This is a genomic window from Paenarthrobacter sp. A20 (assembly GCF_024168825.1).
GTDB lineage: Bacteria > Actinomycetota > Actinomycetes > Actinomycetales > Micrococcaceae > Arthrobacter.
Map to the genome: position 1 here is coordinate 963,902 of NZ_JALJWH010000001.1, position 56,075 is coordinate 1,019,976.

The 56,075-nt window shown below is 64.7% G+C and carries 53 protein-coding genes (2 of these 53 running past the window's edge); 27 read left to right on the forward strand and 26 right to left on the reverse strand.

Features of this window, described 5'->3' with window-relative positions; all coding sequences use genetic code 11:
- Window positions 1–114, reverse strand: the 5' end (the start) of a protein-coding gene (locus J3D46_RS04625; RefSeq protein WP_231338752.1) for a TetR/AcrR family transcriptional regulator. 603 nt of this gene lie to the left of the window's left edge; only the first 114 of its 717 coding nucleotides appear in the window; it begins with the start codon at window positions 112–114; the stop codon falls past the left edge of the window.
- Window positions 115–178: 64 nt separating this feature from the next.
- Between J3D46_RS04625 and J3D46_RS04630 the strand changes: the two genes are divergently transcribed.
- From J3D46_RS04630 to J3D46_RS04640, 3 genes are all read left to right on the forward strand, one after another.
- Complete coding sequence (locus J3D46_RS04630) at window positions 179–1,597, forward strand: NAD(P)/FAD-dependent oxidoreductase (RefSeq protein WP_308102694.1); 1,419 nt, start codon at window positions 179–181, stop codon at window positions 1,595–1,597.
- A gap of 106 nt (window positions 1,598–1,703) precedes the next feature.
- Window positions 1,704–2,594 carry a universal stress protein gene (locus J3D46_RS04635; RefSeq protein ID WP_231338750.1) on the forward strand — a complete coding sequence of 297 codons (891 nt, stop codon included), beginning with the start codon at window positions 1,704–1,706 and terminating at the stop codon, window positions 2,592–2,594.
- Window positions 2,595–2,616: 22 nt separating this feature from the next.
- Window positions 2,617–4,128 (forward strand): APC family permease, encoded by a 1,512-nt coding sequence (locus J3D46_RS04640; RefSeq protein WP_231338749.1) that lies wholly within the window; start codon window positions 2,617–2,619, stop codon window positions 4,126–4,128.
- On the opposite strand, the gene J3D46_RS04645 is transcribed toward J3D46_RS04640, so the two are convergent.
- The gene (locus tag J3D46_RS04645) at window positions 4,100–5,833 is read right to left on the reverse strand and encodes a prolyl oligopeptidase family serine peptidase (RefSeq protein WP_231338748.1); all 1,734 of its coding nucleotides are present in this window, start codon (window positions 5,831–5,833) and stop codon (window positions 4,100–4,102) included. The genes J3D46_RS04640 and J3D46_RS04645 overlap by 29 nt on opposite strands.
- Window positions 5,830–7,053 carry a YncE family protein gene (locus J3D46_RS04650; protein ID WP_253465308.1) on the reverse strand — a complete coding sequence of 408 codons (1,224 nt, stop codon included), beginning with the start codon at window positions 7,051–7,053 and terminating at the stop codon, window positions 5,830–5,832. The genes J3D46_RS04645 and J3D46_RS04650 overlap by 4 nt, the downstream gene beginning before the upstream one ends.
- Before the next feature lie 104 nt (window positions 7,054–7,157).
- Here J3D46_RS04650 and amiA point away from each other — a divergent pair, with 104 nt between their 5' ends.
- The 7 genes from amiA to J3D46_RS04685 all read left to right on the forward strand — a co-directional run bounded on the left by amiA (window position 7,158) and on the right by J3D46_RS04685 (window position 15,150).
- A complete protein-coding gene (gene amiA, locus J3D46_RS04655) occupies window positions 7,158–7,259 on the forward strand; it encodes a streptamidine family RiPP (RefSeq protein WP_242703463.1) in 102 nt (33 codons plus the stop codon).
- 73 nt (window positions 7,260–7,332) lie between these two features.
- The gene (locus J3D46_RS04660) at window positions 7,333–8,064 is read left to right on the forward strand and encodes a hypothetical protein (protein WP_231343487.1); all 732 of its coding nucleotides are present in this window, start codon (window positions 7,333–7,335) and stop codon (window positions 8,062–8,064) included.
- Window positions 8,061–9,170, forward strand: a complete 1,110-nt coding sequence (locus J3D46_RS04665; RefSeq protein WP_253465311.1) for a CocE/NonD family hydrolase — start codon at window positions 8,061–8,063, stop codon at window positions 9,168–9,170. Before J3D46_RS04660 ends, J3D46_RS04665 begins: the two co-directional genes overlap by 4 nt.
- A complete protein-coding gene (locus J3D46_RS04670) occupies window positions 9,167–10,558 on the forward strand; it encodes a YcaO-like family protein (RefSeq protein WP_231343349.1) in 1,392 nt (463 codons plus the stop codon). Before J3D46_RS04665 ends, J3D46_RS04670 begins: the two co-directional genes overlap by 4 nt.
- On the forward strand, window positions 10,558–11,724 hold the full coding sequence (locus J3D46_RS04675) for a hypothetical protein (protein ID WP_231343350.1): 1,167 nt from the start codon (window positions 10,558–10,560) through the stop codon (window positions 11,722–11,724). Before J3D46_RS04670 ends, J3D46_RS04675 begins: the two co-directional genes overlap by 1 nt.
- Window positions 11,711–13,492, forward strand: a complete 1,782-nt coding sequence (locus J3D46_RS04680; protein WP_231343352.1) for an ABC transporter ATP-binding protein/permease — start codon at window positions 11,711–11,713, stop codon at window positions 13,490–13,492. The genes J3D46_RS04675 and J3D46_RS04680 overlap by 14 nt, the downstream gene beginning before the upstream one ends.
- Entirely contained in the window at window positions 13,489–15,150 is a 1,662-nt protein-coding gene (locus J3D46_RS04685) for an amino acid ABC transporter ATP-binding/permease protein (protein WP_231343353.1), read from the forward strand. The genes J3D46_RS04680 and J3D46_RS04685 overlap by 4 nt, the downstream gene beginning before the upstream one ends.
- A 47-nt stretch (window positions 15,151–15,197) precedes the next feature.
- On the opposite strand, the gene J3D46_RS04690 is transcribed toward J3D46_RS04685, so the two are convergent.
- The 4 genes from J3D46_RS04690 to J3D46_RS04705 form a co-directional block, all read right to left on the reverse strand.
- Window positions 15,198–16,217 (reverse strand): ABC transporter substrate-binding protein, encoded by a 1,020-nt coding sequence (locus J3D46_RS04690; RefSeq protein ID WP_231343355.1) that lies wholly within the window; start codon window positions 16,215–16,217, stop codon window positions 15,198–15,200.
- 40 nt (window positions 16,218–16,257) lie between these two features.
- Complete coding sequence (locus J3D46_RS04695; RefSeq protein WP_231343356.1) at window positions 16,258–17,079, reverse strand: ABC transporter ATP-binding protein; 822 nt, start codon at window positions 17,077–17,079, stop codon at window positions 16,258–16,260.
- On the reverse strand, window positions 17,076–18,194 hold the full coding sequence (locus tag J3D46_RS04700) for an iron ABC transporter permease (protein ID WP_253465314.1): 1,119 nt from the start codon (window positions 18,192–18,194) through the stop codon (window positions 17,076–17,078). The genes J3D46_RS04695 and J3D46_RS04700 overlap by 4 nt, the downstream gene beginning before the upstream one ends.
- A gap of 112 nt (window positions 18,195–18,306) precedes the next feature.
- The gene (locus J3D46_RS04705; RefSeq protein WP_231343493.1) at window positions 18,307–18,906 is read right to left on the reverse strand and encodes a hypothetical protein; all 600 of its coding nucleotides are present in this window, start codon (window positions 18,904–18,906) and stop codon (window positions 18,307–18,309) included.
- A gap of 106 nt (window positions 18,907–19,012) precedes the next feature.
- On the opposite strand from J3D46_RS04705, the gene J3D46_RS04710 reads away from it, so the two are divergent.
- A complete protein-coding gene (locus tag J3D46_RS04710; RefSeq protein ID WP_231343492.1) occupies window positions 19,013–19,396 on the forward strand; it encodes a VOC family protein in 384 nt (127 codons plus the stop codon).
- Window positions 19,397–19,462: 66 nt separating this feature from the next.
- Here the strand turns inward: J3D46_RS04710 and J3D46_RS04715 are convergent, their stop codons facing one another.
- Window positions 19,463–19,912, reverse strand: coding sequence for a DUF5997 family protein (locus J3D46_RS04715; protein ID WP_231342327.1), 450 nt, complete (start codon window positions 19,910–19,912; stop codon window positions 19,463–19,465).
- Between the two features lie 33 nt (window positions 19,913–19,945).
- Between J3D46_RS04715 and J3D46_RS04720 the strand changes: the two genes are divergently transcribed.
- Window positions 19,946–20,671 (forward strand): LysR family transcriptional regulator substrate-binding protein, encoded by a 726-nt coding sequence (locus J3D46_RS04720; RefSeq protein WP_253465317.1) that lies wholly within the window; start codon window positions 19,946–19,948, stop codon window positions 20,669–20,671.
- A 14-nt stretch (window positions 20,672–20,685) separates the two neighbouring features.
- Here the strand turns inward: J3D46_RS04720 and J3D46_RS04725 are convergent, their stop codons facing one another.
- Complete coding sequence (locus J3D46_RS04725; protein ID WP_253465320.1) at window positions 20,686–21,384, reverse strand: GntR family transcriptional regulator; 699 nt, start codon at window positions 21,382–21,384, stop codon at window positions 20,686–20,688.
- 109 nt (window positions 21,385–21,493) lie between these two features.
- Here J3D46_RS04725 and J3D46_RS04730 point away from each other — a divergent pair, with 109 nt between their 5' ends.
- The 4 genes from J3D46_RS04730 to J3D46_RS04745 are packed head-to-tail and all read left to right on the forward strand — an operon-like array spanning window position 21,494 to window position 27,077.
- Entirely contained in the window at window positions 21,494–22,252 is a 759-nt protein-coding gene (locus tag J3D46_RS04730) for a LamB/YcsF family protein (protein WP_231342320.1), read from the forward strand.
- Between the two features lie 47 nt (window positions 22,253–22,299).
- Window positions 22,300–23,649 (forward strand): MFS transporter, encoded by a 1,350-nt coding sequence (locus J3D46_RS04735; RefSeq protein WP_231342319.1) that lies wholly within the window; start codon window positions 22,300–22,302, stop codon window positions 23,647–23,649.
- 6 nt (window positions 23,650–23,655) lie between these two features.
- Window positions 23,656–25,320, forward strand: a complete 1,665-nt coding sequence (locus J3D46_RS04740; RefSeq protein ID WP_253465322.1) for a 5-oxoprolinase/urea amidolyase family protein — start codon at window positions 23,656–23,658, stop codon at window positions 25,318–25,320.
- A complete protein-coding gene (locus J3D46_RS04745; RefSeq protein ID WP_253465326.1) occupies window positions 25,320–27,077 on the forward strand; it encodes a biotin carboxylase N-terminal domain-containing protein in 1,758 nt (585 codons plus the stop codon). The genes J3D46_RS04740 and J3D46_RS04745 overlap by 1 nt, the downstream gene beginning before the upstream one ends.
- Window positions 27,078–27,080: 3 nt before the next feature.
- On the opposite strand, the gene J3D46_RS04750 is transcribed toward J3D46_RS04745, so the two are convergent.
- Window positions 27,081–28,328 (reverse strand): D-arabinono-1,4-lactone oxidase, encoded by a 1,248-nt coding sequence (locus tag J3D46_RS04750; protein ID WP_253465328.1) that lies wholly within the window; start codon window positions 28,326–28,328, stop codon window positions 27,081–27,083.
- Between the two features lie 129 nt (window positions 28,329–28,457).
- Here J3D46_RS04750 and J3D46_RS04755 point away from each other — a divergent pair, with 129 nt between their 5' ends.
- Window positions 28,458–29,462, forward strand: a complete 1,005-nt coding sequence (locus tag J3D46_RS04755; RefSeq protein ID WP_253465331.1) for a LacI family DNA-binding transcriptional regulator — start codon at window positions 28,458–28,460, stop codon at window positions 29,460–29,462.
- Between the two features lie 3 nt (window positions 29,463–29,465).
- Here J3D46_RS04755 and J3D46_RS04760 read toward each other — a convergent pair whose 3' ends face one another.
- From J3D46_RS04760 to J3D46_RS04770, 3 genes are all read right to left on the reverse strand, one after another.
- On the reverse strand, window positions 29,466–30,461 hold the full coding sequence (locus J3D46_RS04760) for a bile acid:sodium symporter family protein (RefSeq protein WP_253465333.1): 996 nt from the start codon (window positions 30,459–30,461) through the stop codon (window positions 29,466–29,468).
- 105 nt (window positions 30,462–30,566) lie between these two features.
- Window positions 30,567–32,063 (reverse strand): SulP family inorganic anion transporter, encoded by a 1,497-nt coding sequence (locus J3D46_RS04765; protein ID WP_253465337.1) that lies wholly within the window; start codon window positions 32,061–32,063, stop codon window positions 30,567–30,569.
- A 6-nt stretch (window positions 32,064–32,069) separates the two neighbouring features.
- Window positions 32,070–33,176 carry a GTP pyrophosphokinase family protein gene (locus J3D46_RS04770; RefSeq protein WP_159700193.1) on the reverse strand — a complete coding sequence of 369 codons (1,107 nt, stop codon included), beginning with the start codon at window positions 33,174–33,176 and terminating at the stop codon, window positions 32,070–32,072.
- Window positions 33,177–33,286: 110 nt separating this feature from the next.
- Here J3D46_RS04770 and J3D46_RS04775 point away from each other — a divergent pair, with 110 nt between their 5' ends.
- Together J3D46_RS04775 and J3D46_RS04780 are read left to right on the forward strand one after the other, a co-directional pair.
- On the forward strand, window positions 33,287–34,108 hold the full coding sequence (locus J3D46_RS04775) for an alpha/beta hydrolase (protein ID WP_231342299.1): 822 nt from the start codon (window positions 33,287–33,289) through the stop codon (window positions 34,106–34,108).
- Window positions 34,109–34,147: 39 nt separating this feature from the next.
- Window positions 34,148–35,083: a carbohydrate kinase gene (locus J3D46_RS04780; RefSeq protein ID WP_253465340.1), complete on the forward strand. Its 936-nt coding sequence runs from the start codon at window positions 34,148–34,150 to the stop codon at window positions 35,081–35,083.
- Between the two features lie 9 nt (window positions 35,084–35,092).
- Here the strand turns inward: J3D46_RS04780 and J3D46_RS04785 are convergent, their stop codons facing one another.
- Window positions 35,093–36,151: a glutathione S-transferase family protein gene (locus J3D46_RS04785; RefSeq protein WP_253465343.1), complete on the reverse strand. Its 1,059-nt coding sequence runs from the start codon at window positions 36,149–36,151 to the stop codon at window positions 35,093–35,095.
- 96 nt (window positions 36,152–36,247) lie between these two features.
- Between J3D46_RS04785 and J3D46_RS04790 the strand changes: the two genes are divergently transcribed.
- The gene (locus J3D46_RS04790) at window positions 36,248–37,057 is read left to right on the forward strand and encodes an HAD family hydrolase (RefSeq protein ID WP_231342288.1); all 810 of its coding nucleotides are present in this window, start codon (window positions 36,248–36,250) and stop codon (window positions 37,055–37,057) included.
- 18 nt (window positions 37,058–37,075) lie between these two features.
- Window positions 37,076–37,945, forward strand: a complete 870-nt coding sequence (locus tag J3D46_RS04795; RefSeq protein ID WP_253465346.1) for an isocitrate lyase/phosphoenolpyruvate mutase family protein — start codon at window positions 37,076–37,078, stop codon at window positions 37,943–37,945.
- Window positions 37,946–37,978: 33 nt separating this feature from the next.
- Here the strand turns inward: J3D46_RS04795 and J3D46_RS04800 are convergent, their stop codons facing one another.
- A complete protein-coding gene (locus J3D46_RS04800; RefSeq protein WP_253469143.1) occupies window positions 37,979–38,830 on the reverse strand; it encodes an isoprenylcysteine carboxylmethyltransferase family protein in 852 nt (283 codons plus the stop codon).
- Window positions 38,831–38,898: 68 nt separating this feature from the next.
- Window positions 38,899–39,765, reverse strand: coding sequence for an SDR family oxidoreductase (locus tag J3D46_RS04805; RefSeq protein WP_231342280.1), 867 nt, complete (start codon window positions 39,763–39,765; stop codon window positions 38,899–38,901).
- A gap of 133 nt (window positions 39,766–39,898) precedes the next feature.
- Here J3D46_RS04805 and J3D46_RS04810 point away from each other — a divergent pair, with 133 nt between their 5' ends.
- Both J3D46_RS04810 and J3D46_RS04815 read left to right on the forward strand, forming a co-directional pair.
- Window positions 39,899–40,168, forward strand: coding sequence for a hypothetical protein (locus J3D46_RS04810; RefSeq protein ID WP_159700177.1), 270 nt, complete (start codon window positions 39,899–39,901; stop codon window positions 40,166–40,168).
- Window positions 40,169–40,181: 13 nt separating this feature from the next.
- Window positions 40,182–40,979: a glycerophosphodiester phosphodiesterase gene (locus tag J3D46_RS04815; RefSeq protein WP_253465349.1), complete on the forward strand. Its 798-nt coding sequence runs from the start codon at window positions 40,182–40,184 to the stop codon at window positions 40,977–40,979.
- 81 nt (window positions 40,980–41,060) lie between these two features.
- Here the strand turns inward: J3D46_RS04815 and J3D46_RS04820 are convergent, their stop codons facing one another.
- A complete protein-coding gene (locus J3D46_RS04820) occupies window positions 41,061–42,878 on the reverse strand; it encodes a glycoside hydrolase family 2 protein (protein ID WP_253469145.1) in 1,818 nt (605 codons plus the stop codon).
- Between the two features lie 74 nt (window positions 42,879–42,952).
- On the opposite strand from J3D46_RS04820, the gene J3D46_RS04825 reads away from it, so the two are divergent.
- A complete protein-coding gene (locus J3D46_RS04825) occupies window positions 42,953–43,915 on the forward strand; it encodes a D-2-hydroxyacid dehydrogenase family protein (RefSeq protein WP_253465351.1) in 963 nt (320 codons plus the stop codon).
- Between the two features lie 60 nt (window positions 43,916–43,975).
- Window positions 43,976–45,118, forward strand: coding sequence for a glycerate kinase (locus J3D46_RS04830; protein ID WP_253465354.1), 1,143 nt, complete (start codon window positions 43,976–43,978; stop codon window positions 45,116–45,118).
- Here the strand turns inward: J3D46_RS04830 and J3D46_RS04835 are convergent, their stop codons facing one another.
- Window positions 45,119–45,355 carry a DUF2630 family protein gene (locus J3D46_RS04835; protein ID WP_253465357.1) on the reverse strand — a complete coding sequence of 79 codons (237 nt, stop codon included), beginning with the start codon at window positions 45,353–45,355 and terminating at the stop codon, window positions 45,119–45,121.
- A gap of 91 nt (window positions 45,356–45,446) precedes the next feature.
- Here J3D46_RS04835 and J3D46_RS04840 point away from each other — a divergent pair, with 91 nt between their 5' ends.
- On the forward strand, window positions 45,447–45,890 hold the full coding sequence (locus J3D46_RS04840) for a YdeI/OmpD-associated family protein (protein ID WP_231341719.1): 444 nt from the start codon (window positions 45,447–45,449) through the stop codon (window positions 45,888–45,890).
- 12 nt (window positions 45,891–45,902) lie between these two features.
- Here J3D46_RS04840 and J3D46_RS04845 read toward each other — a convergent pair whose 3' ends face one another.
- The 6 genes from J3D46_RS04845 to J3D46_RS04870 all read right to left on the reverse strand — a co-directional run bounded on the left by J3D46_RS04845 (window position 45,903) and on the right by J3D46_RS04870 (window position 54,236).
- A complete protein-coding gene (locus J3D46_RS04845) occupies window positions 45,903–47,447 on the reverse strand; it encodes a CdaR family transcriptional regulator (RefSeq protein ID WP_253465360.1) in 1,545 nt (514 codons plus the stop codon).
- 103 nt (window positions 47,448–47,550) lie between these two features.
- Window positions 47,551–48,693 carry a DUF917 domain-containing protein gene (locus J3D46_RS04850; RefSeq protein WP_253465363.1) on the reverse strand — a complete coding sequence of 381 codons (1,143 nt, stop codon included), beginning with the start codon at window positions 48,691–48,693 and terminating at the stop codon, window positions 47,551–47,553.
- Window position 48,694: 1 nt separating this feature from the next.
- Window positions 48,695–50,242, reverse strand: coding sequence for a hydantoinase/oxoprolinase family protein (locus J3D46_RS04855; RefSeq protein ID WP_305884642.1), 1,548 nt, complete (start codon window positions 50,240–50,242; stop codon window positions 48,695–48,697).
- 5 nt (window positions 50,243–50,247) lie between these two features.
- A complete protein-coding gene (locus J3D46_RS04860) occupies window positions 50,248–51,591 on the reverse strand; it encodes a cytosine permease (RefSeq protein ID WP_231341715.1) in 1,344 nt (447 codons plus the stop codon).
- Between the two features lie 122 nt (window positions 51,592–51,713).
- A complete protein-coding gene (locus J3D46_RS04865) occupies window positions 51,714–52,835 on the reverse strand; it encodes a VanZ family protein (RefSeq protein ID WP_253465366.1) in 1,122 nt (373 codons plus the stop codon).
- Window positions 52,836–52,970: 135 nt separating this feature from the next.
- Window positions 52,971–54,236, reverse strand: coding sequence for an MFS transporter (locus tag J3D46_RS04870; protein WP_253465369.1), 1,266 nt, complete (start codon window positions 54,234–54,236; stop codon window positions 52,971–52,973).
- A 50-nt stretch (window positions 54,237–54,286) separates the two neighbouring features.
- Here J3D46_RS04870 and J3D46_RS04875 point away from each other — a divergent pair, with 50 nt between their 5' ends.
- A complete protein-coding gene (locus J3D46_RS04875; protein ID WP_253465372.1) occupies window positions 54,287–55,240 on the forward strand; it encodes a DUF5937 family protein in 954 nt (317 codons plus the stop codon).
- A 47-nt stretch (window positions 55,241–55,287) separates the two neighbouring features.
- Here the strand turns inward: J3D46_RS04875 and J3D46_RS04880 are convergent, their stop codons facing one another.
- Together J3D46_RS04880 and J3D46_RS04885 are read right to left on the reverse strand one after the other, a co-directional pair.
- The gene (locus J3D46_RS04880) at window positions 55,288–55,839 is read right to left on the reverse strand and encodes a dihydrofolate reductase family protein (RefSeq protein WP_253465374.1); all 552 of its coding nucleotides are present in this window, start codon (window positions 55,837–55,839) and stop codon (window positions 55,288–55,290) included.
- 20 nt (window positions 55,840–55,859) lie between these two features.
- A protein-coding gene (locus J3D46_RS04885) for a hypothetical protein (protein WP_253465376.1) crosses the window boundary here: on the reverse strand, window positions 55,860–56,075 show its 3' portion. 105 nt of this gene lie beyond the right edge of the window; the window shows 216 of its 321 coding nt (coding positions 106–321); its start codon lies off the right edge, out of view; its stop codon occupies window positions 55,860–55,862.

Genomic DNA, 56,075 nt, shown 5'->3' on the forward strand with positions numbered 1-56,075 from the left:
GATCGCCGCAGTCGGCCTGCCGGCGCGGCGGCGTACCGGGCCGGCGGAAGTGGCCGAAGGGGCGGGGGTCGGTTCGGGCATCGGAGGCCTTTCTGCTGCCTGTGTCCCCAGCATTATTCCACCGGGCCTTCACACCGGCCGACTCCAACGCTAGTATGGATATAAATGAACGCCATTCATTTACTGGTCAGCCACCACGGACGGCCACGGAGAGGACATCATGCAGAATCTTGATCGCGACGTTGTGATCGTCGGTGCCGGGCCGTCAGGGTTGACGGCGGCACGCGAATTGAAAAAGGCCGGACTCAGCGTTGCTGTGCTCGAAGCACGCGACCGCGTGGGCGGCCGCACCTGGACCGACACCATCGACGGTGCAATGCTGGAGATCGGCGGCCAATGGGTTTCTCCGGACCAGACGGTCCTCATGGAGCTGCTGGACGAGCTCGGACTGAAAATGTACTCGCGCTACCGCGACGGTGAGTCGGTCTACATTGGCGAAGACGGCAAGCGCACGCAGTACACCGGTGACACTTTCCCGGTGAACGAGACCACCAAAGCCGAGATGGATAAGCTCGTCGCCATCCTGGACGGACTCGCCGCCGAGATTGGACCGACCGAGCCCTGGGCACACCCCAAGGCCCGGGAGCTGGACACCATCTCCTTCCACCACTGGCTCCGCCAGAACTCCAACGACGAGGAAGCCTGCAACAACATTGGCCTCTTCATCGCCGGTGGCATGCTCACCAAGCCTGCACACGCATTCTCCGCACTCCAGGCAGTGCTCATGGCCGCCTCCGCCGGATCCTTCAGCCACCTGACCGACGAAGACTTCATCCTGGACAAGCGCGTCATCGGCGGCATGCAGCAGGTTTCGCTGCTGCAGGCAGCCGAGCTGGGGGATGACGTCATCCTCAACAGCCCGGTTCGCACCATCAAGTGGTCCGACAACAACGTCACGGTCATCTCAGAACAGGCAACTGTCAACGCGCGCTTTGTGATCATGGCTGTGCCGCCGAACCTGTACTCCCGCGTCTCGTTCGATCCGCCGCTCCCGCGCCGCCAGCACCAGATGCACCAGCACCAGTCGCTGGGCCTGGTCATCAAGGTCCACGCCGTCTACGACACTCCGTTCTGGCGTGAAGAAGGACTGTCCGGCACGGGCTTCAGCGCAGGCGCGCTGGTCCAGGAGGTCTACGACAACACCAACCACGGCGATTCCCGCGGCACCTTGGTGGGCTTCGTGTCCGACGAAAAGGCCGACGCCGTGTTCGAGCTCAGTGCCGAGGACCGCAAGAAGGCCATCCTTGAGTCCATCGCCGGTTTCCTGGGCGACAAGGCCCTCACCCCGGAGGTCTACTACGAGTCCGACTGGGGCTCAGAGGAATGGACCCGCGGCGCCTACGCTTCCAGCTACGATCTGGGCGGCCTGCACCGCTACGGCAAGGACCAGCACGCGAACGTGGGACCGATCTACTGGTCCTCGTCCGACCTCGCCGCCGAAGGTTACCAGCACGTGGATGGCGCAGTCCGCATGGGACAGGCAACTGCCGCCCGCATTGTTGAGGCCAACAAGCTGACTGCTGTACCTGTCGCCTAACGCGATCAGCGCCAAAACCGGCAGGCCGGGGGAGCTCCATCCCCGGCCTGCCGGCTCCACTGTTTAAGCACCAAGCCGGTTTCAGCACCACCAGGAAAGGACCACCATGCGCTACGTAGTGGGCTACACCGCCAATGCGAGGGGGCACGACGCCGTTCACCTTGCCGTCGCGCTGGCCCGGAACCACGATGTCAGCCTGGACCTGGTCCTGGTGGTCCCGGAAGACTCCCCATTCAACGCCGTCTACCCGCCTGAGGCCGGCTACAACGACATCCTCAACGAGCAAGCACAGCGCTGGCTGGACGAGGGACTCGCGCTGGTTCCGGACGACGTCACTGCACGCGCCCACATCCGCCGCGGCGATTCAGAGGCGCAGGCCTTGATCGATGCCGCCGTGGAAATGGACGCCGCGGTGCTGGTGATTGGCGCCACCAACAGCGGTCTTTTCAAGCGCTTCACGATCGGTTCCGTGGCGGGTTCGCTGCTCCACTCGTCGCCCGTTCCGGTCGCTTTGGCGCCCCAGGGTTACCACCGCACCGAGCCGATCACCCGCTTGAGCTGCGGTTTCGGGACGCGCCCGGGCGCTGACGAACTGCTCGACGTCGCCGTCGAGTCAGCCCGCGACCGGGGCCTCCCGCTGCGGCTCGTCTCCCTGTTGGCGCTCGACGGCGGTAACTCGCCGGGGTTGGCCGACGCCGCCTGGGTGCATGCCGCCGACCGGCTTGCCGCCGTCGGAAGTTCCGGTTCCGCCGACGCGACCGGTTCCGCTGACGCGGCAGATGTGCCTGAACCGGAGATCGTCGTCGCGCAGGGCCGCACCATCGAAGAAGCCGTTGACCGACTCGACTGGGAAGACGGCGAAATCCTGCTGATCGGATCCAGCCGCCTGGCCCAGCAGCGGGCCACCTTCCTGGGCACCACCGCAAACCGGATCCTGCGCGCCCTTCCCGTTCCCATGATCGTGGTCCCCCGCGACTACACGCGACAAAGCTCCTAGAAATCGCCTGAGAGGCAAAACCATGTCAACTGCACCAAAGACGGTCCAGTCGAAAGAATCGTCCCTAAGTGAAAAGGGGCTGAAAGCCGGATCGGTGGGCCTGATCGGCGCCGTCGTGATCGGCGTTTCCTGCATCGCACCCGCCTATACCCTTACCGCGGCCCTTGGCCCTACCGTGTCCGAAGTTGGCGTGCACCTGCCTGCCATCTTCCTGGTGGGATTCATCCCGATGTTGCTGGTGGCACTTGGCTACCGCGAACTGAACAACGCAATGCCCGACGCCGGCACCTCCTTCACGTGGGCGACGCGCGCCTTTGGTCCTTGGATTGGTTGGATGGGTGGCTGGGGGCTGATCGCGGCCACGATCATTGTGCTCTCCAACCTGGCGGCCGTGGCGGTGGACTTCTTCTACTTGATGCTCGCCCAGATTTTCAGCAACCCGGAGTTGGGTGAGCTCAGCAAGATCCTGCCGCTGAACATCGCCACCACGCTGGTGTTCATTGCCTTGGCCTGTTGGATTTCCTACCGCGGCATGGAAACCACCAAAGGCGTGCAGTATGTCCTGGTGGCCTTCCAACTGTTGGTCTTGGGCTGGTTCGCGGTGTCAGCATTCGCACACGTGGCAAACGGGACGGCTTTCGATGCCACCGCTATCTCGCCCGACTGGTTCAACCCCTTCGCCGTCGACTCGTTCTCGTCGTTCGCCGCGGGTGTATCGCTCTCGATCTTCATTTACTGGGGCTGGGACGTCACCCTTACCATGAACGAGGAAACCAAGAATCCCGAGAAGACCCCGGGCCGCGCAGCGACCATCACCGTGCTGGTCATCGTGATCATCTACATGACTGTCGCGCTGGCCACCCTGTCCTTCGCCGGTGTTGGCGAGACGGGGCTGGGTGCCGGCAACCCGGAGAACCAGTCCAGCATCTTCGCCGTGCTGGCAGGTCCGGTGATGGGCCCGTTCGCGATCCTCATGTCGCTGGCCATCCTGAGCAGCTCGGCCGCATCGTTGCAGTCGACGTTCGTTTCCCCCGCCCGCACCATGCTGGCCATGGGCCACTACCGCGCCATCTCGCCCAAGTTCGGCAAGATCAGCCCCACCTACAAGTCGCCCAGCTTCGCCACGATCGCCGCCGCGATTGCCGCTGCCGCCTTCTATGTGATCACCCGGACCGTCTCCGAGAATGCACTGTGGGACACCATCACCGCCCTGGGCATGATGATCTGCTTCTACTACGGCATCACCGCGCTGGCCTGCGTCTGGTTCTTCCGGGCCGAGGCTTTCCGCGGTGCGCGGGCGTTCTTCTTCAAGTTCCTTGCACCGCTCGTTGGCGGTGTGATCCTGCTGGTCATGTTCGTGAAGACGGCTCTCGATTCCATGGACCCGGAGTACGGCTCGGGCTCGTCCGTGGGCGGCGTGGGCCTGGTGTTCGTCCTGGGAATGGGCGTGATCCTGCTGGGCGTAGTGGTCATGCTGGTGATGTACCGGCTGCGGCCCGAGTTCTTCAAGGGCAAGGTGCTGACCCGGGCCTAACCTCCCGGGAAATGGACGCGGCGAATGCGAGCACGGCCGCGGAGAAGTCCAGCACGTCCGGCGCTGCCCGCTGGCCGTGACCGCCGCGGTCCTCGTGGAGCAGCCAAGCCCGGCCCCCGCGTCCGCGGATTCCGGTAACAACCTCGACGGCGGCACTGTTGTCCACGCGTTCGTCCCGCCCCAGGAGGCAGCACAGGAGGGGCGGTAGCGCGGTGGCGGAGTTGAGTCTGCCCAGCACGTGTACCGGCGAATAGGCTGCCCGATCATGGTCAGAGCACTCCCCGTCGGCGCCAAACTCGTGCAGCCATTGTTTCCCCAATCCATGGCGGTGAAGGTCCACGGTGTCCAGCAATGGAGCCACAGCCACCACTCCGCCGAATGAGGAGGGGGACAGGAGGGCTGCTGCCGTGACCACCAGGCCACCATGTGAGGCCCCGAAGGCCACGGTCTGGGCGGGCGTGGTCCACTGGGTATCGGCGAGGTAGCCGGCCACGTCAATGAGGTCCAGGATGGTCCGCATCTTCCGTGGACCCCGGCCCGCCTCATGCCAGTCCCGGCCCATTTCCCCGCCCCCACGTAATTGCGCAGCCACGTACACCCCGCCGCTCTCCAGCCACGCCGGCACGCTGGGTTCGGCCTCGGTCCTGTGCGTGACGCCGAAACCGCCGTAGCACGTGAGAATCAGGGGCAGTGGCCGCACCGGGAAGCCGTCTGGCCCAAGGTCTGAAGCCCGTGCGGAGATGACCAGGGGAATCTCGACGCCGTCACTCGCCAGGGCTGTGACCCCGCGGTGGACGATGTGGCGAGGGGAGTCTCTGGAGTTGTTGTTCGAGGGCGCCGGTTCGTCCACACAGAAGACCCCCGATGGACGTTCCGGGGAGGCCGTCTGGATCCAGAGATCAGTGGCATCTGCACGGGGTTGGGCGGCGAACGATGACACGTATTCTGCTGGGGATAGACGGTAGACCGGGCGGCTATCCAGCGTGACTGTAGTGCCGTGGTGGTCGGAGACCAGTTCTACACGGTTCCCGCAATCGGCTGCAGCCACGGTACGCCAGGCCCCGGACTCCAACTCCCACTCTTTGGTGCCGGTCCTTGGGTTCTTCGCCGCGAGCCGCAGATTCGCCCCGGCGCGCGTCAGCGCGAGACGGCTGCCCGTGGTGTCGCCAAGATCCGCCGGCAGCGGGAGCTCCTGTAAGTGATCTGAGCCGAGCGGGCAGCGCATGATCTTGTGGGATGGTGGCATGCCGGTCAAAACCCAGATTCCGCGCCCGTCTGGCTCCCAAACGGGCGCTGCGTACCAAGCCGTCGCCCCTGGGATGTGGACGGGTTGGGTCCCGGCAGCGAGGATCCAGGTTTCCGCCAGTTCGCTGGTGGAGGTGCTCAGCAAGGCTGCGATGCGCGTTCCGTCAGGGGAGATGGTGAATCCGCGGACGATGGTGCCCGGTGGCGTGGGGAGCCGGACACCGGGCGGAGCGGCCACCTCCAAGTGGGCCCGGCGAACATTCCAGGCATCCCGAAGCCCGGCCTCGGGTGCCAGATGCAAGGACGCAAACGCTTCGCCAGGCCCCCGCCAGAGAAAGGCCGCCTGTCCGCCGGCGAACTGGGGGAGCCCTTGGCGGGGTGTGGAGTCCCAGCGTTCCAGGAGGGAACGGAAATGCGGCCGAAGTCCCATGCCCGGAACAGCTTCCTCGATGGTGCTCATCGGCCCACCGTGTCGCCCGGCACCGCGTCCACAGCAGAGAGCCAGGCGAGGTGGCCGCCGTCGTGCAGGGGACTGCCCAAGGTGATGGTGCGCAGAGGGCTACCGGCCGCTGACGTGTCAACTACGTGAAGTTCGCCGTGCCCACCGCGGGTCACGGCGACCAGTTCCGAGGACGGCGAAGCGGCAATGGCTCGCCGTTCGGCGTTGTCCCAGGGTTCATGGCCGGGCCGTGGGGCGCCGTCCATGCGAGGGAGGTCCCACGTGCCCCGTAGCGTTGGAGAGCCCGCCTCCAGCGGTCCAAGGTGGTGCACCGAAAGCTCGTCACCCTCCGGATGGACGCGGGCGGTCGCGATGCCGGTGGCAGTCAGCGCGAAGCGGAAGACCAACCCGTGGCCCAGCGGTGTGGTCCGCGTCAGCCCGGTATCCACGTGGTGCACCCACAAAGTGTTGCCCCATTGCGCCCAGCCCCTGGGCTCCCCGCCGCCGTGGCGAAGAACGGCCACCAGGACACGCCGCCGCGGGCAGAAGCGCAGGAAGTAGGCGCGGCCGGGAGCATCCCACGCGATAGCGCCAAGGGCCTCCGGCTGCGGCTTGCGGACGTCGAAGCGTTCCAGGCCCTGGCCCGTGGCCACGAACATGGTGCCCGTGACGGGATCCAAGGCGTCCCCATGGCCGTCGGGGGAGGCCTCGGCCCGCAGACCTTGCAGGGGCGGGCAGTGCACTCCTTCGGCCAGGATCCGCTGCACGCTGAAGGATTCGATGCCGCCGGGTTCACGGTGGCGGACGACGGCGGCAGGCCCCTCTGGCGTTTTGCCCACCACAACGCCAGGCTCCCCCGCCCTGGTGCGGATGCGGCGTGAGGTGGGTCCGCCGTCGGACTCCAGGTCCACAACCGTGAGGAGATCGCTCCAAGGTTCCCATGAGACACCAAGCCCGGTGGTGACGGCAATGAAGCGGCCCGACGGGTCGCAGGCCAGGTGCTCACCCGGGATGGCTACGGGAATGGTGCGGGGCGGGGTGTTGGTGAATGCATCGGCAATGACCAGGGCACCTCCGGCGTCATCAACGAACGCGCATCGTCCGCCTCCCAACGGCAGGAATCCGGCGTGCTCCGCCAGGACCACGGAGTCCAGGCGGTGCTGGACTGCCCCGGTGACCGGATTCAGGAACTGTACGTTGCCCGCTTTTTGGTCGGCGACAACCAAAACTTCGGAGTTCATGGGCTCTCCCTTTCGCTTAATTTGAGAATGGTTCTCATTAACTATAGTGTGACGTTGTCGCCGCAACAGCGGAGGCAACCACCACCACCGAAAGGAGACCAACCATGGAAAAGACCACGGTTCTGGTTGAAGTTGAAGAGACCGAGCAGCTGGCACACCTGTCGGCAACACACTCGAATGCACTGGTCGAGAACCCGTTCGACTAGTCACTAAGCCAGGGGGCGGGCGCGCCGGCGCGCCCGCCCCCTTAGCTCCACCCCGCAACTTTCGGAAGGAACCATGGGAACCGCAATAGACAGCTTTGACGTCGCGGGAAGATCAACCATCCGCAGCGGTGACGGCGCCTTCTTCCATCTCCCACCCTCGGCAGGCAGTGGCCAGCGCATGGCCGCGGACATCAGTGACGAACTGATGCAACGCCGCCAGGCTGGTGCGCGTCCCCTCCCCGGACGGGAGCGAATCGGGCTAATAGCCCCCAAACCCGTTGCGGCCGCACTCCTGCCCGTGTTCCACGAGGCCGGGGTGGACCTGACAGTGGGTGACGGTAAGGAGCCCGGCTCCGTAGGGCTACTCCTCCATCTGGCAGCCACTCCCGCCGATCGCAACCGCTTTGACGCACTGCCGGGGAGCCGAACAGCCGTGCTCCGCTTCTACGGAGAAGGCGACCTGGTCTTCGTAGATCCGCTGTCCCTCGAACCGGCAGACCCAACAGGGTGGCAGGTACTCCGGCGCAGGCTCGCAGCCTCACCTGCCGCCGCCGAGCTGAGGGCCTGGCTGGAGACCCCCGCTGCTGCCGCGGACTTCACTCCCCAGGGCATAGCCATGGACCTGCTCACGGCCAGATTGCTCACCGTCATCACGGCTTGGCAAAGGAATTCACCGTCACTTGCCGCTCACCGGCGTACCCTCTGGCGGCTGGACTCCCTGACGTTGGCAGCCAGCGAACACCCCGTTCTGCCCTTCCCGGAACCCGCCAACCTGGGCGAGGGCTTGCGGGCTCCGCTGCGATGAGTCCCACCACCGCGCCGGATCACCTGGACATCACCGCTGACGACGGCGTTCGGCTCACCGCAGACCACTACCGCACACCAGTGGACGGGGAAGCCCTAGGGACGGTCCTGATCCGGACACCCTACGGCCGGACCCAGTACGCGGACCAAGCCCACGCATGGTGCAGTGCCGGATACGACGTAGTGGTCCAGGACGTCCGTGGGCGCTACGGGTCCGCCGGCGCATGGAATCCCTATGACAAGGAGGGCCCGGACGGAGCAGCCACCGCCCGGTACCTCGCAAGGAACGGGTTGCTCAGGGGCCCACTCATTCTGGCTGGAGCCTCCTACGATGCGCACTGTGCAGTTGAAGCAGCCCGGGTTTTGGAGGTGGCACGGCGTCCGGAGGTGGCACGGCGTCCGGAGGAGGCGGCCGCCAGGCCCCTGGCCGTGGTGGCGATGGTGCCGGCACTGGGCCTCTGGGAAACGGCCAGGGAACCTGATGGCACACCGCGCTTGCGGGACAGGATTGGCTGGTGGCACCAGCACGGTTTCGGCAAGGAATCCGGCCACCCTTTACCCGCCGCGGAGCTCCGGAGGATATACCGGCAGGCTGAGGAACGCGGGATGGACTGGACGATTCACAACCTCATGGACGACGCCACGTATGGTCCGGGTTCCGCCGCTGGTTGGAGGCGGCTCTGGGACGCCCCACCAGCCGATCTCCACGGGCTTTATGGCCAGCTGAACACGCCGCTCCTGATGATTTCGGGGCAGCGGGACTTCTTTGTTGCCGAAGCTGCGGAGCTGGTGAGGGCCTGGGGCAGCGCGGCGCCGCGGACTTTGGTGGAAACCCTCTGGGGGCCATGGGGACACGGACTCGCCAACGACCTCGACGCCGGAACCGCCGCCGCACTCCGCGAACAGGGCGGCCTGATGGCCCGGATCAAGGACTTCCTGGGTGCTGCCAGCGGTTGGGATCCACCCGGCACCCAGCCCGGGCCCCTTGGAGACCCCCGCCCGCCAGTCCTCCAGTGGGAACCCGGCGCCCAGCCACACACATGGCGCTGGGCGCCCACCACCCCCGAGACGCTGCCGCACCCCCTGAACAACCACGGAGAATCATGACCACAACAGCCGAAGCCCTGGGCCTGCTTCCCTTGCACACCTTGGTGGACCAGCAGACCGGAATCATCCGCAGGGTCCGTCCCGTTCTCACCCCGGAGAACGCCCCACCCGCATACACGTCCATGACCGCGGAGGTATCGAACGCGCGCTGGCTGGGTGACTGGCCCGCCGACCGCGTCTCGCTGGGCACCACGTTCGGCGACAGCCGGCAAGCCTGGATCGCGGCCGTCGCCGAAGGCATGGAACGGTACTGCGGCAACTTCATCCCCGCAGACCTCCCGGACCACCACTACTTCACCGGGACGGCCCGTGAGCTGACAGCGTCAGGCCGGGCCGCCGTCGGGCTTGAACAACTGCCGCGATTCGCGGACTGGCAGCTGGAGCGTGCGGCCTTCCCCTACCGGAACCTCGACGCCGACACTCCCGCTCTGTGGACAGCGTGCAGGCGGGAATCGGACAGCTCGGACGTGTGGCTGCCAGCCAGCCTCACCCTCCTGAACTGGCGGCAACGGCGTTTCCGTGACCTCCCGCGGATCCATCATCTGAACTACGCGGGGATCGCCACCGGGCAGGGCCGCGCTGATGCCACGGACAGGGCGGTGCTGGAAACCATCGAACGCGACGCCCTGGAACTGTGGTGGCATTTGGACGGGCCCACCCGCGGTATCAGGCCAGAGAGTGTTCCCGGTCTGGTGGACGCCATGGCCGGTTGCCGGTTGCAGTACTGGGTGGTGGAAATGCCCAGTGAGTTCGCCCCCTGCATGGCTGCCTTGGTGTTCGACCCGGATTCCGGGCTGTACGCCGCCGGGTTCTCCTGCAAGAACGATCCCGCTGAAGCGGCACGCAAGGCAGTCCTGGAGGCCGTCCACACCTGGATCTACTCCCAAGGTGCCACCGACGCCGATGGTTGGGTGTTCCAGGCAGTCGAGGCAGGGCTCATGGCCAAGGGGCTGTACCTGGAACACCGCGAAGACCGTCAATACCTGGACGACGTGGGGCCCGGATTCGGGGCAGTCCGCGATCTCGGTGCACATGTTCAGGTGTGGCTTGATCCCCGGACACACGTCCTCGCGGAACGCTTCACCAAGCCCGCGGGTGGGCTGGTGGACGTTGCTGCCGTGGATGACGTGTCCATGCCGGAGCTCTACAGGCGGCTGGAATCGGCCGGCCACACCGTATATACCCGTGAACTGACCACTCCCGACGTCGCGGTGACCGGCCTGAGTGTTGTCCGCGCCGTGGTGGGAGGACTGGTTCCCAACGCCCCGGCCGCTTTCGCCTATCTAGGCTGCCCCAGGTTCACCACAGCGGCCTTGAAGCGCGGGTGGCGTGAAACGGCGCCGGCACTGCCGGAGGACTTCACCCTCACCCCACCTCCCCACATGTAATGGACGTACCCCACGTGCTCCTTCCCTCAGGATTTACCCGCGCCTGGAGCCACGAGGTTCCTGGTCCCGTGCAGCCGCCCGGTCCCCTGCAGCAGCCCGGTCCCCAAGGTGCCCCGGCATCCGGCACGGTTGAGCACCAGCGGCATGATGGGCTCCCGGTGGCCGCCATGCTGCGGGCCATCTGGTGGAGCGAGGACTTCCACCCCAATCCCGCCACCGGCCTGCCCGGGAAGGTGCGTAAACGCCCAGTTCCGTCGGCCGGTGGGTGTTACCCGGTGCAACTGCGGGTCCTCTGCGGGGAGGGCTGCGATGTGCCTCCCGGAACATACGTGTTTAACGGCACCGGCTTGAGCGGCAGCGGCGGCGAGTTGCTCCGCCTGCGGAACCACGACGGCGGTACCCCACCCCAAGGGGGTCCGCGGGCACCCGCGCGGGGCGCCGTCGTCGTGCTCACCGTGCTGCCGCAACGCACCTTGGCGAAGTACCACCACCGTGCGGGTCCGCTACTGATCGCGGACGCTGCGTATGCGGCGGTGGCCCTGGTTCACCATGCCGCCGCCCGGGGTGTGGACGCCCGGTGGGATGTTGTGTCGCCTGTCCGTTATCCCGGCTCCGTTCCCGAGTTCTCGCTGGCCACGGTGTCTCTGGGGGTGTCTCAGGCGAGGTGCCCGCAGCGCCGTCATGACCGGATCGCCGGGGTTTCGGAGGCGCAGCTGGCTGCCCGCAGGAGCTGTGACTTCTCCCGCTTGCGTGCCCGCCCGGCCGCCGGCGCGGACCGGGTGGTTGAGGACCTCCTGGAGCGTTCCCTCCTTTCCTTCCCGCAGCAAGCCCCTCCGTCCTGCCGCGCCCGCGTCCTGTCCGCGGAGTCGCTCCGCGATCCGGAGCTGGCCGATCGATGCGCCGGGCAGCACTGGATAGGGAACCTCGGCGCCCTGTTGGTTTTCGAGACCCCGGGCACGCCAACCCCGGCCGCCATGTGGTGGGCCGCCACGGTGGCCGCCCACACCCTCTATACCGCGCTTGGGGCGGACCTGCCCGTGGAATTTCGGCCGGTAGGTGGCTGGACCGGCTCCCACAGCGGCTGGACCACGCTCCATGGACTGGGCGTAGCAATCCGGAAACCACTCACCACAAACCATGAAAGGGCCACGCATGCTGGTCAATAAGAGGCTCTTCCAGATGACGGCTGGGCACCGCGGCCGGCTGGCTGGAGTGACAGCCCTGCTCTGCATCACCACGGCGAGCTACTGGTTGCAGGCGTGGTTCCTGGCCCAGGCCCTGGCGGCGCTGGTGGTTCTGGTGCGGGTTCCCGGAAACCCCGACGGCGGCATGTACGGGCCGCTGGTTCCGTACCTTGCCGGGGTTCTCGCCTGTGGCCTGGGGCGCCTTGTGATCCAGCAGTTCCATGCCCGGCTGGCCAGTTCCTTGGGTTCCGGGGTGCGGTTGCAGGTACGCCGGAAGTTGGCCGACAGCTTGCTCCAGCCCGAACGGCTCAGGGATACCTCGGACCGCGGTGGAGCCCGGCGGCTGGCCCTGAGCGAAGGTGTGGACGGAGTGGACAGCTACATCAGCCAGTACATTCCCCACGCTTTCCAACTGCAGATAGTGGTGCCAGCGCTTCTTGTCTGGATCGCGTGGCTGAATCCCTTGTTGGCGCTTGCCTTGGCCCTTGCCGTGGCCGTGGCTGTTGGTGCGCCGAAACTCTGGGGGAAGGCCCTGGCGAAACGCGGACAGCAGCACTGGGACAGCTACGAGGCACTGAGCGCCGACTTCCTGGAGGCCCTCCAAGGGATGCGGACCCTCAAGATCCTCCACGCCGTTCCCCGGACAAGGGCGCGGCTCCATCACAGGTCCCAGGAGCTCCACAGGGCAACCGTGTCCACCATGCGCACATCCCTGGTGGACACGGCGTTGGCGGACTTCGGAATCCAGGCAGGGATGCTGGCCGCCGCCGCGCTGGCCGCATTCGCAGCGCTGGGGCAGGGGCCATTGCCCGGACCGGAGACTGCGGCGATCACGTATTTCCTGCTGATCCTCTCGTCAGAAGTCTTCAGGCCGGTGCGGGATCTGGCACGCCAATGGCATGCCGGGTATCTGGGGCTCTCGGCCTTGGGCAGTATTGACGCAGCGGGAGGCGCGGACACCCGCGATGGCCGTCCGCTCACGGGCGAAGGGCAGGCGCGTTCCACGCATGGTGCCCCGTCCGTGCCTGGTGCCCGTTCCGCGCACGGTGCCCTTTCCGCGCTCGGGGTGCGTCCCGGCGTCGTGCCTCCCGGTCGTCTCACGTTGGAGAACGTGAGTTTCCGATACTCAGGTGCGGACCCCTGGGTTCTGCGGGATGCGTCGGCTGAGATCCAGCGCGGCGGCCTTACTGCGCTGGCGGGGGTGTCCGGGGCGGGGAAGAGCACGCTGTTCGACCTTCTGTTGGGGTTCCTGCCGGCGGGGGAGGGCCGGATCTGCCTGGACGGTCAGCCACTCAGGCCCAGTGACGTCAGCGTGGTCTCACAACGCAGCTACCTCTTTCCGGGGACCATCCGGGAGAACCTCCGCGTGGTTGCGCCTGCTGCTACGGAGGAGGAGATCCAGCACGTCGTGGAGATTGCCGGCCTGGCGGAGGAACTGCGGCAATGGCCCCAAGGCCTGGACACCGTGTTGTCCGAAGGGGGTGGATCCGTCTCGGGAGGCCAGCTCCAGCGGCTTTCGATTGCACGGGCGCTCCTGGTGGACAGGCCGGTTCTCCTGCTGGACGAGCCAACGTCCGCCCTCAACACAGAGATCGCTGGGCGGGTGTTGGAGGGGCTTCGCCGCGAAGCCGGACGCCGGATGGTGCTCATGATCGCCCACCGGCCCGAAGCCCTCGCTGCCGCGGACACCGTACTCCGCTTGGCACATGGCCAACTCCACACACAGCAACAGGAAGCAGCCACGCTATGAGCGTCACCGAACGCACACCCCGCAACCCGCTCCTGGGCCTGGTTCCGCACATGTCCGGCGAGTGGGCAGGGATAGTATGGACCGCCGTTGTGGGCATCCTGAACAACCTGGCCCTCATTGTCCTGGCGGTGGTCGGTTCCTACGTTGTGGCGCTGGCTGTGATGAGGCAGGAGTCCGCAGCCGCCGAATGGTGGGTTGCCGGGGTGATGGCCGTGGTGTTCAGGGCGGTGCTGACGTGGCACGAGATGGACATCTCGCACAGCATTGCGTACCGGATCCTGGCCGCGCTGCGCATGGCACTCTTTGACGGTTTCGCGCGCGGCGTCCCTTCCCGCAAGCCGGACCAGCACACCGGAAAACTCGCCGCCACGGCCATGGGCGATGTTGAAAAGCTGGAGTTCTTCTACGCCCACACGGTTGCCCAGCTGGCTGGCTCCGCAGTGCTGTTCGTGGCCGGCGTGGCTGTGGTGTGGCCGCTGGGGCCGGGCCTGGCCGGGGCCTTGTTGCTGGGGTTCGTGGCGCTGGTGGCGGTGACGCTCCCGGGATTGCGCAGGGGCGCCGTGCTGGGTGCGCGGGTGCAGGAGGCGCGGTCCGGGGTGTCGGTACTCGCCGTGGACCTGCTGGCCGGCACCCGCGAGATCCTGGGTTTCGGACTGCGGGAGCACGCTCAACGCCAGCTGCAGGACCAGAGCCTGGCAGTGGATGCCGGCCAGCGTAGGCTCAACTCCTTCCTTGCCCTGGCAGCGTCCTTGCGCGAGCTGTGTGTCCTGGGCACCGTGGTGGCGGTCTTCCTTGCAGCCATCTCACAACCCGGGCTGGATCCTGTGTGGCTGCCCGCCCTGGTGGCCGGCACTCTGACTCTCCTGGCTCCGGTGGCCGAGGGCGTTGCCACCGTGACCCAGCTCCAGCCGCACCGTGCCAGTGCCCAGCGCGTTGGGGAGGGCATCAGCCTGCCCTCGGCCGCCACGGTTTCGGGGCCCCTCGTGGAGTTCAACCCCCAGGGGCCGCTGGGTCTGGAGGTCGGGAACCTGCAGTTCACGTACGACGGCGGCGCGCCGGCTTTGCGCTCGACGTCCCTGTCGGTGGCGCCCGGCGAGCATGTGGGGATCAGTGGCCCCTCCGGGGCAGGAAAGACCACGCTTGCCCGGTTGTTGGTGCGCTTGTGGGTGCCGGATTCGGGGAGTATCTCGCTGGTGTCGCGCAGCGGGGAGTCCGTGGACGCCTGGGCTGTGGACGAGGCGTCATTCCGGCGTATGGTCACGTTGGTGGAACAGGACGCCCCGGTTTTCCAGGGTTCCGTCCTGGACAACATGCGCCTGGCCCACCCCGCGGCAACTGAAGCCGACGTCCTGTCAGCCTTGGACCTGGCCGGGCTTCCGCTCGCCGGCGAACGATGGGCGGATGGTGTGGATACTGTGGTCGGCGAGCAAGGGGTAAGTCTGTCCGGTGGTGAGCGTGCCCGCTTCTGCTTGGCCAGGGCCCTGTTGATCAAGCCCAAGATTCTGGTGCTGGATGAAACCACAGCCAGCCTGGATCCTGCCTCGGAACGTGCCCTGGTGGAAGCTGTTGCTGCGATCGCCGGCGACACCACGGTGATCACGGTGTCCCACAGGGAGTCAACCCTGGCCGCATGCCACCGGCGGGTGCAGCTGGGTTAGCTTCCCGCTTCCCCCGCCCGTCCCCTCGGGCGGGGGAATTGAAGGGCTTAGAACGCGTCGGGGTGGAGGCCCTTGGCGATCTGCTCCACGGCGCGGAGGTTGCCCCAGGTTCCGGGCATGACGTCATCGGAGTTGATGGCCACCAATCGCTGGTTCTTCACCGCGTCCACCTCAGGGAACTTCTCCTGAAGGAAGGTGCGGGTGGCGTCCTCGTGGGCCTTGTCCAAGGTGGTGAACACGATGACCTCGGGGTTCTTCTGCACCAGTGTCTCCGGGGAGATCATGGCAGAGAAGAACTTGGCGAAGGCTTCATCGGACGGGCTGAAGAGGTTCTCGCCACCGGCAGTCTTGATCATGTCGTACTCGATCCCTGCCCCGATGGCCGCAATGGAGTTCCCCTCAACAAACAGCTCCACCACGGTGGGCTTCTCCTTGCCTTCCACCTTTGATTCAACCGACGCCAGCATCTCAGCCGCTTCCGTCCGAACGGCAGACGTACGCTCACCGGCGCCGACTACAGCGCCGATGTTCCCGATATCCGTGAGGATGTCCTTGACCTCGGCCTTGCTCCGGCGTTCCATGCAGCCCGCCGTTGCTATGTAGGACTCAGCGCCTGCAGCTTTGAGTTGTTCGATGCTCGCAAAGCCCTGCTCGGCAGTGAATTCATACGCTGTGGGGGAGTAGACGAAATCGGGGTTTGCACCCAGCAGGACTTCACGCGACGGCGGCATCTGATCGCTCAGCTGCTGCACATTACCGAGCTCCTTCAGTTCCGGCAGCAGCTCGCTGCCTTTGGTCTGTGCCTCGGCCACTACCTTGTCCGCGGCGCCCAGCTTCACCAGCAGCTCGGACTGTCCGGGAGTCATGGCCACCACGCGCTGGGGAACGGAGGTGAAGGTCAGGGTGCGGCCGCAGTTCTCGATTTCTCCCGCGGGTTGCGCAGCGACACCGGCGTTTTCCTTGGCGGGTGTTTGGCTGACTGCTTGACCGCAGCCGGACAACAGCATTCCGCTGAGTGTCATCACGCTCAGGACTGCCGTGGTTTTGGGCAGGGTGGATTTCTTCATGGTGTGCCTCCAGATGGGTTGTATCGGGTGATGGGTAAGTTCAATGGCGGGCGGTGGAGAACTCCGCGTCCTGGCTGGGTGGCGGCGTCTGTTCCGGCGTCTTCGCTGCGATGGCGATCAGCGCCCTCCCGGTCAAAGGATGCTCCAGCGTCCGGGATTCAACACCGAAGCAGCGGCGGATCAGCTGAGGGTCCAGCAGTGTTGACGGCGGCCCGAAAGCCTGCAGCCGCCCGGACTGCAGCACTGCCACCTGGTCACAGAATTCCGCCGCGAGGTTCATGTCATGCAGGGCCGCCAGCACAGTCCTTCCACGCGAAGTGACCAGATGCATCAGCTCCAGTTGGAAGGCGACATCGAGGTGGTTGGTAGGTTCATCCAGGACCAGGACCGGTGCTTCCTGAACGAGTGCCCGCGCCAGGAGGACCCGCTGCTTTTCCCCGCCGGACAACCCCGCAAAGTAGCGGTCCGTCAGGGAGGAGGCCCCGACGTCGAGCATTGCTTGGTGGACGAGGTGGTGGTCCCTGTCCGAATCGGCACCGAATCCGCGCTGATGCGGGGCTCGGCCCAGCATCACAACCTCGCGGGCTGTCATGGGAAAGTCCTGACTGGATTCCTGGGCCATCACGGCCACGCGGAGCGCGGCCTGCCGGGAGTTGAGGCTGCGGACATCCTGGCCGCCTACGGTGACGGTCCCCGAGGTGGGTTTGTTCACCCGGTACAGGGCACGCAGAAGAGTGGATTTGCCGCATCCGTTGGGGCCCAGAATGCCAACCACGGAACCGCTGGGCGCGGTGAAAGAGACGTCGTGAACCACGGGGGTGCCGCCGAGGGCGATGCTGACGTTGAGGAATTCCACTTTCATCGCTTGATGCCACCCCGTACAGCGCCGTTGCCACGCATAAGCCACAGGAAGAAGGGCGCTCCGACGGTAGCGGTGAGGATGCCCAAGGGAATCTCGGCAGGCTGCGCCACCGTGCGGGCCAGCAGGTCAGTGAGCATGAGGAAGAGAGCCCCGCCAAAGATCGTGACGGGCAGCATGCGGCGGTGATCTGAGCCCACCAGCATGCGCGCGGCGTGCGGCACCACCAAGCCAACAAATCCGATGCCGCCGCACACGGCAACCGTGGTGGCAGTCAGTAACGCCGTGGCCAGCAGGAGGGTCCGACGCAGCGATTCCACGTTGACGCCCAGGGCCGTGGCTGTTTCGTCACCGGCCAGGAAGGCGTTGAGCGCGCGGGATCGGAACATGGCGAAGACGCTGATGGCCACGAGTGCCACACCCGGCAGCAGCAGTTGCGGATAGGTGGCTGCGGAAACGCTGCCCAACAGGAAAAACAGCACACTGTAGACGTTCTGGGCATCGGTGGTGATGGTCAGGAAGTTGGTGATCGCGGAGAGGAGTGAGCCCAACGCCACGCCCGCCAGGATGAGCCGGGAGGGTGCAATCACGCCGTCCTGTTTCGCGAGCAAGTACACCAGGGCCGTCGCGGCCGCAGCTCCCGCGAAAGCCGACGCGTTCAAGCCCAGCCCGCCAACCGCCGTCGAGCCTGCCACGATGGCCAGTACGGCTCCCACTCCCGCCCCGGCTGAAACGCCCAGGATGTACGGCTCGGCGAGTGGGTTGCGGACGTTCGCCTGGAGGAGGGCCCCGGCCAGAGCCAGGCTGGCCCCGGCAATACCGGCCAGGAGCGCGCGGGGGAGCCGGAAGCTCCATACGGCTTGGTCCTGGGGCACGGTGAGTGAGCCGTCGGACATCCATGGCAGGCCAGGGATCAGGTGCCCGGCCATGATTTGCAGCGATTCAAGGAACGTTGTTTGCAGTGGCCCGGTGCTGCCCGAGACCACCAGAAGCACCACGATTCCGAGCACCAGCAGGGGTGTCAGCAATCGTTCAAGCGCTGACCTGCGTGGGCGGGCGGGGCTGGCGGATGGGGCGGGGCGGTTGCCACTGACTGGGCGTTCGAGGTCAGCGGTCATGGAGGAGTCCAATCACGCCCTGACACTATCTTAAATGAGAATGATTCGCATATATGAGGTGCCGAGGTGACCTTAAATGCCCACGTTGCTGGGTGGGATTGCTATGAGGTGTTCACCTTGGCGCGGGCAACCCGGCCGCGGGCAAACCAGTGGCTGGAACGCCCGCGGCGAGCTCGGCGGCGGCGAGGGCTTCGGCCAGGCGCTCGACGGCGGCCCGGTAGTCAGTTCCAGCTGTCACCCTGCAGTATTCGGCTTCCCGCATGGCCCGGGTGAGCGCCGCCGTTTCCGCGGTCCGAACGTCCGTCATGGCCGGAAAATCGATGGCCTGCGCGGGGTCCAGTTCGTAGCGGCGCCACTGGGCAAGGATGTGGGCATGGCGGGCGGCATCGTCGGTAAAACCGGCACGACGGCGGGGCTCGGATGCGTGGATGCGTTCAACTTTGTGGATGCTGGCCAAGGTCCCTGCCGCAGTAACGATGGCGACCAGGACCATGATGAGCCCAGCCGGGGGCCATTGCACGGCAGGGACGAGGACGGCGGGAAGTATCACCACCAGGCCACCGAACAGATCCCAAAAGATCGTGTCCGGCTCCGGGCCGCGGCCGTAGGTCAGTTTCCTGTGCAGGACAAACGTGGTTGCTGCGGTTGCGAGAACCAGAGCTACACCCCACAGGAGCATCATGGCGGGCATCGGACCACCTCCAGGCGACATCACGTTGCTTTGATTTCAGTATGCGCCAGTGGCTGCGAGGATACGAGGGGTCACGGGTGGCCCGGCACGCCGTGATTTGTCGTACCCGGGGCGTAGCCTAGGCACCATGAGACTGAAAATGTGCAGCATCCATGTCAAGGACCCCGCCGCAGCGCACACGTTTTATACGGAGACGCTGGGCTTCGAGACCCTCATGGCCATGCCTGAGTACAACCTCTTCATCATCAAGGATCCCGGCGCGGACAACAGCAATTCACCCGGGCTTCTGTTGGAACCCAGTGACAACCCCATCGCCTCCAATTACATGAACGCCCTGCACGAGTCCGGCCTGGCTGCCATCACCTTCGGCGTGCCCGATGTCCAGGCCGAGTATGAGCGCTTGCTGGCCGCCGGCGTGACGTTCCAAGGTGAACCCTCCGAGGATCCCTCCGGCGTCAGCGCAGTCTTCGACGACGGTTGCGGCAACTTCATTCAGCTCCACCAGGACTAGCCAGGCAGCGGGACTGGTTAAACAACTGTGGCCGGGACGAAGGTCCCGGCCACAGCTCAGTTATAGCTACGCGTGGTCGCGCTTGGAAGTCTTCGGGGCGTCGCGCTTGGCCGCGGCGTTGTCCCTGGCTTCCTTGGTAGCTGCCTTCTTGGCGGCTTCGTCCTTGACGCGCTGGGCTTCGGAGCGGACGGCGGCGTGCGTGGCGCGCTCGGTGACCAGCCACTGCGGCGGAGCCTGCAGCAGCTCGGTGATTTCCGCCGTCGTGAGTGCATCCTCAACTCCGCCGCGGGCGAGGCCGCTGATGGAGACGTTGAGTTTCTGTGCGACCACCGGGCGCGGGTGCGGACCGTTGCGGCGCAGTTCGGCGAGCCACTCCGGCGGGTTGGCCTGGAGTTCGGCGAATTCATCGCGGGAGATGGACGAATCCTGGAACTCCTGGGGTGTCGCGGGCAGGTAGATGCCGAGTTTCTTGGCAACTGTTGCCGGCTTCATGGACTGGGAGTTCGAGGACGTCATGCTTCAAGGGTATCTGGCCGGTACTGTGAGTGTGTGCCAGCCGCTGAAGAATCCGTCGAAACAACAGAGCCCTTACCCGGCCTCCGCTTCGCCTATGTTGCGGGTGTGACTCCTGGGAAATGGATCCGGCGGTGGGAAGAACGGATGCCGGACTATCCGTTGCACGCGTTCATGTCGGACGACGATGCGCAGCTTACGGTGTTGCGTGAAGGTTCCGCGGACCTCAGCTTTGTTCGGTTGCCCGTGGACCGCGAAGGCTTGAACGTCATCCCCCTCTACGAAGAGCAGCCCGTGGTGGTTGCTCCCAAAGGCCACGAGATCTCGGTGTTTGAAGAGGTGGCCCTCGAGGACCTGTCCGAGGAAAACTTCCTCGACATCGAGGAAATGGGTGGGCCGGACATGGCCCTCCAGGTGGTTGCCTCCGGTGCAGGGCTGGCGATTCTGCCGATGTCCGTAGCGCGGCACCTGAATGCCAAAGACACTGTCATGCGGCGCCTGACCGGTGCTCCTACGACTCAGATTGGCTTGGCGTGGCTTGTTGGCACGGACAGTCCCGTGATGGAGGAATTCATCGGGATCGTGCGTGGGCGGACGGCGCAGAGTTCACGCCAGCCCTCGGCCCAGCAGGAGAAGCCGAAAAAGGCGCCCAAGCCTGATCGTCGCGGCGGTGGCCCCAAGAAGCCTGCAGTTGCGCAACGCTACGCGCCGAATCCGGACAAGGGCCGCGGGAAGGGCTCGCGCAAGAAGGGCAAGCGGTAACAGCTGGTCCAGGCCTACGCGCCGTGGATGGCGGTCTGCTGCTGCTCGGAACGGTTGAGGTAGGCCAGGAGAAGGTCCCCGGCGCGTTCAAGTTTGCCGGCTTCCAACGCTGAGCAGATCTGCTCGTTTTCCTTGAGCCAGTCGCTGTAAAAGTGCGCGTTCATGGTGGCCTTGTGGAAGTACAGCCGCATCTCGGCCAGGACCTGCGCCATGATCGTGTCCAGCCGGTTGCTCTCGGCCAGGGCAACGATTGCTCCGTGGAAATGCTGGTTGGCGCTGCCCAATCCTTCGTTGTCGTCGGCGGCTGCTGCGCGTTTGCCCTCTTCGACGGCGGCCCTGACGGCGGCGATGCGCTCGGGTGAACCTCCTGCGCGGATCGAACTGACCTCGATGGCCCGGCGGACCGTGTAGACGTCGTGGATGTCGCCGGCCTCAAGGGTGGCCACGTAGACACCTTTGTTGGGCTGACGGAGGAGGAGCCGTTCGCCGGCCAGTTCTGCGAAGGCCTCCCGGACGGTGTTCCGGGAGACGCCCAGATCCTCGGCGATGGTGGCCTCGGTCAGTTTGGCACCGGGAACCAGGAATCCCTCGGCCAGTTGGTAGCGCAGTTCCTCGGCAACCCTCTCGGCAACCGATGGGACTCTCAGGCGGACCCGTGCGCGTGCGCCATCAAAGCCAGGGTGTTCGCTTTTTTCCTGATCTGCACTGGCCATGACACCAAAAGTACACGATTGCCGGAAATCGGTATCGCTGGATCGTTGAACAATCCAGCGAAATAGTGCATGCTGGATGTAACGCACATCACGAGGCAGGGATCACATCATGGCAATCATCGATTTGAACAGCGACGTCGGAGAGTCATTCGGACGCTGGACGCTCGGCGATGACGCTGCCATGTTTGAGTCCGTCTCCAGCGCAAATGTTGCGTGTGGATTCCACGCCGGCGACCCCAGCGTCATCCGCAGCACCTGCGCTAAGGCGGTACAGGCCGGCGTCGTGATTGGTGCCCATGTTGGCTACCGCGACCTCGCCGGATTCGGCCGCCGCTTCATGGACATCGATCCCCATGAACTGGCCGATGACGTGGTGTACCAAATCGGTGCGCTGCAGGCGTTGGCGGCCACCACAGGTGCGCGCGTCCAGTACGTGAAGCCGCACGGCGGCCTCTACAACGCGATCGTCAAGCACACCGCTCAGGCGCGTGCCGTCGTCGATGCTGTGAAATCGGTGGACCCCAACCTTCCGATCCTCGGCCTCCCAGGTTCCGAAGTCCTGCGTCTTGCTGAAGAAGCCGGTCTTCGGGGCGTTGCCGAGGCATTTGCTGACCGCGCCTACAACCCTGATGGAACACTCGTCTCCCGCTCACAACCAGGTGCCGTGCTTCACGATCCTGCTGAAGTGGCGGAGCACGTCCTGCGGATGGCCACCGAACAGTCCGTGAGGACCATTGACGGTTCCATCCTGAATATCCGCGCGGAAAGCATCTGCGTGCATGGTGACTCACCCGGAGCCGTTGCTATGGCTACCGCCGTGAAGTCCGCTCTGGGCGCTGCCGGCGTAACTGTCGGCTCGTTCCTCTAGCCCATCCCGGGCGCCCCGCACCATCCCTCATCCCCCCGGAGGACATCATGACCAGCACCAACAATGCAGCCAAGGCAGTGACAAGGAAGCCACCGCCCGGCGCGCTCAAGGCGTACGTTGCCAGCCTCACCGGCACCTCGCTGGAGTACTACGACTTCGCCATCTACTCGGTGGCCTCGGCCCTCGTGTTCCCCAAGATCTTCTTCCCGGGCAATGACGAGTTTGTTGCACTGCTTCTCTCGTTCTCAGCTTTCGCGGTGGGCTACCTGGCCCGTCCGATCGGTGGCGTCATCTTTGGTCGCCTCGGTGACAAGATCGGCCGCAAGTACGTCCTGGTCTTCACGCTCGTCCTCATCGGCGTGGCAACAGTGCTCATCGGCGCCCTGCCCGACTACTCCGTCATCGGGGTGGCGGCTCCAACAATCCTTGTGCTGCTGCGTCTGGCGCAGGGCATCGGCGTCGGCGGCGAGTGGGGCGGCGCAGTGCTGCTGTCCAGCGAATTCGGTGACCCGAACAAGCGCGGCTTCTGGTCTTCTGCCGCCCAGATCGGCCCGCCCGCCGGCAACCTCATGGCCAACGGCGTCCTTGCCATTCTCGCCGCGTCCCTCAGCGACGAAGCATTCCTCTCCTGGGGCTGGCGCGTAGCCTTCCTCGCTTCCGCTCTCCTGGTGGTCTTCGGCCTGGTCATCCGCCTCAAGCTGGAAGAAACCCCGGTGTTCAAGGCCATCCAGGCCCAGGGCGACCGTCCCAAGGCTCCCATCAAGGAAGTCTTCACCACGCAACCCAAGGCGTTGGTGGCCGCGGCTCTCTCCCGCGTTTGCCCCGACATCCTGTACGCCCTGTTCACTGTGTTCGTCGCCGTTTACGCCACCAAGCAATTGGGCATGACCACGGGCAATGTCCTCTCCGCCATCCTGATCGGTTCAGCCTTCCAGCTGTTCCTGATCCCGCTGGCCGGAGCGCTGACTGACCGCTTCAACCGTCGCTGGGTCTACGGCATCGCTGCAGCAGCCACCGCTGCCTACATCCCGCTGTTCTTCCTGATGATCCAGGGCAAGTCAGTGGCCATGCTGACCGTGGGCACCGTCATTGGCCTGGCGCTCCACGCCTTCATGTACGGCCCGCAGGCCGCTTTCATCACTGAGCAGTTCCCGGCGCGACTCCGGTACGCTGGCAGCTCGCTGGCCTACACCCTGGCCGGTGTGATCGGTGGAGCTGTTGCACCCATCATCTTCACGGCCCTCTACGGCGCCGCTGGCGGTGGCTGGTACCTGATTGCCGTGTACATCCTCGTCGCGGCTGTTGTCACGATCGTGGGCATGCTCCTCGGCCGCGACCCCGAGCCGGAGGAAGATATCCGGTTGATGCAGGGGACACACGCTCAGCCGGCGGCGTAGCTAAAAATGGAAACCGTGATGCAAACGACCACCGCTAAAAGGGTTCGCTCCGTCAGGCCCGTCGGCACCCGTGCCGTTCTGGCCGAATTGGACGGCCTGCAGGACGTGCTCGCCCTGCAGGACATGCTCTATAAGTCCCCGCTTCCCGGCCAGGTAGATGTACTCGCCGCCGCGGAAACGGTCATGGTGGTGGGTGAGTCAGCGGCAGCCACACGTGCCATCGGTGCGCGGCTGCTGGAGCTGGAACTCACCACGCCGGAGGTCACCGACTCCGGGCTGGTAGTCATCGACACCGTGTACGACGGCGACGATCTCGCTGACGTCGCGGAGCTGACCGGACTGAGCGTGGATGGCGTTGTTGCCGCGCACACAGGCCAGATCTGGACCGTCGCCTTCGCTGGCTTCGCGCCCGGTTTCGGCTACATGGTGGGCGAGAACGAAGCCCTCACGGTCCCTCGCCGGTCTTCCCCGCGCACGGCAGTTCCCGCCGGATCCGTTGCTCTCGGTGGTCAGTACTCAGCCGTTTACCCCCGCCGTTCACCGGGCGGTTGGCAGTTGATTGGCCGGACCGGCGCACGGATGTGGGACCTGGACCGCGCGCAGCCAGCGCTTGTGAGGCCCGGCGACCGCGTTCAGTACCGGGCCGTGCGCGACGTCGTGACCACCGGAGCTTCGGTGGCGCGCGAACCTGAAACGGAGCACCACCCTGAGTCCGGAGTGAGGATCCTCAACCCGGGCGCACAGAGCCTCATCCAGGATCTCGGCCGTCGAGGCTTTGGCCCGCTGGGTGTCTCTGCCGCTGGTGCCCTGGACCGGGCGTCGCTGCGACGGGCCAACCGGCTGGTAGGCAATGGCTCCTCGGTCGCCGCCATTGAGACCGTCAATGGCGGGCTCACGGTTGAGGCCATCGGCGACCAAGTGATTGCCGTGGCAGGTGCGCCGACCACCCTGACTGTCCAGCCGCCGTCGTTGGTTGAGTCCGACGACGACTCCGCGCCGGGCGCGCCGCGGACCGTTCCGATGGCTACAGCTTTCGCGCTGCTCGACGGCGAAGTGCTCACCCTGGGTGCGCCCGAGTCCGGGTTCCGAAACTACGTGGCAATCCGTGGCGGAGTGGACGTTCCCGAGGTTCTGGGCAGCCGCTCGGCGGACACGATGTCAGGGATTGGACCGGCCCCACTGGCCGTCGGGCAGGAGCTCCCGATCGGCGAGGCCACGGTCTCCACCGCAGTTGGCAGCCCCGAACTGCAACCGGATTTCCCCGGCGCCGGCGTCACGGTATTGGACGTAGTTCCAGGGCCACGCGCCGACTGGTTCGACCAGGAAGCCCTGGATTCATTGTGCAGCCAGGAATGGTTGGTCACGCCGCAGTCCAACAGGGTGGGCATGCGTTTGGACGGAGCACCGCTCCAACGCACGCGCGAAGGTGAGCTTCCCAGTGAAGGGACCATGGCCGGAGCACTCCAGATCCCACCCGCTGGGCTCCCCGTGTTGTTCCTTGCGGACCACCCCATCACTGGCGGCTATCCGGTAATCGGAGTGGTTTGCGATGAACACCTGGACCGTGCCGCCCAAGTCCCTCTTGGCGGGCGTATCCGCTTCCGGTTCGTACCGGATTCACTGGACGCCACCACACCCTTCACCACGACTCCGGAAGAAGTGAGTATTTGATGCGCAAGGTCCTGATCGCGAACCGCGGCGAAATTGCCGTCCGCGTCGCCCGAGCCTGCGACGACGCCTGCATTGCCTCGGTGGCCGTTTACGCCGACATTGACGCCGACGCCATGCATGTTGGCGCCGCCGACGAAGCCTACAGCCTGGACGGAAACTCGCCCGCTGAGACGTACTTGAACATCGGGAAGCTGCTCGCCGTTGCCGCGCAGTCCGGTGCAGACGCCGTCCACCCCGGATACGGCTTCCTGTCGGAGAACGCCGAATTCGCGCAGGCAGTGCTCGACGCCGGACTTGAGTGGATAGGCCCCTCGCCGGAGTCGATCCGTCAGTTGGGCAACAAGATCACCGCCCGCGAGATCGCCGTCCGTGCCGGAGCGCCCCTGGTGGCAGGCAGCGACGGACCGGTGTCATCTGCCGCTGAAGCCCGTGCTTTTGCCGAGCAACATGGCCTTCCGCTTGCCATCAAGGCTGCTTTTGGCGGTGGTGGGCGCGGGCTGAAGGTAGTCCGCGAACTCGCCGAGGTGGAGGAAGCCTTCGACTCGGCAGTTCGTGAGGCTGTGGCCGCATTCGGTCGGGGCGAGTGCTTCGTGGAACAGTACCTGGACCGGCCCCGTCACGTAGAGGCCCAGATCATCGCGGATGTCCATGGCAACGTGGTTGTGGTGGGAACGCGTGACTGCTCGCTGCAGCGCCGCCACCAGAAACTCGTGGAAGAAGCTCCGGCTCCCTTCCTGAGCGACTCCCAGCGCCAGCAGATCTATGACGGCTCCAAGGCAATCGTCCGCGAAGCCGGTTACTACGGTGCCGGAACAGTAGAGTTCCTGGTCTCCGCCGATGGTGCCGTGGCCTTCCTTGAGGTCAACACACGCCTCCAGGTTGAGCACCCCATCACGGAGGAAACCGCCGGAATCGACCTTGTGCAGGAGCAGTTCCGAATCGCGGCCGGGTTGCCGCTGAGCATCACCGAGGATCCCACACCACGTGGGCACTCCTTCGAGTTCCGCATCAACGCCGAAGACGTTGGCCGCGGATTCCTGCCGTCACCGGGCACAGTGTCTTCCTTCGAATCACCCACCGGGCCGGGCATCCGCTTGGACACCGGCGTGCGTTCGGGTTCGTTCGTCGCCCCGCAGTTCGACTCTCTGTTGGCCAAGCTCATTGTCACTGGAGCCGACCGACAGCAGGCACTCCGCCGTGCGCGCCGTGCCCTCGCCGAAATCAACATCACGGGCCTGCCCACGGTGCTGCCATTCCACCGGGCGGTCCTGGAGTCCGAGGATTTCACCTCCGTTGCCGGCCTGAACATTCACACGCGGTGGATCGAAACCGACTTCGCCGACCAGATCCCCGTGGACCCCGAGTACAACGTGGTGGCACCGGAGGGAGAACGGCGAACCATCACCATTGACGTCGACGGCAAACGGCTGGCTGTTGGGCTTCCGGCGGACCTGCTGGACGGCTGGGCACGCTCAGGGCAGGGCCTCCCTGCCGCCGCCGACGTGACGGGCCTGCCGGACTCCGGGGCCGGCGACTCTCCCGCGGAATCGGCACTCGTCTCGAGTATGGCCGGAACAGTGGTTAAGTGGCTCGTTGAACCTGGCACCGACGTAGCCGCCGGGGACCCTTTGGTGGTCCTGGAAGCCATGAAGATGGAAACCCAGGTGTCAGCGCACCGTACCGGAAAGCTCTCCGAAGTACTCTCGGCACCCGGCGGAGTTGTCACTGCCGGCGCGGTGCTGGCACACATCGAGTAGCCGCTAGGACGTAACGGCAACGCCCAGCACGCTGTCCAACAAGCTGTTGCGGAACTTTCCCGAGGGATCGTGCGCCTGGACCAGTGCGCGGAAGTCCTCGAATCGTGGGTACAGCGCGGGGAAGTCGTAGCCGCTGGGCGTGAAGAGCTTTCCCCAGTGTGGGCGGGCTCCGAACGGCCGCAGGGCTTCCTCGAGCTCGGGGAGGACTGCTTCCACATCGCTCTGCAGTGGCTTCCACGTGAAATGCAGCGCGACACTCTGCTGCTGGTAGAAAGGGCTGAGCCAGAATTCGTCAGCGGCTACAGTCCGGATTTCCGAGATGAACAGCAACGGTGCCAACTTGTCGGCGAGTCCACGGACCGCTTGCAAAGCAGCAGGTGCCTGATCCAGGGGTAGCAGGAATTCGCTCTGCAGCTCTTCTCCGTTGCTCGGCGTAAATTCGTGGCGGAAGTGCGGCAAACGGTCCAGCCACTTTCCCGCGACGTCCAGCTGCTCGGTGCAGTTCTCCGCAGACATATCCGGCAAGGGGTGCATCGCCGCCGCCGCAGCTGTCGCTCCAAAAAGGTCCGGCAAGGGCGCCTCGGTGTCCAGTGCCTTGAGCCAGACCTGCGGGATGGTGTCGCCGGTGTAATCGGTGAAGAAGCTGACGCTGTAGGCACTGGAAGCGATGCCCTGGAAATTCGCCAAAGCACCCTCCCATGACAAACCGGTGAGCACGCGCTGCCGGACCTCGAAGCTCGGCCGCACGGCGAGCTCCAGCCCCGTCACGATGCCCAGGGCTCCCACGCCCACCACGCTGGCGAGGAATTCGTCGTCGTCCGCTGTGAGCGTCACCAGCTCGCCGGAGGCGCGCACCAGATCAATACCCACGACGGCGGCTGCCAAGGCGGGATTCTTGACTCCACTGCCGTGCGTGCCGGTTTGGATGGCACCTGCGACGGAGATGTGGGGGAGTGAAGCGAGGTTGTGGATGGCGAAGCCCTGCTCCTCGAGGGCGCGGCCCAAGGCTCCGTAGCTGATGCCGGCGCTGACCTTGACTGTGCTCTTAGCGGCGTCCACCAGGAGCGACTGGGGCAACGCGTCAAGGAGGATGTGGACGCCGTCGGTGTCGGCCACAGTGTTGAAGGAGTGCCGGGAACCCAGTGCCTTGATCCGCGTTGCGCTTGCTACCAGCTCCTGCAACTCCTCCACCGACGTCGGGCGGTGGATTTCCGCGGACGAGTACTCAAGGTTTCCTGCCCAGTTCTTCATCGAATGATCTTCCCGCTCGGATACTTAGTGGCTCCCGTAATTGTTAAGGTTCACAACTAATTCCGTCAAGGGGTGTCCACGCCATTGCGGCTAGAGTTCAAGAAACCCGCTGTCTATCAGGAGTGCCACGTGAGCAAGGGATCCAAGCCCACCATCCGGGACGTAGCGAAGGCGGCTGAGGTCTCGCTGACCACCGTCTCCTACGTACTTTCCGGCCGGCACGGTGGAACCACTCGGATCAGCCAGCCCACGCAGGACCGCGTCCTGGCTGCGGTGAAGGAACTGGGCTATGTACCCAACCAGGCGGCCCGAGGGATGCGCCGGGGCAAAACGGACGTGGTGGCCGTGGCGATCGGAAACCTCGATTGGCCATGGGACAGGGCCCTCGCCACTGCGGCGGCCCGGATCCTCCCGGAGCATGGGTATCAGCCGGTGATCCTGTTGGGCGACGACTGGCGGAAGTTCATGATGTCCGGCGGTGCGGATGGCGTCATCATTGGCTACTTCCCTGAGGCGAAGTCCGAGGACGAAAGCGTGACGGAGCTCGCCCGCCGCGGTGTCGCCCAGGTGGTGATCTCAGGAACCATGAAGCCCGCTGGGTTCGATGTCCTGGCGCCTGAGGCTGACGCCGGGCTCAAGGAGTGCATGGATTTCCTCACCGCGTCCCACCGCAGGATCGCCTGCATCCGGAGGGCGGACCCGGCCGGCCGTCCCAAGAGCCGTTTCGCCGCCTACGCGGCTGGCCTCGAGAAGGCGGGCATCCCTCTTGACGAGTCCTTGGTGAGAACGTCGCAGCACCGTCCGGCCACCGCCTATCAGTCCGCGATTGAGTTGCTCCAGCTACCTGACCGGCCCACGGCCATCCTGTGCACGGACGACATGGAGGCGCTGCAGGCCATTCGCGCGGCTTATCGTCTGGGGCTTCGGGTGCCCGAGGACGTCCAGATTGTCGGCGTCGGGAATTCTACCGAAGGCCAGGACTACGATCCCGCACTGACAACAGTGGGCCCGGAACCGATCTTTGAGCAGGTGGTCCGAATGTTGCTTGATCGCTTGGCCGGGACCACGCCGACGGAGGGCATCCGGATTGCATCGCCGTGGAAGTTGCACCACCGGGGAACCACGCAGCGCTAGGCGTTAGTCCTTGAGCGGGCGGCGAGCAAGCCAGGCCGCAACGATGGCACCCGAGACGTTGTGCCACAGCGAGAACACGGCCGACGGCAGGGCAGCCAAAGCGCCGAAGTGTGCCGTGGCCAGCGTCGCGGCTAGACCGGAATTCTGCATGCCCACCTCGAACGCCAGGGCGCGGCGTGCTTTGTCGTCCAGGCGGCCGAGCTTGCCGGCCAGGTAGCCGAGTCCCAGGCCAAAGCCGTTGTGGAGGACCACTGCAAGGAACACGATCGCGCCCGCTGCAACGATCTTGCTGGCACTGCCGGCTACGACAATCGCCACGATCAGTGAAATCACGACGGCGGATGCCCACGGAAGTGCCGGAAGAACCTTCGCGACGAGCTTCGAGAGGAACAAGCGGGCCAAGAGCCCTGCGATAACTGGCAGGAGCACGGTCTTCACGATGTCCATCACCATGGCTCCGGCATCGATGTGAAGGAAAGACCCGGCAAGGAAGAGCGTCAATGCGGGGGTCACGATAGGTGCGATCAACGTGGAAACCGAGGCGACAGCTACGGAGAGCGCAACGTCTCCCTTGGCCAGGAACGCCATGACGTTCGATGCAGTACCCGACGGCGCGCAACCCACCAGGATCAGGCCGACAGCCAGTTCCGGTGGTAACTGCAGGAGCACGGCAATGAGCCAGCCGGCGCCGGGCATGATGACGTAGTGGGCCACGATGCCCAGAGCTACGGCCCATGGGCGGCGGGCCACGGAGGCGAAGTCAGGCGGGGTGAGCGTGAGGCCCATGCAGAACATGATGATGCCGAGCAGGTACGGGACTGCGACGCCCATCGGTTTGAAAAGGTCCGGAAGCAGGAATCCCAGGACGCCGGCAACAACTACCAGAAGGGGGAACACTGTGACGGCAATGCGCGCAATCTTGGCTTCAGCGGCAAGGGCGGCGTTCACTGGCGCAGCAGGTTCTTCGGTTTTTGAGAGTGTATTGGTTGCCTCAAGCATTCATCCATGCTCACACTCGGCGACCAAACCGAACGACTTCTTTACATCCACGCAGGGGAATATGTCAGACAACCGCTGTTCCGCACTCAGTTGGGCAGGGTGAGGTTAGGAGTTGAGCTTGCCGGCCAGTCGCTCGCGCATGCGGACGCTGGCTTCGTTGAGTCCGATGAACTCCACTTCGCGCCCGTGATTCCGGTACTTCTCCGTGACTGAATCGAGTACGGCGACGGTGGATGCGTCCCAGATGTGGGAGCCGTGCAGGTCGATGATCACCCGATCTATGCCTTCTGAGGAATCCTTCGCATAGTCGAACTGCGTATAGAGGTCGTTGGATGAGGCAAAGAAGAGCTCACCGTCCACCGTGTACGTCGCAACGTTCTGGCCATTGAGTTCCAGCTCCGTCCGCTCGACCGTCGCGAAATGGGCCACCCGCCGTGCGAACAGGACCATGGCGGTCAAGACCCCGACGCCGACACCCACCGCGAGATTGTGGGTCGCCACGACGGCGGCAACCGTAATCAGCATGACTGCGGTTTCAGACTTGGGCAGCCGCTTGAGCGTGGACAGACGAATCGAATGCCAGTCAAAGGTAATCAGCGAAACGAAGATCATCACGGCTACCAGGGCCGCCATGGGGATCATGCCTACAACGTCCCCCAGTACCACCACCAGGATGAGCAGGAAAACCCCGGCAAGGAAGGTCGAGAGCCGGCTCCGTGCACCTGAGCCCTTCACGTTGATCATGGTCTGCCCGATGACAGCACAACCACCCAAACCGCCCAGGAAGCCCGTGACGATGTTGGCAGCGCCCTGGCCCCAGGACACGCGCGTCTTGTTGGAACGGGTATCCGTGATGTCGTCCACCAGTTTGGCGGTCATCAGGGATTCCAGCAGGCCCACCAGCGCCATCGATAGCGCGAAGGGTGCGATGATCTGGAACGTCTCCAGGTTCAAGGGAACGTTGGGCAGGAAGAGGCCGGGCAGGCTGTCCGGGAGTTCGCCCTTGTCGCTGACGGTGGGGACGTCGATGCCACCCACTACAGTCACCAAGGTGATGGCCGCGATCGCCACCAAGGGTGCGGGGATGGCGGTGGTCAGACGGGGCAGCCCGAAAACGATGACAAGACCAACAATGACAATCGGGTAGACCATCCACGGCACGTTGAAGAGCTCGGGCATTTGGGACATGAACACCAGGATGGCCAGAGCATTCACGAAGCCGATCATTACCGAGCGCGGGATGAACCGCATCAGTTTGGTGACGCCAAGGACGGCCAGGACGATCTGGAAAACGCCCGCCAGGATGATCGTGGCGATCAGGTAGTCGAGCCCGTGTTCCTTCATTACCGGGGCAATCACCAGGGCCACGGCGCCGGTCGCCGCGGAAATCATGGCAGGGCGGCCGCCCACAAGCGCGGTGACTACGCCCATGGTGAAGGAAGCGAACAGTCCGATGCGGGGATCAACCCCCGCAATCACCGAGAATGCGATGGCCTCCGGGATGAGCGCTAGAGCCACTACGAGTCCCGCGAGGGATTCCGTCAGAAGGCGGCGGGGTGAGCGGAAAGTCGCCCGCAGTGACATGAGTTGCTCGGGAGTCATGGGTCCTTAGAGTGCAGTCTGGCGGTATCGCTCAATCTGCTTAAGACGCCGCTGGAGGCTGTCGCGCCGCGGGTGCGGAACGACGTCGGGCGCCTCAGCGGTGAGATCAACGTGTTCGGTTCCGTACTGCCACAGCAGGAGGTCATCCAGGAGGCGGTCGGGACCGGGGGAGTAGCGGTGGTCCAGGGCCTTGCGGACCTCCGTGATCCGGTTGGCGCTGAGCAACCCGGCAAGCTCCACGGTCTTGGTGAGTCCGTGGGCGGCGAGAAGTTCGGCAGCCCAGCCCCAGTCGTCATCAACTTTACGGTCAACGTGCGGCAGCAGCGTACGCCAGACGTCACGAACACGGTTGGGAGTCAGCGGTGAGCCGCCCTCGCCCTCGAGGTCCCAATAGCTGCGGACTTCCTCGTACCGCTCGTGCAGGTCGGCAAATGCGCTCTCCACGGTCTCCAGCATGGCCGCTGTCGCAGTGAACTGGCGGTCAAAGTGCGGCGTCCAGGCACGAGGATCTTCGGCCTTGAAGCGGATATCGTGCTCGATCTCGCTCCAGGCATGGGCGAATACAGTACGGATCTGGCATTCGAAGAAGTAGCTGCCATTGGCAGGCATGTCCGGGTTGAACGCCTGCTGGTATTCCTTGACAGCCTCGTTTTGGATCGTGCGCAGAATGAGATGCCGGCTGGAGTACCCGTACGTGCCCGACTCGATGGAGCCGATGTCCTTCTCGCGGTCGCCACGGCAATCGAAGAGTTGACGCTGGCGCTTGATGATGTTGGCAACGGCCGCGTTTTCCGCCGGCAGCTTGGTGATGACACGGATGCCCACCATGTCGTTCAACGTGCGGAAGGGGTCCGGGAATTTCAGGACCCGGGGCCCGCCTGGTTCCAGCGGATCATCGGTGCGGGAAATCTTTTCGCGGAAAGACTCCACGGTTTTGGTCCGTCCGGTGACGAACAAGGGAGTGACCTCGGCGTCATTCAGCATGTCCCGCAAGGTCAGCAGGACATCCCGCGTGACCCGCTTCAGGGCAGGGCGGACACGCTCATAGAGCGCCACGTTCGCGTCTACTGCGTCGCGCTGATCCTGGTCCAGGCTGTCCCAATTGCTTGCCATGCCCCCAGCTTACGGGGCGGGTCCGACACTGAACCGAGCCACTCGCCGTCGGGGTGCCTCTAGCCAAACTAACGAACCGTCACGATAGGCTCAGTACAAAGGAGGGCGCAATGTTGCGGCACAAGTACAGCTACGGCGAACACCCCAGTCAATGGGGCGAACTCTTCATACCTGAACCGAGTAACGGCAACCATCGCGGCGTATCAACCGTGGCCGGTGGAATCGCCGTTGTGATCCATGGCGGCTACTGGCGATCACAGTACGGCGCTGAGTTGGGTGAGCCCCTCGCCCGGGACCTCGCAGCGCACGGCATCACTGCGTGGAACCTCGAATACCGGCGGGCCGGCAACGGCGGTGGTTGGCCCCATACTTTCGAGGACATCCTGGCCGGCATCGACCATTTGTCCGCCATTGCCGGAGACCATGATCTTCAGCTCGGCAAAGTGGTGGCCCTGGGCCACTCAGCCGGCGGCCATTTGGCTGTTTGGGCTGCGGGCCGGGAGCGGCTTTCGGCCATTGGCACGCCCGACGCCGACCGCCAGCTCCAGCGCAGCCCCGAGGATAACGCCGTGCACCTGACCGGCGTCGTCAGTCAGTCCGGCCTCTTGAATCTTGCCGCGGCAGAGAAGCTGAACCTCAGCAACGGCGCCGTCTGCAACCTCATGGGTGGGGACTCCCATAGATTCCCCAAGCGGCATAAGTATGCGGACCCCATGAGTTCGCTGCCGCTCGACGTCCCGATATATGCCGTCCACGCCACGGACGACGAAGACGTCCCCGCCAGCCAGTCCGAGGCATACGTAGCTGCGGCTACGGCGGCCGGTAGTGCGGCCCAGCTGCTGCGTGTCCCCGGAGACCATTTTGACCTGATCGATCCCAAAGCCGTCGCTTACAAGAAGTGCCGCGAGCTGGTGCAGCGGCTGCTCTCGTAATCTGTGGTTCGCGGGGTCCGCCTCTGGCAGAGTGGTCCCATGCTGACAGTCATTGGTGAGGCCCTGGTCGACGTCGTTCAACGCCCTTCGGGAATCGAGGCGCACGTCGGTGGGAGCCCGCTCAACGTTGCCGTCGGATTGGCGCGCCTGGATCACCCGGTGCAGTTCATCGGTCGTTATGGCCGCGACGCCTACGGTGATTCCGTGGCGGCACACCTTCGCTCAAGCTCAGTGATGGTGCCGCTTCCGCCGGACGAGAAGCCCACCAGTGTGGCCACTGCGCAGATCGACGACGACGGCGCCGCCACCTACGTGTTCGACCTCGCCTGGGAACTGCCCGGACTCGCCGCACGGTTGCCGCTGATGCTGCAGGGCGCCACTTTGCTGCACACAGGTTCCATTGCCACCGCTTTGGAGCCTGGCGCCGCAGACGTGCTTGCCGCCGTCGAGCATGCCCACCCGAGCAGCACTATCAGCTTCGATCCCAACTGCCGCCCCAGCATCATTACGGACGTTGAGTACGCGCGGGCGCAGGCCGAGCGCTTTGTGGTGCTGTCCGACGTCGTGAAGGCTTCGGACGAGGACCTCGAATGGCTGTATCCCGGTGTTGATCCGACCGAATCCGCACGTCGGTGGCTGTCCCTGGGCGGCGAGGAAGGCCCTGCTTTGGTGGTGGTGACCCGCGGTTCACGTGGCCCCTGGGGTGTCACCAGGTCAGGCGAAACACAGATTCCGGCGCCTTCGGTGACCGTAGTGGACACGGTGGGTGCGGGAGATTCATTTATGGCAGGGTTGTTGTCCGCAATTGTGGACCATGGGCTGGATGGCGCGCAGAACCGCGGCGCTCTGAGGGCCTTGCCGGCAGAAACACTGGCCTCGATCATGGATCACGCCGCCCGTGCCGCCGCAGTCACGGTCTCGCGCGCGGGAGCCAACCCGCCCACGCGGGCCGAGCTCAACCACGGGGCTGCGTGAGCGGAACCGCTAGGAGGCCCCGTGTCCGGCGGCCACTTCCTCTCCTGCCTTCACCGGCCCTGGCGCAGTGCCATCCCCGAAGGGGCTGCCGCCCAACGCTTCCCGCCCGTGAGGGGCGAGCCAGCCCGACAGATCCGGGCCCGCAGGGACAATCTGCGTGGGATTAATGTCCTCGTGGACGATGTAGTAGTGCTGCTTGATCTGCACGAAGTCGGTGGTGTCTCCGAAGCCGGGTGTCTGGAACAAGTCCCGGGCGTAGGCCCATAGTGCCGGCATTTCGCTGAGCTTGTTCCGGTTGCACTTGAAATGCCCGTGGTAGACGGCGTCAAAGCGCGCCAAAGTGGTGAAGAGCCGGACATCGGCCTCGGTGATGGAGTCACCCACGAGGTATCTCTGCCCGGTCAGCCGCTCCTCGAGCCAGTCCAACGCGTTCCAGAGCCGGGTGTAGGCGGCGTCGTAGGCTTCCTGGGATCCGGCGAAGCCACACCTGTAAACGCCGTTGTTGACTTCGGTGAACACCCGCTTGTTGACCAGGTCGATTTCCTCACGCAGGTGCTCCGGATACAGTTGGGGCGCACCTGGACGGTGGAACTCCGTCCATTCCGTGGAAAAGTCCAGCGTGATCTGGGGGAAGTTGTTGGTCACCACTTCGCCGCTGCGGATGTCCACCATGGCCGGAACCGTGATGCCGCGGGGGTACTCCGGGAAGCGTCGGAAGAATGCTTCCTGCAGCCGCTCGATGCCCAGCACGGGGTCCTTGCCGTTGGCGTCGAGGTCGAAGGTCCAGGACCGGGCATCGTGGGTGGGGCCGGGCTGGCCGAGGCTGATGACGTCCTCGAGCCCCAGGAGCCTGCGGACGATGACGGTGCGGTTGGCCCACGGGCAAGCCCGTGCAGCTATCAGCCGGTACCGTCCGGGTTCCACCGGCCAACCCGGTTCTCCGTTGGGTCCCGGAGTGCCATCGCGGGTGATGCGGTCCTCGATGTAGTTGGTGTCGCGGTTGAACTCACTGCCAGTGACGTACGCGCCGCGTGTGCTGTGCTCTTCGCTTGTTGTCTGGTCACTCATTGACCCAGCCTATGCTTCGGGGGTGGCGTTGCATGGGTTCGATCGCGCTCGATCAAAAGGGAATGCGCCTTGGTGGCACCCACGTAGACTGGCATGATGCGGCTCGTAGCAAGCGATATTGACGGCACCATCCTCGGTCACGACGGCAAAATCAGTGACCGGACCATCAAGGCATTCCAGGCATGCCGCGACGCAGGGGTGGAACTCGTCTTTGTCACCGGCCGCCCGCCGCGCTGGTTGTATCCGCTGCAGGAGCAGTTGGGGCACAGCGGAATCGTGATCTGTTCCAACGGTGCCGTGGTGTGGGATCTCGAAACCGAAAAGGCCCTTTCCTCATCTGTCCTGGACGCTGAGTCCGTCTTCGACGCCCGCCGGATCATCAAATCGCTCAGGCCGGACGCCCTCTTCGCTGTTGAGACCCTCACGGGTTTCCAGCTTGAACCGGGCTTCATCGAGAACGAAACCAGCGAGCTGCTCGCCGAGTTCACGCCCGCACCGCTGGCGGACACGCTCACGGCGGATGACGCCGTCGTCAAGTTCCTGGCGATCACCCGCAAAGGAACCCCGGACGAATTCCTGGCCGAAGTGCAGCCGGCCGTAGCCCACCTTGTGTCCACAACCCACTCGGCACCCCGGACGGCGATGCTGGAGATGTCCGTGCCGGGCATCAACAAGGCCGTCACGCTCGCCAAGTACGCCGAGTCGCTGGGCATTGAGGCCGCCGACGTGGTGGCGTTCGGGGACATGCCCAACGACATCGAAATGCTCCGCTGGGCAGGCCACGGTTATGCCATGGCCAGTGGACACCCGGAGGCCATCCTCGCCGCCGGACAGCAAGCGCCGCACTTCGACGACGACGGCGTGGCCCAGATTCTCGAGGCAAAGCTGACAGGGCAGCGGGTCTAGTTACGTCAACAACTGGTTATGTCCGATTTCCGCCAGATATCCAAAGTCGCAGCTGGTGGAATGGACTCCATGAACCCGGAACAGAACCGAACCGCAGCCCACTTCAGGTCCCTCCATACCAGCCAAAAACCGTTGGCGTTGAGCAACGCCTGGGACGTCGCCAGCGCCGTCATCACTGAGGCGGCAGGCGCGCCCGCTGTGGCCACAACGAGCGCCGGAGTTGCCTGGTCTCTGGGTCTTCCCGACGGGGATCGGCTGGAGAGGGAGCGCGCCGTGGCCGTGGTGGCCAGCATCGTTAACGCCGTCACGGTGCCCGTGACAGCTGACATAGAGGGCGGCTACTCAGAAACGCTGGAAGGGATCGCCAGGACGGTCGCCGACATTCTTGAGGCCGGCGCTGTCGGGATCAACATGGAAGACGGCTCCCGTGACCCCCTGGACTTCTGCGCACGGATCTCAGCAGCCCGCGCAGCTGCCCGGAAGGCGGGACAGGACTTGTTCATCAACGCACGCACCGATGTGTTCCTGGCAGGTTTTGGAACATTGGAGCAGCAGATCGCCGAGGTTGTTGCACGGGCGGAGAAGTATGTGGAAGCCGGTGCCGACGGCATCTTTGTTCCGGGAGCATCGGATGCAGACACCGTTGCCGCGTTGACCGCTGGGATCTCCGTCCCCGTCAACGTCATGGTGGGGGCAGGCTCGCTGAGCGTCAGCGAACTCGGAAGGCTTGGCGTCTCCAGGGTCAGCCTCGGGTCCAGCATTGCCCAGGCCGCCTACGCCGTGGCCCATCGCGCCGCGGAAGAGCTGAACACCGAGGGCACGTACAAGGCCGTCAGCGAAGCCATCGACTACGGCACCCTCAACGGGCTGTTCGCCACCACGCACTGAAGCCGGGGGACCTCCGGCCTTGGCCGAGGTTCCTCACCAGCGGGGAATCCAGCAGCGCACTGAATCGCGGTACTGCCGGAATTCAGCGCCAAACCGGTCTTCCAGGTCTGCTTCCTCCAGCGGCCGGACGGCGTAATTCCACAGCAGCGAGCCGAATACCGCGTACACGATCACAAGCCATGAGCCCAGAATGAGCCCCACGGCGAGCCCTTGAGCGATGCCCGCGACCGCCATCGGATTGCGGACCCAGCGATACGGGCCGGCGATGACAAGGTGGTTGGGCATTGCAGAGGGCAAAGGCGTGCCGCTCCCGCGGGATGACATGGTTACCGCGGAAGAGACCCCCAGGGCGCTGGCAAGCAGCAGAACCACCACGCCGGCAGGAGCTGTCATAGGGTGGAATGGCAGGGACACCGCCCAGCGCTGTTCCAGCCAAACCAGGGCAAAGGGGAGCAGCCCCAGGAAGAAGCCCCAAAAGAGTGCCATCTGACCCAAGGTTGCACCTACATGGGCTGCAGTGTGGCGGCGGGCCGGTGCTGGACGGAAGGCAAACGGTCCCCTCACGATCAACTCGGTGGGGACACGTCCCAGCATGACGAAGCAGAGCGCTACGCCCGAACACGCCGTCGCGGCAAGCATGGTCAGGACACCCCAGCCTGCCTCGGCAGTGATTGTTGCGTAGCCGGCCAAGGCAACGGCAACGATTCCAGTCCAGCCGGCAGCGACCACCGCTGCTGCCCTCATGCCGAAGGCGGCGACGGCCGAGCCGATGACGAACAGGGGAACGTCGAAGGCTGCCACGGCGATGGGGTCCAGGCTTCCGAGGGTGGCTGTGCGCACCGCAGGTGACAAGAAAACCGCAATCCACCACGCGAGCCCAGCCACGGCTTGGACCGCGAAGTAGGCCCGCCCCCACCTCTGCGGGTTGGTTCGGACAGGAGAAGCCCCCTCTTTCAAGGGTGCCGTACGCCCTCGCCGGCCAACAGCGCGCGGTAGCCCTCCTTGAACGTGGGAAAGATGGGCTCGAAGCCCGTCGCCCGGAGGCGCTCGTTGGAGCAGCGCTTGTCGCCGGGGCCGGCGTCGGACGCGCCGCCAGGTGCCGCCGTCGGGGGTTCCGGGCACCCAAGTTCTGCCGCGAGGAAGCGCAGGACGTCGCCCATTTCCGCCGCGTGGTCGTCCACACCGACATACACGGGACCTGGGTCCTCGTCCATGGTGGTGAGGTGGACGATCATGGCTGCGGCGTCGTCCCTGTGGACGCGATTCGTGTGCCGGGGTTGGGTAGGAATGACCGCCTGGCCGCTGCGGACCTGGTCGATCAGCCGGGTTCGGCCCGGCCCGTAGATTCCGCCAAGCCGGAGGGAAATGGGCTGGGTCCCGGTTCCATGCGTCCTTGCGAACAGCAGATCCTCGGCCTCCACCAGGACTTTGCCGCTGAAGCGCGTGGGTTCCGTGGGCGTCGACTCGTCCACCACGGCTCCGCCGGAGTCCTTATACACAGCCGTGGAGGAGACGAAAAGGATCCGCCGCGGGGTGATGGACTGGCGTTCCAGTGCGTCCAGAACGTTTTTGACGCCGTTCACGTACGCAGCCCGGTATGCCTCTTCGGTGGAGGAATCGGCCGCAATAGCCACCACGACGATGTCCACGTCGGCGGGCAGCGCGGGCACTTCTTGGGAGAGGTCCGCATATACACCGCGGATTTCGGATGGCAACTTACCGGGGGACCGACGCAGGCCCACAACGTCATGGCCCGCAGCGACGAAGCGAAGCCCTGCTTCAGTTCCGAGGTCGCCGCATCCGGCAATCAACACACTCATGCCCCCAGTTTGCCAGCCCCAAGTGTCACCTGTTTCCCAGCCTCCATACAACCGGCGTTCAACTTGGCTCCGTAGGCTTCCAGCCAAGGACCCGTTCGCATCGTGTCAACCAGTCGGATTCGCAGGGGGAAACATGGCCAAGCGCAGGATCAACAACGTCAATACCGCGCCATTGCGGCGGATTGAGCCGGATCACCACTGGCGTTCACTTCGCCAGGGCGACCGCGTCAACGTCACCTTGACGCCAGGCTACGAATCGGCCGGTGTGGTGGACGCCGTTACCGGCGATGCCACCGCGGTTTGGGTGGAGCTCGACGGCGGTCGCGGCCGAACGCTGGTGCACGTCAGTGACGGCGTGGCGGTCGTTCCACAGCCGACGGCGGCCCTCCCGCAGGAGTCCTAGCCGCACCTTGGCAATGGGCTACGCTACGGGTGTGACGCTGCCGTATTTCCTCCGCAAGGACGGTTCTGTGGGCCCTTTGGCCTTCGCCCACCGAGGTTTCTCCCTGGATGGGCTGGAGAATTCCATGGCCGCGTTCAAAGCTGCAGTGGAACTCGGGACCGTGCACCTTGAAACGGATGTCCACACCACTTCGGACGGAGTGCTCCTGGTCTTCCACGATTTATCGCTGGACCGCGTGACTGATTCGGTGGGAGATATTGCATCATTGACTGCCTCGGAAGTCTCCGTGGCGCGGATCGGCGGGGTGGAGCCGGTGCCAACGTTTGATGAGCTGGTTTCAGCGCTGCCCGGTGCCCGGTTGAACCTGGACGTCAAGGATTGGAACTCCGTGGGGCCCATGGCGGCGGCCATTGAGAAACACGGAATCCATGATCTGGTCCTGGTCACTAGCTTCTCGGACAAGCGGCGCCGGGCGGTCTTGTCGCGACTCTCCCGCCGCGTTGCTTCCTCCGCCGGAAGCTCACTGACGGCGCTCTTCGTCCTCGTGGGCCCCGTGCTGCCGGCACGTTTGGCACGCAAGCTGCTTGCCGGCGTCGACGTTTTCCAAGTTCCCGTCCGTTACGGCCGGCTGCCGGTGGTGACGCCGGGATTCATCCGCCGCGCTCATCGGTTGGGCAGGCAGGTGCACGTGTGGACCATCAACGAACCCGCGGAGATGGAGCGCCTGCTGGACCTCGGCGTCGATGGAATTGTGTCCGACCGCCTGGACCTCCTCAAGGAAGTCCTGGTGCGCCGGGGCCAGTGGGTCTAAAAGCCTCCCCAAACCCCCGCGATATGCCATTTGATGACAGTCCCACGCCGAAACATGGGCATTAAATGCCATCTCGGCGGGCTAGTGCTGGGTTTCGATCGCCGCCGGGCGCACTTGGCTCGCGCGGATCCTGTCGAGGTCGAACTTTGTGCCGCGGTCAAAGGTGAAGATGCCGTTCTTCTCTTGGAAAACGTCCGTCAGTTGGGTGTAGCAGTAGCCGAACATGTCCGGGTTATCCAGCAGGACTGAGCAGAGCCCGTCGAAGCGGGTGTAGAACTCTTCTTCCGAGCTGACGCGCTGGCCATACCCCCACGAGGAGGCGACGTCGGTCCCTTCCACGGCCTGACGGGCTTCGGCTTCGTTCCACCAGATGCCGCCGAACTCCGAAACGAAGTAGGGCTGGCCGGCGTAGGGCACCGAGTATTCCTCGCCGTCCGCCTTGCGGTTGATGTACGGCTTCCCGTCCGCCAGGCCTTGCTGTTCGATGGCGAAGCGGTCCGGGTCCTGCTCGTAGGAGTGGGAATCGTAGATGTCCGTCTCCCGGATCCGGTGCGCGTAACCGGAAGCATCGATCACTGGCCGGGTGGGATCGGCAAGTTTGGTGGCGAGGAACATGGCCTCGGTGACGTCGTCCAGCACCGTCAGGCGGTCGTGCAGGATCTGGTGTGTCTCGTTGAGGGGGCACCAGCCGATGATGGAGGGGTGGTTGAAGTCGCGTTTGAGCACTTCGAGCCACTGGGCTACGAAGCTGGCGGTCGGCTTCTGGTTGTGGCCGATGGTGCCGCCGCCGGAGACGCCCCAGTCGCCGAACTCGCCCCACACGAGATACCCGAGACGGTCCGCGTGAAAAAGGAAACGCTCCTCGAACACCTTCTGGTGCAGGCGGGCGCCGTTGAATCCCGCAGCCATGGACAGTTCGATGTCCTTGATCAGTGCTGATTCGTCCGGGGAGGTCATGAGCGATTCCGGCCAGTAGCCCTGGTCCAGGACCAGCCGTTGGAAGACCGGCTTCCCGTTGATGCGGACCACTTTTCCGTCCAAGGCGATGGACCGGACTGCCGCATAGCTGCTGGCCTGATCAACTATTCCGCCGGACCCGTCCCGCACGCTGACATCAAGGTCGTAGAGGAACGGATCCTCAATGGACCAGGGGCGCAGGGCCTCGGCAGGGATGTTCAGCCGAAGTGAGGGGGTGAGGTCCAGATCCGCCCGCGCAGAGGCCTCAATGCGAATCCCCGAGCCGTCAGTGAGCACCGCGGAAACCGTGTGCCCCGTCCGGTTCTGGCTGATGGGCACCTCCACAGAGATGCTTGAGTCCGCCAGGTTGGGAGTCATGCGGAGTCGTTTGATGTAGACCTCGGGCACGGCTTCCATCCACACCGTCTGCCAAATTCCCGTGGTCCGGGTGTACTGGCAGTGGGTGTTGTTGTACCAGGTGGCCTGCTTGCCGCGGGCTTGCATCTCGTGCCGGGAATCCCGGGCGCGGACCACGATCACCGCGTCGGCACCGGCCTCCACCACACCGCCCAAGTCCGCGGTAAAGGGCGTGAACCCGCCCCGGTGCCGGGCAACTTCGACCCCGTTCACCCACACCGTGGCGTCGTGATCCACGGCGCCGAAGTGCAGCAGCACATTCTGACCGGCCCATTCCTGTGGGATGGATACCGTTCGCCGATACCAAACGGCCTCCATGAAGTCGACGTGCTCGATCCCCGAAAGCGCTGATTCCGGCGCGAACGGAACCAAGATCTCCCCGGCGAGTTCGCGGGTGGTGAGGCCGCGCTCCACACCGGAATCACCGGCGTCGATCTCAAATCCCCAGGTTCCGTTGAGGTTCATCCACTTCTCGCGGATCAGTTGTGGGCGGGGGTGCTCGGGCTTGGGCATGGCGGAGGTCACATTTTGGCTCACACTCAAAAACCTAACGTGAGATGGGGTTGAGTACCACCGGCCGCCGCGCGAGGATAAGGGACGTGACCCGATTCCGTTTAGCCATCCTGGACGATTACCAGCAGGTCTCCGGCGATTACGCGCCGTGGGATTCATTGCTCGACGACGGCGTGAAGGTGAGCGTTTTCAGCGCGCCTTTTGTATCGGAAGAGCAAGCGTTGGCCGCCTTGGAGCCGTTCGACATCATTGTGGCGATGCGCGAACGCACGCGTTTTCCACAGCACGTCCTTGAGTCGTTGCCGAACCTGAAGCTGTTGGTGACCACTGGCATGGCGAACGCCGCCATTGACCTTGAGGCCGCCTCCGAGCGCGGGATTGTGGTGTGCGGGACCAGTGGCTCGCCGGCCGCGGCGCCCGAGCTGACGTGGGCGCTGCTGCTGGCTTTCGCAAGGAACCTGGTTGTGGAGGAGAACTCGCTTCGAGCAGGTGACTGGCAGGCCGGCGTCGGGTTTGAACTGGAAGGCAAGACACTGGGAATCGTTGGCCTGGGCAAGATCGGCAAGCGAATCGCGGGCTATGCCAAGGCTTTCGGTATGGATGTCCTGGCCTGGAGCCAAAATCTCACTGCCGACGACGCCAAGGCCGCCGGCGTCCGGAAGGTCAGCAAAGAGGAGTTGTTCCGTGAGTCTGACGTTGTGACCTTGCACCTCCGTTTGTCCGAGCGGACGGAGGGGATCGTCGGTGCAAAAGAGTTGCGTCTCCTGGGCCCGGAGGGCGTGCTGGTCAACACCGCTCGGGGACCTTTGGTGGATGAGGCCGCGTTGATCCAGGCTTTGGAAGAGGGATGGATCCGCGGCGCCGCGCTGGATGTGTTCGACGACGAACCCCTTCCGGCCAGCCACGCATTGCTGCATTCTTCGCGGACAGCGCTCTCGCCGCATGTCGGGTACGTGACGCATGAGAGTTACCGGCAGTTCTATGGTGGAGCGTTCGAGGACGTGAAGGCGTGGCTGGGCGGGGCTCCTGTTCGGGTGCTCAGCGCGTAAACTGACCGCTACATTACGCGTGGGCAAGCGCTTTCCGAGCGAAGCTGGCAAGATGGACCCATGCGTATCCTCATCGCCCCTGACAAGTTCAAGGGATCCCTGACCGCCGCCGAAGCCGCGTCAGCCATGGCCGAAGGTGCCCTCCGTGTCTACCCGGATGCCGTGACCACCCAGTTCCCGGTTGCCGACGGCGGCGAAGGAACTCTGGATGCCGCGATCGCCGCGGGCTACGAGGAGCGGAACAACGCAGTTGTCGGACCGATCCTCAAGCCTGTGGGAGCCTCATGGGCGATCCGCAAGGATTCCTTGGGTGGAGCCAGCGCCGTCATCGAGACCGCGATGGCTTCCGGCCTGGCACACATGGAGCCGACGCCTGAGAACTCACTGCGCGCCCACAGCTACGGCTGCGGCCAGCTGATCGCCGCCGCCCTCGATGCCGGGGCCACGGAGATCGTGCTCGGCTTGGGTGGCTCGGCAATGTCCGACGCCGGTAGTGGCGCCCTGCGTGCACTGGGGCTCAAGCCCCTTGATGCGGCCGGAAATGTGGTGCCGCTCGGTGGAGGTTCCCTCATCGACGTCGTCGCCTTGGATGTCTCCGAGCTGGATCCGCGGCTATCGTCCGTGAAGTTCCGCATCGCCGTCGACGTCCAGAACCCGCTGTACGGTCCGGAGGGTGCCGCGCATGTTTTCGGTCCGCAAAAGGGTGCCGATGAGGACGCCGTTGAGAAGCTCGACGCCGGTCTCCGCAACTGGGCTTCGCTGCTTCGGGAAGCCACGGGCCGGGACGTGAACGTTCCGGGGGCCGGGGCGGCAGGCGGGTTCCCGGCGTCGTTCCTGGCTTTCACTGACGCTGCGCTGGAAGGCGGCTTCGCGCTGGTGGCCGGACTCACGGGCCTCGCCTCACACTTGAGCGGGGCGGACCTGGTGATCACCGGCGAGGGCTCCATGGACGAGCAGTCACTTACTGGCAAGGCGCCGATCGCCCTCGCCGACGCCGCGAGCTTGCACGGAATTCCCGTCATCGCTGTCGCTGGGCGCATCACCGTGACACCTGAAGACCTGGCCAAGCATGGGATTGTGGCTGCTGCGCAGTTGTTGGACGTTGCCCAGCGCAAGGATGGTGTCCCGGATGTAGCCGACGCCGTCGCCAACGCCGCCAAGTACCTTGCATGGGCTACCAGCCAGGTCCTCGAGGGAGCGTAGTTACTGCCGGTAGCCCTCGACTTCGTTGACGCTTCGGGCCGAGGCGTCGTCCGGGTTCCCGCCGGCGTCCTTCTTGGCGCGGCGTTGGCGCAGCAGGTCCCAGCATTGGTCGAGCTGGGCTTCCAGCTGGGCCAGGCGTCCTGTGTCATCGCCCATTCCTGAGGTGGCGGAGTCGCGCAGGCGGTGCTCTTCTTCGACCAGCGACTGAATGCGTTCCAAGAGATCTTGGTTGTCCATGGGTGTCTCCTTTGGTGGGGGATTGTGGTTATTTCGAAAGTAGTCCTGTCGGTGCAGTGCGTCTACCAATGGCCAACGGCATACTTGGGACATGAAATTCACAACCACCATCATTGGCGAGGGCAACAAGGCCGGCATCGAAGTTCCCGACGAGATCGTTGACGGGCTGGGTGCCGGCAAGCGGCCCCCAGTGGTGGTGACCATCAACGGCCAGAGCTACCGCAGCAGCATCGCCGTGATGGGCGGCAAATACATGGTGGGCGTCAGCGCCGCCAACCGCGAACTCACCGGCGCGGCTGCAGGCGACACCGTCGAGGTGGGCCTTGAAGTGGACACCCAGCCGCGCGTTATTGAGGTGCCCGCGGACTTGGGTGCCGCGCTGGATGCCGAACCGGAGGCGAAGGCCTTCTACGGGACCCTGAATTACAGCAGCCAGCGGCGGTACGTGGAGCCGATCGCGGACGCCAAGACGGAGGAAACGCGTGCCCGGCGGATCGCGAAGGTGGTTGCGGACCTGAAAGCCGGGAAGAAGTAGCTTCCTGCCGCCCTACTCCGGCTTATCCATCAACAAGCTCCGGCATGCGAGCTGCAGCGCCAGCCGGGCTTCGGGGTCCTCCAGATTGATGGCGATGAGTGACTGAATCCGCCTGATGCGATCACTGACCGTGTTGCGGTGCACATTGAGGATCGCAGCTGTTTCGGTCAGCGAAGACTCACAGTCCAGGAACGTGGTGAGGGTTTGCAGGAGTTCGGGTCCGGCTTTGAGGAGTGGCGCCAGGAGCTCCCGGGCGGCGGGGCGGAACGTGTCGGTGCGGGTCCAGATCAGCAGCAGCTGGGCCATATCCAATCGGTCCACGTGCACAAAGTAGCCGGAGTTCTCCCTTGCCCCGGCGATGCGGGCGGCATCATTGGCTTCCTCAAGTGAACGGACGATTCCTTCCGGCTGCGCCTGCATCCTCCCCACCCCGAATTGAGTGGCAATGGTGGACGCGAGCTCCCGTTGAGCCCTGCGGAGGGCGTTGCTGATCCTGCTGACCTCGGCCGGGTCCGGTTTGGAGGGGAAGGAGATCCATCCTGCCCAGCCGTCGGACTGCTCCACCGTTGCAGCATCGATCTTTTCGCGTAGGAGGGCACGGTCCAGATCCGGCTTTCGGGCCACCAAGTCCACCGGCTGGCGGGTGATCACCCGGAAAGCTATGTGAAAGCCGTCCAAGGTCCAGCCCAGCTCCAATGCCCTGGCCCTGAAGGATGGGCTGACGGTCCCGGCGTTGTCGATCAGTTCGCCCAACAGGGCAATCCGGTGCCGGGCATCGCGCTCCCTTTCAAGGCGCTGCCGGGACAGCAGCTCGGAAACCGCGATGGCTGCCACTTCCAAAGCCGCCCGGACGGCGGCCCGTTCCTGATCCGGTGCGGGACCAAGTATCACCCTCAGCCGGGGACTGTTGTCCTGCTCCCGATGAACAGGGGCGAGAATCTCCGTGCCACCGGACTGCGTATCTCCGTCGGCACGCGGACCGCTGTCTTCAGCGGAAATCAGTTTCCCGGAAGGATCCACCAGCATCACCTCATGCCCGATCGCCACTCCCAATCGCTGTAACAGATGGCTGAGCGAGCCGTACGGCATCCGGCACTCGGCCGCAACGCGGGAGATCAACTGCCCCTGACGATGCGCGGCGCCGGACAGAAGCTCCTGTGCAGCCATCCCGAACTGCCACGTGTTGTGGACGGCCAACACCACCAGCCCCAAGCGTTCGGCGAGCCTTGTCACGTTGGGCGGCAACGCGCCGTCGTCGTTCTGCAGTTTTACGGCAAGGGCCACGACGCCGGACGTGGACGCCAGCGCCAACAGCGCCTCCACGTCCCAGGAGACGCCGGAGGGCAACGGCTCAAGGGGTAGCAGGATGCAGCTGCGGAGGGTGAGGGGGTCGCCGTCGAGGTTCCGCTGTTCGCGGACCTGGCGATTGACCTCGGCCAGGTTCCCCGTCAAGGCCACCAGCGACGAAACCGTTGCGATACCAGGTTCCCCGACGCTCTCCACCACGCCCGCCGGGAGGTGAGTCGTGACGGACCACAGCGGGATCGGAGGGATCATTCAGCTTCTCCGGTTCTCCTCGATGGTTACCTTCCCATAATGCCACCGCCGCGCCGCCAACTGTCGTTGGGGACGCGGCGGCGGGCCAAACGTTCGACGGCGGTCAGCTGCGGTAACGCTCGATGGACTCGGTGTGTTCTTCGGGCGTCCCGTCCCATCTGTGGGAAGGGACGCCGTACCCGAAGTACTCCGGTCCGGCCAATGCCAGTCCCTCAGTGGTGTGCCAGCGAGGGTCACTGGGCGCAGTCAGGATGCACAAGCGCTGCCCATAGCGCAGGTTCTCCGTGGTGACCGGTTCGGCGGATTCGGCGTCCACCACGATGATGAGGTCCGGCGTCGTGGTCACCACGGTTCCGTCCTTGGTGGCGAGCAGGTGCTCGTTCTGGAAATGCAACGAAAGAACGGAACCGGCGTCCGCGCCCATGCCCTCGATCATGGCCTGGCCCTTGGCGAACCCGCCGGTCGTCTGGCGCTGCAGGTCCGTGACCTTGCCCAGATGAACAATGCGCCCCCTCAGCGTTTCCGCCAACACGTCGCAGGGGTTGAGGTTGTGGTGTTGGGCGTTGGCAACGGCGTCTCCGATGGCGATGGCGAAGGACATGGAGCCGGCCACGAAGCTCTCACGGGCCTGCGCGCCGGTCATGGCATAGGTGCTGTTGAAGGCGTTGCATCCCATTTCGATGGAGGCCTGCCGGGCAAAGCGCTCGGCCCAGAACGAGTCGATCGCCTCGATGACAAGCGTGTTGCCCTTCTCATCAGCGAGTGCCATGGGAGTGGCATGGATTCCGTACAGCGGTGCCATTCCCATTTGTATTTCAGGGAAGGCCCGGCCGATCAGGTCACCGTCGATCAGGGGGATTCCCAGTTGCGCTGCCGCCACGATGGGCAGCAGGGAGTTTGATCCGCCGATCTCCAGGCAGGCGGTGTGGGTTGCGGTCCTGTTGACGGATGCCGCGAGCTTCTCGATGGTCAGGTACAGGTTTTCCACGGTGTCGAGCTTCTCCACGGCTACCGTGGGAGCGCCGATGGCAGCAATGGGAACGATGAAGGCATCATCTGCCAGGTCCTCAACGGAGACGAGTTCCACTGGACCGAACTCTTCGATTGCCTGTTTCGCCAGGAGGGCGCCAATATAGGGATCGCCGCCTCCACCCGTGCCAAGGATGGCCGCCCCGCGCGCCAGGGAATCAATATCGTCCATGGTGATCTTCTTCAGTTTGCGGCCGTGTGCCACTTCCAGTGTCATCTCATTTTCCTAACGTGAGGTTGCCGGCTGCCTTGACCCGAACGCGCATGGCGTTTCCGGGAAGGTAGGGGATGGGAATGGCTTCCTGCTCAACAATCGTCACCGTGTCCGGGTTGGCACCGGCGGCAACGGCGCGGTCAACAGCCTCCTGCCGGGCGGATTCCATGGCGCGCTTCTGATCCCCGTCCGCAATGGATGACACACGGTCCACCTCCCCGCTGATCTGGGCGATGGCGGCCCCGTACGCGTTGGCGACGTCGAAATTCCCGGGGCGGTGGATGGTGCCCAGGCCGTCCAGTTTTTCTGCCAGCAGGATGGATCCACCGCCGACGGCGACAACCGGCAGTTCAGCGGACGAAGTCCGGATCCGGTCCGCAATATCGGCGATGGTGCGATCGATCTGTTCCAGGGCTGACCTGACCACAGAGTCGCTGATGTGGCTCACCAAAGACGCGTCTCCGACGTCGGCCCTTCCGCTGCGGACAGCGATGTCAGTTGCCGTCAGGACAGACCCGCCAAAGACCAGCGACTCGTCGGTGAGGCGGTAGCCCACCGAATCCGGGCCCACGGTTCCCTGATCGGTCCTCACCCGGGACCCACCTCCGAGGCCTGCGGAGAGGACGTCCGGCATCCGGAAGTTGGTGCGGAGCCCTGCGAGCCTCACGTGGGTGCTGGACTCACGCGGGAAACCGTTCACCAGGACGCCGACGTCCGTGGTGGTGCCGCCGATGTCCACGATCAGGCAGTCGGAGAATCCGGAGAGCGCAGCGGCCCCGCGCATGGAGTTGGTGGGACCTGAAGCGAACGTGGCTACGGGGTAGCGCCGCGTGTATTCAATGTCCATGAGCGTGCCGTCGTTCTGGCTGACGTACAGAGGCGCCGTGATGCCCTGCTCCAGCACAGCTTTGGCCAGGCCATCAACAATCCGGTTCGCCATTTCGGCGAGGGATGCGTTGACGATGGTTGCGTTCTCCCGTTCCAGGAGGCCCACCCTGCCGATCTCGTGTGACAGGGACACGGGGAACTCCGGGCCCAGCTCTTCGCGGAGGATGGCCAGGGTGCGCTGCTCGAATTCGTCGTTGACGGGCGAGAAGACGCTGGACACCGCCACGGAGCGGATGCCGTGTGCGGCGATGTCGGCTGCGTGGCGCCTTATTTCGTCCGGATCGAAGGGGCTGATGGGGCGGCCGTCGAACTCGTGGCCCCCGTGGGCCATGTAGGCGCGGCCCTTGACGGCAGTGGTGAGGGTGTCAGGCCAATCCGTGAACGGCGGCAGGGAAGCGGTGGCGGGAAGTCCCAGCCGGATGGCCGCCGTCGGGCTGAGGTCCCGTGCCTCAATGAGGGCATTGATGAAATGGGTGGTCCCGATCATCACACCGCGGATATGGTCCGGGCTGAAGCCGTTCAGTTCCTTCAGCGCCGTGAGGACTTGGGTGATGCCGCTGGTGACGTCCCTGGTGGTGGGGACTTTGGTGGAGGCGAGCACCTGCGCGCCATCCAGCAGCACGGCGTCTGTGTTGGTGCCGCCGACGTCAATGCCGATTCTCAGGCTACTCATGGTGCGGTTACCGATTCTTCCTTTGTGGTGGTTTCGCTTGTGGGTTGGTTGTCGCCGTAGGACCGCAGGAGGTTCAGTTTGCCGGCGACGATGTAGAGGACGAATGCCGCGGCGAGCGAGGTGAAGGCAGGGAGCCCGAAGGTGACGAAGTAGCCCAGTGCCGCAGAGATCGCCCAAATGACGAAGGTTGCAGGGATCCAGTTGGGTGATTTGGCTGGTGGGAGTCCGGAATCGCGGCTTGCCTCCAACAGGGGCCGCCACTTCTTGACCACGAAATACTCGGCCATGATGATGCCGGCTACCGGCGGGAAGACGACGCCCAGGACCATGAGGATGTCGATGAACTTGTCCAGGATGCCGATCGCGGCGAGGACACTTCCGAAAACGCCGAGCAGCAGCGTCACGTGCCCACGGTTCAAGCGCTTGTTCATGGCGCTGTTGAAGAAGGACACCACGCCTAGCCCGGCGCTGTAGAGGTTCCAGTCGTTGATCTTGGATGTGCCCAGGACAATGATCAGGATGCCCACCCAGCCCACGGAGGAGAAGATGATCTGGGTGACGTCTGCCGTTTTGACGGCGTGGGCCAGCAGGACACCGATCATGCCGATGCTGTAGTTGCCCAGGGTCATCCCGACGACGGTTTGCTTGACGACGTCGCCGGCGCTCCTGTTGTAGCGGGTCATGTCGGGCGTGATGACTGCTCCGAGCACGGCACTTCCAGCAACGATGGTGGTAGCCGTGACGAAATCCAGTTGTGGGCCCGGAGGGGCATCGTTGATGAGCTGGCTGATGGAGTGGTTGCTGAGCTCCGCCCATGCTGCCCAAGCGATCAGGATCATGAACAGCGGCACGGTGATGTTGGCCAACCACTGCATTGATTCAAATCCGCGGACCACGATCAGCGTGACCACCAAGCCAAAGACCAAGGACCACGCCCACGTGGGAATTTCGGGCACGATTTGGTTCAGTCCAGCGCCGGAAATCCCTGACTGGATACCGAACCAGCCGATGAGGCTGATGCAGATGGCCAGGCCAAGCACCGAGGCGCCGCCGCGGCCGAAGCCGGTCCAGCGGGCAAGCATGGATGTTGTGAGTCCCTGGCGCATGCCGGCGATGCCGACGAAAATCATGAGTGCTTCGACGATCAATGCGCCTACCGTGAATGCCCAGAAGGCGTCCCAGAAGGTCATGCCGAAGCCAAAGGTTGCCCCGAGAAGAAACTGGCTCAGGTCAGAAGTCTGGCCAAAGCGTTGGACCGCGATGCCGAACCAGTGCTTCCGCTTCGTTGCGGGAACCCTGGTGATGGGGTAGTCATCGTGCCCTGTGTCGGAGGTGGACATGACATACATTCCTTTCGAGTGATTCACTTCACAGTATCTGCGGGTCACTCGAAGGTCATTGGGCAATGTGCAGTGCTTGGTGACGCTGGATATGCGAAGTGCACAGAAGCGTTGCTCGGCCTCTAATCCGCCCGCGTCGCTGAACCGGCCACCCGCCGTCGTTTGCTTTCGCGTGCGTCAACCATCTGCGCACCAGTCAGAACCCCGGAAAGTCCGCGCGACTTTGTGAGGGGAACCGCCACGAATGCTGCCAAAAGGACCAGGCCCGTGAGTGGGCCGAACGCGGAGGTAGGCAGCAATGCGCCAAGGAACGACAACACCACATAGAGCCCGCCGGTGACGCTCGCCCGGAGCAATGTCCGACGGCGGGTGGCCGGCCACTGCGGTTGCAGCCACACCGCGCGCTGGCCGAGGGAGGCTCCCGGGCCTACGAGCGCCGGAAGGTAGAACACCAGGAACCCGGGGACGAGGTGCATCAGGGCGAGGGAGATGGCGTCGTCGTTGCCGGGGAGATCCGCGCCGATCGCAAGCAACCCGATCCTGTACGTGACGACGAAGGCGAAGCCGAGGAACGCGAGCGACACGTAGTCGATGACCATTCCCAACCAGCGCCGCCAAACGGTGACTGGGCGACTCTGGACGCGGGCCGCGCGGAGTTCGCGTCGTTGCGGCATGAACCAGAGGACGAGGGGTGCGATGAGCGCGCCGATCAAGGCGCCCAGGGTGTTGGTGATGAGGTCGTCGACGTCGGCCAGGCGGTAGGCGCAGTCGTAGAGGCCCCACAGCCCGGTGAACTGTGTGGCTTCGATGAGCCCGGAGGCGACGGCGCCGGTCAAGGTGGAGGCCGCGATGTTCCAGGAAAGGTAGCGCCGCGCGATGATCCCCCACGGAATGAACAGCACCACGTTGAACACCACTTGCAGTGTTGCGCGGCTGGTCAGCGTGCCGGTGATCCCAAGGCCTGACGTTTCACGGTGGATGTCGTCCAGGAATTGGAACGGGATCGCTTGGAACGTGCTTCCACCCGGGCCGCACTTCAGCAGGCTGGGGTCGGGAAGTGGCAGCAGCGTGTAGGCCACCAGGGCCACACCGTAGACGCTCAGCCCGGCAGCGCCCAGGAACCGACGCCAGGTGAATCTGCCGTACATCCTGTACTGGACCGCAACGATCGGCACCATGAACACGCCAAAGAGGAGCACCCCTCCCAGCACACCCACGTACGCGGGCCACACCCATTCCCCCATGATTCCCTTTCGCTTGTTAACTCCATGGTTTCAGGATGGGGGGTTCAATTCCTCCGTCTGGGTGGTGATGTTGCTCGCGGCGGGCTGGTACCGGGGACGGAGACACGCGGTGGCTTGGGCGCTCGCTCGGCCCGCCTAGGTGAGTACCGCCGTCGTCGAGGCTTTCCGCGCTATCAGCGCGACACCCGCCGCCGACGCAATGAAGACAGCGCCCAGGATTGCCCAGCCCAGCGTGCCATGTTCGACGACGGTAGCGGTCACCACCAGCGGTGCCAGCATGGCCCCTAGGGCGGAGCCCATGCCGAACATCCCTTGGTAAGCGCCGGCTTGGAGGGGATTGGCGAGTTCGAAGCTCAGCCCCCAGGCTCCTGCTTGCGAAAGGATTTCCGCCAACGAGTGCAGCAGCGCCGCTCCGCACAGGAGCGTGATGGCGGCGATGACCGGCAGGCCGCCCGCCATTGCGTAGAGTGCGCAGGCTGCGGCCATGAGCACGCCACCTGTCATCACGATCTTTCCTGCACGGCGAGGCTGGTCGGTGCCGCGCGAGAGCGGGACTTGCAGCAGGACGACACACACGGTGTTGATCACCAAGACCACGGATATGAGCACATCGGGCGCGCTGGTGTCCTGTGAAATCCACAGCGGAACGCCCATCTCGGCGAGACCGAACTGCATGCCGAAAATGCCTGAGAGCACGGTCAGCAGTATGTACCGGCGGTCCCGGAAGGGGGAGATGCCCCGCGGGGGAGCAGGGTTGGCGGGATCGTGGCGCGGTGCATCAACGCGGTTGGGGAGCCGGCGGAGATGCAGCGCGCTCAGGATGTAGACCACACCGGCGCTGATCATCATCCACCGGAACGCGTCGGCGGTTCCGGCCATCAGTGCGAGTCCGGCGATCATGCCTCCCACCGCGATGCCCACGTTGGTGATGGTGCGGAGGACTGCGCGGGCATTCACGCGGTTCGGCCCGTCAAAGGCCCGGGCGATGATCGCGGAGCGCGTGGCGTTGGCGCCCCGGTCCACGCCTACCGTAATGCAGGCAATCACGACGGCGGTGCTGAAGTTCCCGGCGAAGGTATAGCTCGCGATCGCGAGACCTTGGACGGCCACCATCCCCGCCAGGAGCCGTCGCGCGGAAAAGCGATCGGCAAGGCGACCGCCGATATAGGACGTCGCGACGCCAACACCGCTGGAAACCGAGAGGATCACTGCGATTTCAACGGCGCTTAGCCCGACGAAGCGGCTGAAGTACAGCACAGTGAGGGTGAGGAAGATGCCCCGTCCCAAGGTGGAGACGAGGATGGCCGAAGCCAGAATCTTGAGGGTGGGATCTGAGAGCGCGACCCGGAGGGTGTGCTGTGGAGCGGGGGCCGTGTCGGCGGGGGATTTAGTCACACACATAGTTCTGCCATCCGCGGAGGATGGGCGATACTGATGTAGCGTAGTGCTTCATGTTGAAGTACGAGTTGTCCGACGCAGATCTGGGCGGCGTGCGCTTTGGCATCTCACCTTTGTGTGAACTCGGACTTTCCCTGAGAGCTATTCGGGATCCCAGCCAGTATCCACTCCAGCTGCCATGGTTGCGTCGGACCGAAGAGGCCCGGTCACGCTTGGACCTCGATGGCTTGCTGGCCCTGGTGGATGACAGGCTGTGGACGCCGGACTTCCTGAACCCCCGGCCTGAGTCCCCACTCACCCGGATTGATGACGAGTTCGCGGCACTGGAGCGGATTTCCGCCGAGCAGTTTCACGGCGACCTGATCCGGGTGCACGGCGCTGTCCCGAGTGTCTTTTCCGGCCCTGTTGGACCAGCCATACAGCGGATGGTCCGCATCCTCCGGGAATTCTGGGACACCTGCTTCGCGCCGCACTGGCTTCGCATGCGCACCATCCTGGAGGCGGATATTGTCTACCGTGGCCGGCAGATCGCGCAGGGCGGCCTGGTCACGATGCTCAACGATTTGTCCGGTGCCGTGGAATTCGACGGCCGCGTCATTTCCGTGCGGCTCAAGAACCCGGCGTCGCGGACCGAGAAGACTGACGGCTTGGGGCTGACCCTGGTTCCCACCATGTTCACCCGAAGGGCCTCTGCCCCTGTGAACCATGGCGATCCGCCGCTGCTGATGTACCCGGCCCGCGGGCAGGGGGCCATGTGGGAGGCCGAGCAGGTGCGGAACCCTGCCGCTGTTGTGGCGGTGCTCGGCGAGGTCCGGACCAGCTTGCTAACTGCCTTGGCCGCGCCGGCGTCATCCACCGAGCTCGGTGTGCGCTTTGGCGTCACGACTTCCGCTGTGAATCAACACCTTCGGGTGCTTCGAGACGCCGGACTGGTGACGTCCACCCGCTACGGCCGCAGCGTCCTGTACTTCAGAAGCGAGCTGGGTGCCGCGTTGCTGCTGGGGTGATCGCCGTCGGGGGTGGCCGCACGAGCTGAGTCCCGCCGTCGTGCGTTTTAGTCTTTGCGGAGGCTGTACGTGCTGATCACGTTGCCCTTGCTGGTGGCGTACTGGTCCTCCAGTACGAGCCGGTTCTGTGGGTCGCCGTCCTCGAACAACCGGCGCCCACTGCCCGCCACGACGGGGTGGGTCATGAGTGTCAGCTCGTCGAGCACGCCGGCGAACAGCAGTTGGCGAACCAGGGAGATGCTGCCGCAGACGGCGATCTCGCCGCCGCCGCGGTTCTTCAGTTCTGCGACGAACTGCTCCACGTCACCTTCGATCAGGTGCGAGTTCTCCCATTCAAGCGGCTCGGTCAAAGTGCGGGATGCGACGAACTTCTCCACGGGATTGATGAAGGCCGCAAAGTCATCATCCTGTGAAGCATTCGGCCAATACCCGGCCCACTCCTGATAGCTGACACGACCCAAGACCACGGTGTCCACCGCGGTGATCATCTTGGTGAGTCCCTTACCGAGGTCGTCGTCGAAGCTGTCGAACTGGAACTTGAACGGGTCCTGGACCACGCCATCAACGGAGTGGAACAGGCCGGCGGTGACTTTGCGCATGGGTTCTCCTGTTAGGCGGCTTAGGCGGCGCGGCTGGTTGTCTGAAGTTCGCGTGACGGCAGGGCCGTCACATTGTTGTTTTGGAGGCGGACTGGGACCTCGTGAAGCTCGGCGAACACCTGGAGCTGTTGCAACGCGTCCGCATCAACGGTCGCTTCCGTCAGGTCCATTTCGACGCCGAGGCCGCCGCCCAGGCTCCGGGTGCGTTGGACCACGGGGTAGAGGCCTTGAAGGCT

Bases quoted from the DNA above. Each gene is read 5' to 3' on its own strand.
- J3D46_RS04690 (WP_231343355.1), bottom strand. From the start codon at position 16,217: ATGAAGAAATCCACCCTGCCCAAAACCACGGCAGTCCTGAGCGTGATG.
- J3D46_RS04765 (WP_253465337.1), bottom strand. From the start codon at position 32,063: ATGACTCCCGAGCAACTCATGTCACTGCGGGCGACTTTCCGCTCACCC.
- J3D46_RS04870 (WP_253465369.1), bottom strand. From the start codon at position 54,236: ATGTGTGTGACTAAATCCCCCGCCGACACGGCCCCCGCTCCACAGCAC.
- J3D46_RS04670 (WP_231343349.1), top strand. From the start codon at position 9,167: ATGACCACAACAGCCGAAGCCCTGGGCCTGCTTCCCTTGCACACCTTG.
- J3D46_RS04875 (WP_253465372.1), top strand. From the start codon at position 54,287: ATGTTGAAGTACGAGTTGTCCGACGCAGATCTGGGCGGCGTGCGCTTT.
- J3D46_RS04775 (WP_231342299.1), top strand. From the start codon at position 33,287: ATGTTGCGGCACAAGTACAGCTACGGCGAACACCCCAGTCAATGGGGC.
- J3D46_RS04795 (WP_253465346.1), top strand. From the start codon at position 37,076: ATGTCCGATTTCCGCCAGATATCCAAAGTCGCAGCTGGTGGAATGGAC.
- J3D46_RS04685 (WP_231343353.1), top strand. From the start codon at position 13,489: ATGAGCGTCACCGAACGCACACCCCGCAACCCGCTCCTGGGCCTGGTT.
- J3D46_RS04805 (WP_231342280.1), bottom strand. From the start codon at position 39,765: ATGAGTGTGTTGATTGCCGGATGCGGCGACCTCGGAACTGAAGCAGGG.
- J3D46_RS04725 (WP_253465320.1), bottom strand. From the start codon at position 21,384: ATGGCCAGTGCAGATCAGGAAAAAAGCGAACACCCTGGCTTTGATGGC.
- J3D46_RS04650 (WP_253465308.1), bottom strand. From the start codon at position 7,053: ATGAACTCCGAAGTTTTGGTTGTCGCCGACCAAAAAGCGGGCAACGTA.
- J3D46_RS04715 (WP_231342327.1), bottom strand. From the start codon at position 19,912: ATGACGTCCTCGAACTCCCAGTCCATGAAGCCGGCAACAGTTGCCAAG.
- amiA (WP_242703463.1), top strand. From the start codon at position 7,158: ATGGAAAAGACCACGGTTCTGGTTGAAGTTGAAGAGACCGAGCAGCTG.
- J3D46_RS04785 (WP_253465343.1), bottom strand. From the start codon at position 36,151: ATGAGTGACCAGACAACAAGCGAAGAGCACAGCACACGCGGCGCGTAC.
- J3D46_RS04660 (WP_231343487.1), top strand. From the start codon at position 7,333: ATGGGAACCGCAATAGACAGCTTTGACGTCGCGGGAAGATCAACCATC.
- J3D46_RS04705 (WP_231343493.1), bottom strand. From the start codon at position 18,906: ATGTCGCCTGGAGGTGGTCCGATGCCCGCCATGATGCTCCTGTGGGGT.
- J3D46_RS04790 (WP_231342288.1), top strand. From the start codon at position 36,248: ATGCGGCTCGTAGCAAGCGATATTGACGGCACCATCCTCGGTCACGAC.
- J3D46_RS04640 (WP_231338749.1), top strand. From the start codon at position 2,617: ATGTCAACTGCACCAAAGACGGTCCAGTCGAAAGAATCGTCCCTAAGT.
- J3D46_RS04675 (WP_231343350.1), top strand. From the start codon at position 10,558: ATGGACGTACCCCACGTGCTCCTTCCCTCAGGATTTACCCGCGCCTGG.
- J3D46_RS04760 (WP_253465333.1), bottom strand. From the start codon at position 30,461: ATGCTTGAGGCAACCAATACACTCTCAAAAACCGAAGAACCTGCTGCG.
- J3D46_RS04770 (WP_159700193.1), bottom strand. From the start codon at position 33,176: ATGGCAAGCAATTGGGACAGCCTGGACCAGGATCAGCGCGACGCAGTA.
- J3D46_RS04680 (WP_231343352.1), top strand. From the start codon at position 11,711: ATGCTGGTCAATAAGAGGCTCTTCCAGATGACGGCTGGGCACCGCGGC.
- J3D46_RS04850 (WP_253465363.1), bottom strand. From the start codon at position 48,693: ATGACACTGGAAGTGGCACACGGCCGCAAACTGAAGAAGATCACCATG.
- J3D46_RS04815 (WP_253465349.1), top strand. From the start codon at position 40,182: ATGGGCTACGCTACGGGTGTGACGCTGCCGTATTTCCTCCGCAAGGAC.
- J3D46_RS04840 (WP_231341719.1), top strand. From the start codon at position 45,447: ATGAAATTCACAACCACCATCATTGGCGAGGGCAACAAGGCCGGCATC.
- J3D46_RS04730 (WP_231342320.1), top strand. From the start codon at position 21,494: ATGGCAATCATCGATTTGAACAGCGACGTCGGAGAGTCATTCGGACGC.
- J3D46_RS04700 (WP_253465314.1), bottom strand. From the start codon at position 18,194: ATGACCGCTGACCTCGAACGCCCAGTCAGTGGCAACCGCCCCGCCCCA.
- J3D46_RS04635 (WP_231338750.1), top strand. From the start codon at position 1,704: ATGCGCTACGTAGTGGGCTACACCGCCAATGCGAGGGGGCACGACGCC.
- J3D46_RS04745 (WP_253465326.1), top strand. From the start codon at position 25,320: ATGCGCAAGGTCCTGATCGCGAACCGCGGCGAAATTGCCGTCCGCGTC.
- J3D46_RS04735 (WP_231342319.1), top strand. From the start codon at position 22,300: ATGACCAGCACCAACAATGCAGCCAAGGCAGTGACAAGGAAGCCACCG.
- J3D46_RS04665 (WP_253465311.1), top strand. From the start codon at position 8,061: ATGAGTCCCACCACCGCGCCGGATCACCTGGACATCACCGCTGACGAC.
- J3D46_RS04750 (WP_253465328.1), bottom strand. From the start codon at position 28,328: ATGAAGAACTGGGCAGGAAACCTTGAGTACTCGTCCGCGGAAATCCAC.
- J3D46_RS04645 (WP_231338748.1), bottom strand. From the start codon at position 5,833: ATGAGCACCATCGAGGAAGCTGTTCCGGGCATGGGACTTCGGCCGCAT.
- J3D46_RS04740 (WP_253465322.1), top strand. From the start codon at position 23,656: ATGGAAACCGTGATGCAAACGACCACCGCTAAAAGGGTTCGCTCCGTC.
- J3D46_RS04845 (WP_253465360.1), bottom strand. From the start codon at position 47,447: ATGATCCCTCCGATCCCGCTGTGGTCCGTCACGACTCACCTCCCGGCG.
- J3D46_RS04710 (WP_231343492.1), top strand. From the start codon at position 19,013: ATGAGACTGAAAATGTGCAGCATCCATGTCAAGGACCCCGCCGCAGCG.
- J3D46_RS04865 (WP_253465366.1), bottom strand. From the start codon at position 52,835: ATGGGGGAATGGGTGTGGCCCGCGTACGTGGGTGTGCTGGGAGGGGTG.
- J3D46_RS04810 (WP_159700177.1), top strand. From the start codon at position 39,899: ATGGCCAAGCGCAGGATCAACAACGTCAATACCGCGCCATTGCGGCGG.
- J3D46_RS04695 (WP_231343356.1), bottom strand. From the start codon at position 17,079: ATGAAAGTGGAATTCCTCAACGTCAGCATCGCCCTCGGCGGCACCCCC.
- J3D46_RS04835 (WP_253465357.1), bottom strand. From the start codon at position 45,355: ATGGACAACCAAGATCTCTTGGAACGCATTCAGTCGCTGGTCGAAGAA.
- J3D46_RS04880 (WP_253465374.1), bottom strand. From the start codon at position 55,839: ATGCGCAAAGTCACCGCCGGCCTGTTCCACTCCGTTGATGGCGTGGTC.
- J3D46_RS04830 (WP_253465354.1), top strand. From the start codon at position 43,976: ATGCGTATCCTCATCGCCCCTGACAAGTTCAAGGGATCCCTGACCGCC.
- J3D46_RS04860 (WP_231341715.1), bottom strand. From the start codon at position 51,591: ATGTCCACCTCCGACACAGGGCACGATGACTACCCCATCACCAGGGTT.
- J3D46_RS04780 (WP_253465340.1), top strand. From the start codon at position 34,148: ATGCTGACAGTCATTGGTGAGGCCCTGGTCGACGTCGTTCAACGCCCT.